Raw genomic sequence first — 47046 nt, 5'->3', positions numbered from 1 at the left:
CGATGCCAATCAGCTGGCTCCCTGGGGATGGAGTCGGGGACTACGTCGCTACCGTTGCAAACTGTGTCTGCGCACCAGCACCGTGCTGACCAAGACCCCCTTGGCCAGATTACGTAAAGCCCAATGCTGGGAAGACTACGCGCAAGCCCTCATTGAAGGGCTGACTGTCCGCCGGGCCGCTCTGCGTTGCGGGGTCAGCAAAAACACTGCTTTCCTCTGGCGCCACCGCTTCTTGCGTGCGATGGCCGCCCATCAAGCCACACGAGAAGAGGGCATTGTTGAGGTCGATGAGACCTTCTTCCTCGAGTCGTTCAAAGGGCAACGGGGACTGCCGCGTCCGGCACGGCATCGCGGTGGTAAAGGACGAACCCGGGGAACCGGGCCGGATTACATCCCGGTGATGGTGGTGCAAGACCGTGCTGGCCATCATGCAGATTTTCAGTTGGAAAAGATGAATGCCGAAACGGTTATCGCGGTCTTGAAGCCCCTTGTCTCGCCGGATGCCGTGCTGTGTAGCGATGGCGCGGGCGTGTATGCCAGTTTCAGTAAAGTGCAGGGCGTGACTCATCAAGTAGTGCGCAATCGTCAGGGTGAGCGGGTGGTAGGAGCATTCCACATTCAACATGTAAACGGCTATCACCATCGATTGAAAGAATGGATGGTGCGCTTTCATGGCGTGGCAACTCATTATCTGAGGAATTATCTGGGTTGGCGCAGGATGCTGGAGCGTTACGGGAAGGGAGTGAATATCAAAGCGTGTCTGCATGAGGCGCTGGGGCACCCCATGCAACACGTAATTGGGACATAGCCATTAATAAGGTACAGCGCAAACAAAGAGGCCTTCCCGTTGGGAAGGCCTCTTTAGTTTATCTATCAGGTGATTACCATCACTCGGTCGCGTTATCAGGGCTTCTCTTTCTTGCCAATGCTCAGGCCCAGCTTGATGGAGAGGGCAGCCAGTAGCAGCAGCATCATGATCAGGGAGAAGAAGTTGCTGCCGAGCTCTGGGTATTGCACCTTGAGCAGCGCGGAGTGGCCGAAGGCACCGATAAAGAAGCAGAGTAGGGTGCAGATGGGGGTATTGCCCACCATGGGTTCATGGCGATAGTGCTGGAACAGCTGATAGGCCGCCAGCCAGAGGGCAATCAGCGGGAAGAAGGAGAAGGGCACGACCGAATTGGTCAGCACGGCTAGAGAGGCATCGCCACAGATGCCAATCAGCATGGCCATGGCGAGCGGTTTTTTCGGGATCATAAGCTGTTCAGGCATGTCGTTCTCCATCCTGTGGTCATGGGTGAGGTTCACGGCGCTTCTGGTTTTGCACCTCGGCGCCCATGGCGATCATCCGCAGTTGGCGAATTGTACGGTCGGAGAGTGCCCGGCACTCTTCGCTGGTCATGTCGAGCGCATCGGCACCGGCACTGAATACAATGGTGACCATGGCTTCGGCCTGGATGTAGGCATCTTCCCGTGGCGCTTCGGTGGTGGCTTCCAGATAATCGGTCAGCTCGGCGATGAAGTGCTGGATTTCGCGCGCCACCGCCTGACGAAAAGCGGCCGAGGTGCCGGAGCGTTCCCGCAGCAGCAGCCGGAAGATGTTGGGGTTGTTCTCGACGAACTCCATAAAGGTCTGCACCGAGGTGCTGATGACACTGCCGCCACCGGCAATGCGCTGGCGTGCTTGGCGCATCAGTTGGCGCAGGGTGAGACCACCTTCGTCAACCAGGGTCAGCCCCAGCTCCTCCATGTCGCGAAAGTGGCGATAGAAAGAGGTGGGGGCGATACCCGCTTCACGAGCGACTTCCCGCAGGCTGAGATTGGAGAAACTTCGATTGGCGCACAGTTGGCTGAATGCAGCGTCGATCAATGTACGCCGGGTTTTTTCTTTTTGTTGAGCGCGAATACCCACGAAATCAGTCACCTTCAGCTTATTGAGGCCAAATGATAACCCGAAGGCGCCTCAGGGTCAGGTTTGTATCCTACTTTTTTACCATTGACCGTGAGGAAATCGCCATAGAAAATGGCTAACAGCTGTTCGCTGAAAGGATGCAATGAGATGGCCAGACCCCCAATTATTTTGACCAATACCCTGCTGTTCTCCCTCTCCGGGATAGTGGCGTTGATTGTCGTGCCCTGGTACGGCGTGAGCCACGGTTATGATCTCTGGCAGTGGGCCAGTTTCCTGTTGTTGTTCTGCCTGAGTGGTCTCTCCATCACCGCAGGCTATCACCGGCTCTGGTCGCACAAGGCCTATAAGGCGCACCCCGCTTTGCAGTGGTTGTTTGCCATCGGCGGCGCGTTGGCGTTGCAGAATTCGGCCCTGCACTGGTCGGCTGATCACCGCCGTCACCATCGTCATGTGGATGACAACGAAAAAGACCCCTACAGCGCGGGGCGCGGTTTCTGGTACTCCCACATCGGTTGGATGTTGCGGGAGCATCAGGGAGAGCGCTATGGCGATTACAGCAATGTGCGGGATCTGCAGAACAATCCGGTCGTCGCGTTTCAGCACCGTCACTATCTGACGCTGGCGCTGGCGGCCAATCTGGGGTTGCCGCTGCTGCTAGGCCTGTGGCACGGGGATCTGCTCGGCATGCTGCTGTTGGTGGGCGTGCTGCGGATGGTGATGACTCACCACACCACCTTCTTCATCAACTCGCTGGCCCATATCTGGGGCAGTCAACCCTATACCGACCGCAATACTGCTCGCGACAACGGCATCCTGGCCTTTTTCACCTTTGGCGAGGGGTACCACAACTTTCACCACCTGTTCGAGAATGACTACCGCAACGGCATTCACTGGTGGCAGTTCGATCCGACCAAGTGGCTGATCCGGCTCGCCTCCTGGTGCGGTCTGGCGGGGGATCTCAGATCCTCGCCGGAGGAGCGTATCGAACAAGCCCGGCTGCAGATGCAACTGAAACGGGCACAAGCCAGGTTGCGCAAGCAGGAAGATCGCGAGCTATGGCAGGCGTTGCTGCAGGAGGAGTACGACAAACTGAGCGAGCAATTGCAGCACTACTATGCCAGTCGCAAACGGCTGCTGGAGCTGCGCAAGCGCAAGGCGCTGGCGCGCTATGACCGCCTCAAGCTGCAACTGGAGTACCGGGCCCTGCGGGATGGCTTTATCGCAGGTAAGCGCAATTGGAGTCGCCTGTTGGCAGGCATTGCATGATGCCGTCCGGTTATCACACAGACTAAAAGAGAAGACCGCCTGCTGGCGGTCTTCTCTTTGGTATGCATGTTTGAACGGGCTAGTTGGCTTGGCTCTGCTGTTGCTGCAACTGATCCAGTGCCTGTTGCTCCTGCTGGCTGAGACCCAGCTGTTCGCAGGCCTGCTCAAAGCTGATCCCCAGATGGCACATCATGATATCGATGGCGGGCAGATAGTTTTTCATAGCTTCTTCCATGGTGATCCTCCAGACCCGTCTCTTATGCCCTGAACCACACGGGTGGGCAATTAGACTTTAGGCTTAGTCTGCCCATTTGATAAGCAGCTCTGCCACTGCAGCAAGGAATTTGTTACCCTGCACCATGATAAAAACGGTTGCCGTATGACAGCGAGCAACAGGTGAGGAGCAGGGCATGTTATTGAGTTTCTTGATCATCGCTTCCGGTTGGTGGCATATCCGCGCTGCCTACGGTTCAGATAGTCGCCAGTTCTATATCAGCAAGCCGCTGACCATGCTGCTGATCATTGCGCTGGCGTTCGGTTATCAGAGTTATGACCACGATGGTTCTCACGCCTGGATCTTGCTCGGTCTCTGCCTCTCGTTAGCGGGAGATGTATTGCTGATGCTGCCAACTGATCGCTTTATTCAGGGGCTGGCCGCATTTTTTGTCGCACACCTCTGCTATATCGTCGGCTTTGCCCAGGGGCCGCTGGTGCTCAAGTTGGTTGATGGCTTGCTGCTGTTACTGGTCGCAGGCATGGTGTTTGGCATCTTGTGGGGCAAACTGGGGGAGATGCGGATCCCGGTCTTCTGCTACATGCTGGTGATCATCGGCATGGCTTGGGTGGCTGCCGGTGCCTGGCACGCCTCGCTCACCGCAGGTTCTGCGGCTGCTCTGGTGGGGGCGCTGATGTTCCTCTTTTCCGACTGCATGCTGGCGCTTGATCGTTTCCGCCGTCCCTTTCCCCACGCCCGCGCCTGGATCATGAGCAGCTACTTTGCCGCCCAGTTTCTGATTGCGGGGTCGCTGGCGGGATAGCGTCCGGTGGTTGAGTGCAGGTAACAGATAAAGAAAAACGGGCGCTTGCCCGTTTTTCGTTTTATGTCCCGGCCGTTTTTTACGCCTCTAGCGGTTCGGCATCCGCCGCCCGTGGCGCGGGGGATTTGAGCAACAGCATCAGGGCGCTGGCGATCAGCAGAAAGATCCCCATGATGTAGAACACCTGATTGTAGGCCATGATGGCCGCTTCCCGGTTGATGGTATTGGTCAGCATAGCTTGTGCCTGCTGCTGGGCGATCTCCGGACTTGATCCCTGCTCCATCATGGTTTGGGCCAACTGCAGCAGATAGCTCTGACCCTCGATACTGCTGGCGGCCAGGGTGCTGCTGATCTGCACCACATGAGTGCGAGTATCGTTGTCGAGCAGGGTGGCGATGATGGCGATGCCGAAGGCACCCCCCAAGTTGCGCAGCACGTTGAGCAGGGTCGAGGAGGAGGGGATCTCGTCGTGGCTCAGGCTGGCGGTGGCGACCAGGGAGAGCGGCACCATGATGAAGGGTTGCCCCAGTGCCCGTACGATCAACGCTTGTATTAACTGTGGCCCGGCATAGTCAGCACTCATATTGACGTTCATAAAGCAGCTGACGGCGAAGATCAGAAAGCCGAAGCTCACCAGATAACGGGGGTCTATCTTGTGGGTCAGCTTGGGCACCAGCGGCAGCACCAGTAGTTGCGGCAATCCCATCCACATCAGTACCTCGCCGATTTCCAGCGCGTTGTAGTTGTGGATCTGGGTCATGTAGAGCGGCAGCACGTAGATGGAGCCCATCAGCGCCATCCCGAGGATCAGATAGGCGAAACAGGCCAGCGCGAAGCGCGGGTTGTGCAGTAGCCGCAGATTGACTAGCGGGTGCCGCCGCATCAGCTGGCTGATGACAAAGAACACCAGTGCCACAGCCGAAATGACCGAGAGTCGGATGATGAAACTCGAGCCGAACCAGTCCTCCCGGTTGCCCTCCTCTAGCACCACTTCCAGCAGGCCGAGGCCGAGGGCCATGGTGACGATGCCGATCAGATCGACCTGCCTGATCACTGCCCAGTCTACCGGTTTCTTATCCAGCCCGTAGGCCAGCATCGCCATCACCAACAGTCCCGGCGGCACATTCATATAAAAGATGTAGTGCCACGATATCTGTTCGGTGAGCCAGCCACCGAGGGTCGGGCCGATGGCCGGGGCGAAAGTAGCACAGAGGCCGAACAGCGCCATGCCGGTGGCTCGTTTATGCAGTGGCAGCAAGGTTACGATGAGGGAGAAGGCCATCGGGATCAGCGCGCCACCGGTGAAGCCTTGCAACGCCCGGAAGATGATCATGCTGGTGAGGTTCCAGCTGAACGAGCAGAGCACGGAGGCGATAATAAAGGCGCCGGTGGTCCACAGCAGGTAGCGGCGCACGCTCAGCCCCCGGCTCAGCCAGCCGCTGAGGGGGATGGCGATCATCTCTGCCACCAGATAGGAGGTGGAGATCCAGGAGCTTTCGCTCAGGGTGGCTGATAGTGCCCCCTGAATATCTTTCAGGGAGGCGTTGGTGATCTGGATATCGAGAATGGCCATGAAGGCGCCGATAAGGCCCCCCATGACCGCGATCCAGTGGCGACGTGGAATGGGTTCCATCAGTTGGCGGCAACCACGGCTTCAGGAGTACGGGTATCCACGATCACTTCGCTGGAGAGACCCGGTAGCAGTTTGCCTGCCAGTGAACCCGGCTCGGGGATGCGGATCTTGACCGGCACCCGCTGGACGATTTTGGTGAAGTTGCCGGTGGCGTTCTCCGGTGGCAGCAGGGCGAACTTGGCGCCAGTGGCGGGGGAGAGGCTGTCGATAATCCCCTCGACCGGCTGATCAGGGTAGGCATCCAATACCACTTCTACTTTTTGGCCCGGCTGCATATGGGCGAGCTGGGTCTCCTTGAAGTTGGCCTCGACCCATACCTGTTGTAGCGGCACCAGGCTGGCGACCTGCATGCCGGACTGGACATAAAGCCTCTCCCGCAAGCTGCGCTTGCCGATGATGCCATCGGCCGGTGCCCGCAGTTCGGTGTAAGTCAGCTCCAGCCTGGCCTCTTCCAGTTGTGCCTCGCTAAGGGCCAGCCTGGCCAGATTCTGTTTGCGTTCGGCATCCAGTACCAGCAGTCGCTCGCGGGCGGCCTGTAGGGCGGCTTTGGCCTCTTGCTCCTGTGCCAGATTGACCTGCAGACCGGCCCGGACTTCGTCCAGACTGTCTTGCGAGCTGTAGTTACGCTGGTTGAGCTGGCTGATCCGGTTCACTTGTTGGTGGGCGCGGAGTTGCTCGGCACTGGCGGAGGCGACTCTGGCCTCCGCTTGTTGGATCAGGCTTAACTGCTGGGTGCGGGTGGCGGCCAGATTCTCGGCGGTGGCCTGATTGAGTTGCAGATTGGCTTCGGCCTCTGCCAGCTTGTTCTTGTATTCGCGGTCATCAAGACGGGCGATCAGCTGGTCTGCTTTGACCGGCTGGTTATCGGTGACCAGTACTTCGCTGATATAGCCCGGCAGTTTGGATCGGATCCCGGTCACTTCACTCTGCAGATAGGCGTTGTCAGTACTTTCGAAATAGCGGCCGTGCAGATACCAGTAACCGGCGAACAGCAGACCGATCAGCACCAATATCATGGCGGCCAGCAGGGGGATTTTTTGGTGTTGACGCATTTGGCGGGATTCCTGAACGTAAGGCGGGCAGGCTAACACTGGTCGACTGTTTCGATTAGTATTGGTTCACGAGATATACAGTTTCACTGGTGCAACAATGGATCTCAATGCAGCCTTAATTCTGGTGCGTATTGTCGACAAAGGTTCGTTTACCGCCGCCGCTCAGGAGTTGGGGATGACCAAGGCGATGGTGAGTCGCCGTATCGCCGAACTGGAGCAGCGGCTCGGGGTACGTCTGCTCTATCGTTCTACTCGTCAGCTCACCCTGACCGAGGAGGGGGAGAAGTACTATCTGCACTGCAGCAAGGCGGTCGATGCCCTGACCGAGGCGGAGCTGATGTTGAGCGCCAGCCAGCAGGAGGTGACCGGCACCCTCAAGCTGGCAGTGCCTATCGAGACGGGGCAGTTGGTGATCGGGCGGATGGTCGCCAAATTTTTGCAGGTCTATCCCGGCTTGCAGGTGGAGCTGGAGTTGACCAACCGGGTGATAGATCCCATCAGCGAAGGGCTGGATGCGGTGATCCGGGTCGGTGACATGAGCGACTCCAATCTGGCAGCGCGGCGACTCTGGAGCACGGGTCGGCTGCTCTGTGCCAGTCCTGACTATCTGGCGCGCAGTCCGGCCATTACCCGGCCAGAGGATTTAACCGACCATGAGCGGGTGACGGTGAGCAGTGGCTTTCTCGCTTCTCACTGGTGTTTCGACCGGGATGGTAAAGAGGTGCTGGTTGACCCCCCATCCCGTTTTCGGGTCAATAATATTACCTGTGCCCGGGAGGCGGCTAAGGCGGGGATCGGGTTGGCTTCGCTACCCGCTATGCTTTGTCAGGAAGAGCTGGCCAGTGGCGAACTGGTGACCCTGTTGCCGGAGTGGCAGCAGCCCAGAGTGCCGATTTACCTGCTGTTTCCGGAACGGCGGCTAATGCCGCGCAAGCTGCGGGTATTTATCGATTTCATGGTGGAAAATAGCGCCGAGTTTGGCATCGACAAGTTGTTGTAAGGGGGAGCTATGGATAACTGGATCAATCTTTATCGCGCTTCTCATACTCTGGAGGCCCACGCCCTGAAAGGGGCTCTGGAGGCGGAAGGGGTGGTGGTGCGGCTCAATGGCGATGGACTGTTTGGCGCCCTGGGAGACCTGCCGGTAGACATGCTGCAGGTGACCCTGCTGGTGCGTGGCGAAGACCGCAGCAAGGCGGGGCGGGTCATCGAGCGTTACCAGCAGCGCCAGGGTAATGGCTGGCTCTGTGGCCAGTGCGGGGAGGAGAACGGCGCCAACTTTGAGGTCTGCTGGCGCTGTCATCACGATCCCCACGACAGCTGATCGCTCTGCCGCTAGCGCAGCGGGAAGTCGATATCTTCCCCTGCGCTGGCATCATGGTAGGTCGCCAAATCCAGCTCGTTCTCGCTGCGGGCGATCAGCACAGATACCAGAATATCCCCCGATACATTGACCGTGGTGCGCGCCATGTCGAGGATCCGGTCAATACCTGCAATCAGCGCCACTCCTTCCAGCGGCAAACCGACCGCCGTCAGGGTCAGGGTCAGCAGCATTAGCCCGGTGCCCGGGGTGCCTGCCGTGCCGATACTGGCCAGGGTGGCGATGCTGATGATGGTCAGGTAATCCACCATGTGCAGATCTACCCCGAATGCCTGTGCCACGAACAGCGCGGTCACCCCCTGATAGAGGGCGGTGCCATCCATATTGATGGTGGCGCCGATGGGCAGCACCTTGGCGGTAATAGTGGGTGAGACTCCCAGCCGCTGCTCGGCGCAGGCCAGACTGATGGGCAGGGTGTTGTTGCTGGAGCTGCTGGTGAAGGCTACTGCCTGGGCATCGACGATGCTCTTGAAGTAGTGCAGCGGATTGAGCCGTGCCAGCAGGAGCAACAGGGTGCTGTAAACGCCGAGCACGTGCAGCAGGCAACCGAGGTAGACAGCGCCGATCACCTTGAGCAGCGGCAGCAGCAGCTCGAGGCCGTACTTGCTGGTCATCCAGGCCATCAAGGCGCAGACACCGTAAGGGGCGAGCGCCATCACCATCTGGGTCAGCTTGAACATCCCCTCGGCCAGCGAGGTAAAGAAGAGAATGGCAGGACGGCCACGACGACCACAGGCATTGAGGGCCACCGCCAGCGCCACCGCAAAGACGATCACCTGCAGAATTTTTCCATCCACCATCGCTTGCACCGGATTGCTGGGCACCAGGTAGCCGAGCACGTTGGCTAGCGAGGGTGAATCTAGCATTGTCCCGGGCCGCAGATAGGGGCCCATGTCGGCGCCCACGCCCGGTTCCAGCAGCCAGCCCATCATCAGGCCAATGCAAATGGCGATGGCGGTGGAGCAGAAGTAGAGGCAGATGGCCTTGATGCCGATGCGATCCAGGGCCTTGCCCTTGAGCAGCGAGGTGAGGCCAGCGATGACCGAGCAAAAAATGAGGGGCACCATCAGCATCTGGATAGTGTTGACGAACAACACGCCAATGGGCTTGAGCAGCAAGGCTTGCTCCTCAATGCCGACCCCGAGGCCGACCCCCAGCAGCATACCGATCAGGGTCTTGAGCCAGAGCGGACGGCGAGTCCAGATCTGCCAGGGCTTGATAGCCTCTCCATGGAACTGCATGACGCCAATATCCTTATACATTGTCTGCGATGGCTAAAATGGGGCGCCAGTGTAGCGATCCCTGCACCGGGTTGCCACATTATCGACAAAGCGTGGGCGCTGACCACCCCTCTGGTCAGCTAATGCGCGGTTTGTTGGTTTATATCAAGGTCTCCCAGTGCGAGGCAGGCTTTAATGTACATTCTGCATATTTATTATTGGGGTGGAAAATGTCGCAATCGGTACATGGTCATGAGGTGATGGAGATGATGCTGGAGCAAGGGGGCCAATTTAGCCGTGCCAGCCTCAAGCAGGCGATGGCGGAGCGGTTCGGAGCCGATGCGCGGTTTCATACCTGCAGCGCCAGCGAGATGGATGGGGAGGCATTGATCGACTTTTTGGCCGCCCGTGGCAAATTCATCGACTCGGCCGACGGCTTCCAGACCCGCGCCGACAAGATCTGCAACCACGGTTGACTCTCCTGCGAGCGCATCATGGCGCTCGCTGAATTCTTCGCCTTTTGCTATATTTCGCCCCCTCTCTTTTCCCTATTCAAGGCGTAGCCAGGGCGTTGTATGGATACTTTCTCTGCCGCAGTCATGCTGTTTCTGATCATGGATCCGCTGGGCAACCTGCCGGTGTTCCTCTCTATCTTGCGTCATATCGATCCCAAGCGGCGGCGCAAGGTGATGATCCGCGAACTGCTCTTCTCGCTGGCCATCATGATGCTGTTCCTGTTTGTCGGTCAGCAGATCCTCGGTTTCCTCAACCTGCGACAGGAAGCGGTCAGCATTGCCGGCGGCATCATCCTGTTCCTGATCGCCATCAAGATGATCTTCCCCAGTGAAGGGGGCGTCACCGGGTTGGCGGCAGGTGAAGAGCCTTTCCTGGTGCCGATGGCGATCCCGATGATTGCCGGTCCCTCGATCCTGGCCTCCTTGATGCTACTGGCCAATCAGGAACCCGCCCGGATGGTGGACTGGTCGCTGGCACTCTTTATTGCCTGGGCGGCCAGCGCGGTGATCCTGATGTTCTACGAGGTATTCAACAAGCTGCTGGGTGAGCGAGGGCTCACGGCGGTAGAGCGGCTGATGGGCATGCTGCTGGTGATGATCGCGGTCCAGATGCTGCTGGATGGGGTACATCACTATCTTTCGGTGACCGCCATCCCCTGATCCTCGTGGCCCGACGCTGGCTGTAGCTGACTCATGATCTGGGTCAGCAGCAGCTCCCGCAGCCAGCGATGGCCCGGATCCTCGCTGTGGCGCTGATGCCAGATCAGCAGGTGGGAGATGCTGTCCAGCCCGATGGGCAGCGGTAGCTGCAACAGTGGATAGACCTGGGTAGCGTTGCGGGCATAGAGCTTGGAGAGGGTCACAATCATGTCGGAGTGCATCCCCATCCGCAGTGCGGCCTCGAAGGAGGGGACGGTGGCCTCGATGCGGCGGTAGAGATCTTGCTCTGCCAGCTTGTGGTCCAGCATCCAGCGATCCCGCCCCTCGCAGTAGGTCTGCACATGGGGGTAGCTGAGATAGTGCCCGAGATCCCAGTCAGGCTCTCGCAGGGCTGGGTGGTGCTGCTGTACCAGACAGGTGAGGTCATCGATGGCCAGCAGCCGCTGGCAGATGTTGCCGGGCAGGGTGTCGAGCCGGTAATCGGAGCTGATGCAGTTCTCCCGCACCGCGAAGGCGATATCCACCTGGCCCTGACTCATCTCGGTCAGGCTGGTTTCGGTCCACTCCTCATAGCGCAAGCGGATCCGTGGTGCCTGCCGTTTCAGCTCACTCAAGTACAGTGGTGCAAACAGGGTGAAGGCGCTGTCCATGCTGGCGATGACGAACTCCCGCTCCGAGCTGGCGGGATCGAACTCGGGCGGCTGGATCAGGTTGTCCAGCGACAGCAGGATGGGTTGCAACTGCTGCTGCAATGCAAGGGCGCGGCCGGTGGGTTCCAGCCCGTAGGCGGAGCGGATGAAGAGGGGATCATTGAAGGTATCGCGCAGGCGGCCGAGGGCTTTGCTGACGGCGGACTGGCTTAGATGAAGGCGGCGTGCTGCCTTGCTGCCGTTGCGCTCTTCCAGCAGCACTTGCAGGATAATCAGCAGATTGAGGTCGATGCGACCCAGTTGTTCCAGTAGCATGATATGAATCCCATTCAATTCTAAGATGAATTTATACCATTTGTTTTCATATCTTGGCGATCTTATCCTCAAATGGTCTCAGGTTCGCATGAACCACTGGTACAGGATGTAGCGGTTGAGGGGACACGTAGCACAATCAATATGGCGACCTTTGGGTCGCCCTATTTTTTGGCTCTGATTTATTTGCTCACTTGCGCCCGCCTTGATTTTGCCCAACAATCCCTGCGCTCTATTTTGATACAACTGATAGATATCTCTTTGTGAGGGAGTATCCCTATGGGACTCGGTGGAATTCATATCTGGCATATGTTGATCCTCTTGCTGGTAGTCGTGCTGGTCTTCGGCAGCAAACGTCTTGCCAGTGCGGGTGAGGATCTGGGTACCGCTATCAAAGATTTTCGCAAGGCGATGCGTGACGACGCAAATAATCCGAAATAAGCAGTAGGAGTAGAAAATGTCTGTAGACGAAAAAGTAGAACTGAACGAAACCTGTGACAGCTGCGGCTGTTTTGCCGAGATCGGCACCATCATAGGTGAAGGTGATGAGGTGATGGAGCTGGCGATTGAAGCCGCGACCGAAGCTGATGCCCGCGCCAAGCTGGCAGCCTATGAAGCACTGGCCAAGCAGGTCACTGCCGAAGCTCAAGTGAGCAGCGAGCTGGGTCAGGGCGTCAACGGGGTGATCCTCAAAGCCCGCCTGCAGTTTACCTGCACCGCTGAAAAGCTCATTTTTGAGCTGCGTGCCCGCTCTATCTGATTAATGTGATAACACGGCAGCACAGCCTGCCGTGTTGACCCTTCTGCTGTGGGTCGCCGTTCTATAGTTACTCTATCCCACAGACGTTTTTGCCCGGCGCGAGTCGGCCAACAGAAGGCGTAAACATCATGACGCAGCGATGGATCTCTGCCCCCAATCCCACCTTCTATAGTGATCCTTGCTGCCGACAAGCAGCAGGTGTGACGTCAGCGCAGGGGCTACCATCGTGATGGGGCGCTGGATCTGGGCTCTGCTGGCCCTCTGCTGTTTTCCCCTGCTGGCGGCCGATCTCAAGCCACAGCGTCTGCCCCAACCCGGGGACCTCGAAAGCATTCTGCAAAAACGCGAACTCAGGGCTCTGGTGGTCTATGAGCGCGGCTTCTATTTTCTCGATCGTGGCTCTCAATACGGGATTCTGGTCAATCAGCTGCAAGGGTTCGAGCGCTGGCTGAACAAGACCTATCTCGCCAAGGAGAAGGTCAAGCTCAAGGTGGTCTACATCCCGGTGCGTCAGGATAAGCTGCTGGACTATCTGGCGGAGGGACGTGGCGATCTGGTGGCGGCGACCATGACGGTGACCCCGACTCGGCGTGAACAGGTGGCCTTCTCCCGGCCGCTCATCTCCTCCATCGAGGAGTGGGTGGTGAGCCAGAAGGGCCTGCCCGCCTTCAGCCGCATTACCCAGCTCTCCGGCCGTCGGGTCTGGGTGCGCGCCAGCTCCAGCTACTACGAGAGTCTGCGCCAGCTCAACTGGCTGTTTCGCGAGCTGGGGCTGCCCCCCGTCTATATCGAGACGGTGCCGGAATATCTGCAGGATGGCGATCTGCTGGAGATGGTGGCCGCCGGCATTATTCCCCTGACGGTGACCGACAGCTACAAGGGGCGGATCTGGCTGGGGGGGATGATCTCCGGCCTCAAGGCCCACAAGCTGGTACCGCTGCGCAGCAATGGCGCGAGCGCCTGGGCGCTGCGCAAGAACAGCCCCGAGCTGCTCAAGGCGGTCAATGGCTATCTGGCGAGCGTCAGCAGTCACAGTCTTTACAGTGACATCACCTTGCGGCGGTTGCTGGTTCACAGCGATCAGATGAGCAATATCCTGGCGCCGGATCCCATGGGGCGACTGGCGACCATTCGCAAAGTGCTGGAGAAGTACGCCAATCAATACGATCTCGATTGGCTGATGCTGGCGGCGCTCGGCTACAAGGAGTCCGGCCTCAATCCCAAGGTGCGCTCGCACAAGGGGGCCGTGGGCCTCATGCAGCTGCTGCCCAGCACGGGGCGGGAGGTCGGCATCAACGGTGCCAAGCTGACCACGCTGGAGGGCAATGTGGAGGCTGCTTGCCGCTACATGCGGTTGATCCTCGATACTTACTTCAATGATCCCAAGCTGGATCGGCTCAACCGCCACCTGTTTGCCCTCGCCGCCTACAACGCGGGGCCGAACCGGGTGCAGGCGCTGCGGGGCAAGGCAGAGAAGCTGGGGCTAGATCCCAACGTCTGGTTTGGCAACGTGGATCAGCTGGTGGCCAACGAAGTGGGGCAGGGGCCGATCAACTATGTCGGCACCATCTACAAGTACTACGTGGCCTATCGTTTCAGCCTGCCCCAGATCGAGGGCAAGGCTGCCGCTATCGAAGCGGCTCAGCCCTGAGCCGGTTGACCGGCAGGGTCGCCTGCGCGGTTGGCAACTGCCAGCTGCCGTCCCTGTGTTGCAGGAACCAGTGGGCAGGGCCGGTGGCCGGGATGAGATCTGGCTGGCTGAGCTGGCCCAGATAGCGCAACATCGGGGTATCATGCAGTTCCATCAGCAACTCCTTGTTGGATATGTGAAGAGGCTCGCCAGCGTTATGACACCCGGCCATGACAGCAGGATGACACCATGATCCCCGGATCCTTTGCCCTGATCGACGATCCCCTGCTGGCACTCAAGGTGCGCTGCCACTGGATCCGCCATGCCCGCGAGCGCATCCAGGCGCAGTACTACAGCTGGGAGGAGGACAGCAGCGGCAAGCTGCTGCTGAGCGAGCTGCTCCACGCCGCCCGCCGTGGCGTCAAGGTGCAACTGCTGGTGGATGATCTCTATGCCGGTGACAACCGCTTTCTGGAGATGGTGGCCCACTACCCGGGGATCGAGGTGCGGCTGTTTAACCCCTTCTGGCTACGGGGCTGGCGCCCGCTGGCGCTGCTGCTGGAGGGGCTGCTCAGCTTTCGCCGCATCAACCACCGGATGCACAACAAGCTGTTGCTGGTGGATGGCAAGCTGGCGCTGATTGGCGGGCGTAACATTGGCGATCGCTACTTCGGTCTGGATCCGCAAGCCCCTTTCGTGGATCTCGATCTCGCCTGTCAGGGTGGCCTGTGCCAGCAGATGGCGCAGGGCTTCGAGCAGTTCTGGCACAGCCGCTGGAGCCACCCCATCCGCCATCTACTGCGCCGCGAGCTGCTGCCCGCCGAAATAGAGGTGGTCAACGACTTCCTGTTCACCATGACGGATCCGGCGGTGGCAAGGGTCTACGATCTGCCCGCGGCGCTGTTTGACGAGGATGACTTGCCGCTGCAGTGGCACGAGGGGCGGGCCGAGGTGTGGTTCGACCGTCCCGGCAAGGGGCTCATCTCCCGCCCCACTACCGCTCGCCAGCTGTGGCGCCAGTTGGCTGACAATCCCGGCTCGCTGGGGTTGGTGACCCCTTACCTCATTCTCACCCGTGGATTTCACCACCGTCTGGCGCGGCTGCGCCAGCAGGGGGTCGCCATCGACATTCTCACCAACTCGCTGGCCAGCACCGATGTGCCGCTGGTCTATGGTGCCTATCAGCGCTATCTCGGCTGGTTGCTGCGCCAAGGGATCCGGGTCGTTGAGTTTGACCATGGCCACGGCAGCCTGCACGCCAAGCTGATCCTGCTGGGGGAGGAGCGGGCGCTGTTTGGCAGCCTCAATCTCGATCCCCGCTCGCTGTTTCTCAATACCGAGCTGATGCTGCATCTGCACTGTCCGCCGATCTGCGAGGCGCTGCGAACGTGGTTAGCTCGCTGGCAGGATCAGGCCGGCGGATCGCCTCGCAAACCCGAGGGGTGGTCAAGGCGGCTGGTGGCCCGCCTGAGCGACTGGTTGCCGCTGCGCCGCTGGTTGTGAGGCGGCCATTTTTTGTGCGAGATCTCGCAAAGCCTTGTAAGTCATTGCAGACGGTCATTGCGGGTGAATAACCATCAGTGAGGCTATCTAGCTGTTTTATAACAATTTAGCAGTGATGATAAGGCTGTTTTTTGTACTCGAATGTGAATGGAGTGGGCATAAAAACGTTTTTTATTTTGTTTTTCTGCGTAATATTTCAGTTGCAAGGACAAACACGGCGGCTTGTCTGCCGTGTGGACGAAGGTTGTTACGGGTTGCTGGCCACTTGCCTCGCTGCAATTGGCGCGCACTTTAGATGGGTCGCGAACTATCGGAAAGTGAAACAGAGACCCAGCGCGGCCGGACTCCAATATGGAACATGCTATTTGCGAGGGGGTGACATGGAAATGTCACCCCACTTTTTTTGGCCGCTCGCCACCGTGGCGCTTTCGCCATGACTGTCGCCCATGGCAAGAGCCACAGAGGGCAAGGCAATAAAAAGAGGGCCGCACTGGCGGCCCCCGGTCTTATCGACTTGGCTGATTAACCGGCCTTGACGCTGCGGCGACGCTGCAGCCAGACGATCGCTCCAAACAGCAGGAAGCCCGGGATCCACATCCACTCCTTAGTCCAGCGTTCGGTGGGGGCCTTGACGGTGAGGATCTCCTGATCGAACTCCAGCCCCATAGTGGCGGCCGGGCTGCCAAAAGTGATGCTGTCGATCAGTGTCTTGCCATCCTGCTCATAGAGGCTCAACCCCAGATTTGCCAGCCGCTCCTCGCCATCCGCCCCATCCGGTACGGCGACCAGCAGGGTGAACTTGCGCGGTTTGCCCACCGCATCTTCACCGAGGATCCGCAGTCGCAGGGTGCTCTCCGCCTCCACTTCACCCATGGTTTTTGCCAACTCGGCGGGCGGGGTAACCCGATAAGGATCGTGCACCATGTCCATCCAGAAACCGGGCCGGAAGAGGGTAAAGGCGACCAGCAGCAGCAATACGCTCTCGTACCAGCGGCTCTTCACCAGGAACCAGCCCTGGGTAGCGGCGGCGAAGATCAGCATGGCGATGGTCGCCACCATGAAGATCAGTACCCCGTGGGCAAAGTCCACATCGATCAGCAGCAGATCGGTGTTGAAGATGAACAGGAACGGCAGCGCTGCGGTACGCAGGCTGTAGTAGAAGGCGGTGATCCCGGTCTTGATGGGATCCCCCTTGGAGACAGCGGCTGCCGCGAAGGAGGCCAGTCCCACCGGCGGCGTTACGTCCGCCATGATGCCGAAGTAGAAGACGAACAGGTGTACCGCGATCAGCGGCACGATCAGCCCGTTCTGCTGCCCCAGCGTCACCACCACCGGCGCCAGCAGGCTGGAGACGACGATGTAGTTGGCGGTGGTGGGCAACCCCATGCCGAGGATCAGGCTCAGCAGGGCGGTCAGCAGCAGCATCAGCAGCAGGTTGCCCATGGAGAGGAACTCCACCAGATCCGCCAGCACCAGACCGACTCCGGTCTGGGAAACCGCACCCACTATGATCCCTGCAGTGGCGGTGGCAATGCCGATACCGATCATGTTGCGGGCACCGGCGACCAGCCCTTCCCGCAGATCCGCCACGCCGTCTGCGACGGAGCCGTAGTCGTGCTTACCATCGCTGCGCAGCCAGTTGAGCAGCGGGCGCTGGGTCAGCAGGATGAGCACCAGCATCACGGTACCCCAGAAGGCCGACAGCCCCGGTGAGAGGCGTTCCACCATCAGGCACCACACCAGTACCACCACCGGCAGCATGAAGTGCAGGCCGGAGAGCAACACGGCACGGGTATCGGGCAGCTCGGTGAGCGGCTTGTCGGGATCTTCTGCCGCCAGCGGTTCGTTGCTGGCGGCGATCTTCAGCAGCCCCAGATAGGCCAGCGCCAGCAGCAGGCTGATCCCCGGCAGGGCGTAGTCACCCAGCACAGGTTTGAGCCAGCCGAGGCCATAGTAGACCGCCAGCGACAGGCCGCTGATCAGGGTGGCGCCGAAGGCAAAACCGATCAGACGGCGCAGCCAGGGCTTGGGCTGATGGCCACCGATGGGCTGCATGCCCAGTTTCAGCGCCTCCAGATGGACGATATAGAGCAGCGCGATATAGGAGATGGTGGCAGGCAGGAAGGCGTGCTTGATGATCTCCACATAGGGGATGCCCACGTATTCCACCATCAGGAAGGCGGCTGCCCCCATCACCGGTGGCATGATCTGGCCGTTGACCGAGGAGGCCACTTCGACCGCCCCCGCTTTCTCGGCGCTGAAGCCCACCTTCTTCATCATCGGGATGGTGAAGGTGCCGGTGGTCACCACGTTGGCAATCGACGAGCCGGAGATGAGACCGGTCAGGCCGGAGGCGACCACTGCCGCCTTGGCAGGGCCGCCGCGCAGGTGGCCGAGCAGGCTGAAAGCGAGCTGGATAAAGTAGTGACCGGCACCGGCCCGCTCCAGCAGGGCGCCGAATAGCACAAACAGGAACACGAAGCTGGTGGATACGCCGAGGGCGATGCCGAACACCCCTTCGGTGGTGATCCACTGGTGGTTAGCCAGCGCGGTGAAGCTCACCCCGCGGTGTGCCAGCAGCCCCGGCATCCAGGGGCCCGCCAGACTGTAGACCAGAAAGGCGATGGCGATGACCGCCAGTGCTGGCCCCAGCGCGCGGCGTGCCGCTTCCAGCAGTAGTGGCAGACCGATACAGGCGGTGACCAGATCGGCGGTGGTGAGGGTGCCGGGACGCAGCGCCAGTGCTTCATACATCACAAACAGATAGGCGGCGGCACCCGCAGCGATCAGGCCGAGGGCGATATCGCCGAGGGGTACCCGATCTCGCGGCGAAGAGCGAAATGCCGGGAACACCAGAAAGGCCAGCAATAGGGCAAAGGTGAGGTGAATGGAGCGGGTTTCGGTGTCATTGAGGACGCCAAAGCCCACCATGAAGGGGAGCGGTGAGGCGATCCAGAGTTGGAACAGCGACCAGGCCAGCGCCAGGGTAGTGATGATCCAGCCCAGCGGGCCTAACGGCAGACGAGCGCCCACATCCTGGGCGATCAGTTCCTCGGTAGAGAGTTGTTTATCTTGCATAGGGTTAACTTGTGCCAACGAGTACAACAAGAGCGACACCCGCCTCCGCAATCAGGCGGCAGACGGGTGTCGAGGAGAGTGACAAAGGCCCCGGGGCCCGAAATCAGAGCCAGCCGCGCTCTTTGTAGTAGCGGGCAGCCCCTTCATGCAGCGGAGCAGAGAGACCCACCTTGATCATGTCGGCCTCTTTCAGGTCGGCAAAGGCAGGGTGCAGGCGCTTGAAGCGATCCAGGTTGTCGAACACCGATTTGACCAGCTGATAGACCACTTCCGGATCGGCCTTGGCGCTGGTGGAGAGCACCGCTTTGCCACCAATGGAGGGGGTCGGCTTATCGCTGCCCTTGTAGATGCCGCCCGGGATCTCGGCCTTGCTGTAGTAGCTCTTCTCGGCCAGCAGCTTGTCGATCTCTGCGCCGGTGACCGGTACCAGTACCGCATCTGTGGTGGTGGAGGCTTCCTGAATGGCGCCGTTCGGGTGACCGACGAAGTAGCTCATGGCGTCGATGTTGTTGTCACCGAGGGCGGAAGCCTGCTCGGCCGGTTTCAGCTCGGAGACCAGACCGAAGTCGCCCTTCTTCCAGCCCTTGACCGCCATGATCTCTTCCATGGTGTCACGCTGGCCGGAGCCCGGGTTGCCGATGTTGACGCGCTTGCCCTTCAGGTCGTCGAAGCTGGCAATCTTGGCATCGCGGCGAGCCAGGATGGTGAACACCTCGCTCTGCAGGGAGAAGACGGCGCGCATATCGTCCATGGCCCCTTCGGCCTGGAACGGTGGCAGTCCTTTCATCGCCTTGAACTGGTGGTCGGACTGCATGATGCCGAAGTTGAATTCGCCGCTACGGATGCCGTTGACGTTGGCAACACCGCCGCCACTGGCCGGGGCATTGCACTTGATTTGGTGATCGGCTGCGCCGCGATTGAGGAAGCGGCAGATCGACTGGCCCGCCACGTAGTAAACGCCGGTCTGACCGCCAGTGCCTATGGTCACGAAGCGCTCCTGCGCTTGTACTGGACCACCGAATGAGACACCGACCAGAGCCGCCGACAGGGCGCACGCCAAGGTTAATCCTTTCATTATTTCTCCCTTTTCTGTGATTTTGGTTTATCCGATCCCCGGATAAATTGATGACAATCCCGCTCTGCGTCGGGCTTGCCTGCTCTTCTCGTTGCGCGAAATCGGGGGGATTGATCACCCCTTTTCGGCAGTCACCCTCATCCTGTGGTGAGGCTACCAACCTCCTGTCGGTCGAAGATAAATTGGCCCCTGAGGGGCCAAATAAAAAGTTGCAAGCACTCCGATTAAGCACATTTACCCAACATAAATCAAACGAAATGGCAAAATCACGGAGTTAAATCTTGAGAAACATGACCTCGATCATTCATTTTCTAGCCGAAGATTAATTTGATATAGAGGGAAATGGAAGAGGGAAAAACTACGAGAGGATTCTTATGCGGCCCTTGCGTGGCAAGGGCCGGAGTCATGATGGATCAGTTGGCCGGGGTGGCCAGATCCAGGATAAAGGCGTATTCCAGCGCGATATCTTCGTAGGCTTTGAAGCGGCCCGACTTGCCGCCGTGGCCGGCGTCCATGTCGGTATTGAGTAACAACTTGTTATCATCCGTCTTCAGTTCGCGCAGCTTGGCGACCCACTTGGCGGGCTCCCAATACTGCACTTGCGAGTCGTGCAGCCCGGTGGTGACCAGCAGGTTGGGATAGGCTTGCGCCTTCACCTGATCGTAGGGGCTATAAGCCTTCATGTAGTCGTAGTAGCGCTTCTGGTTCGGGTTGCCCCACTCGTCATACTCCCCGGTGGTGAGGGGAATCGACTCGTCCAGCATGGTGGTGACCACATCGACGAACGGCACCTGTGCTACCACGCCGCGATAGAGCTGGGGCGCCTGATTGATAACGGCCCCCATCAGCAGGCCACCGGCACTGCCGCCCATGGCGTAGACCTGATCCTTGGCACCATAACCCTGGGCGACCAGCGCTTCGGTGACATCGATGAAGTCATTGAAGGTGTTCTGCTTGTTCAGCAGCTTGCCATCTTCGTACCAGTGACGGCCCAGCTCTTCGCCACCCCGGATATGGGCGATGGCGTAGACGAAGCCGCGATCCAGCAGGCTCAGGCGCGAGCTGCTGAAGTCGGGATCCATGCTGGCGCCGTAGGAGCCGTAGCCATAGACCAGCAGCGGATTCTTGAGCGAATCAGCGTGATCTTTCTTGAACTTGTCCTTGCGATAGACCAGCGACACCGGCACCGCTACGCCATCGCGGGCGGTGACCCAGAGCCGCTCGCTGGCGTACTGATCGGCCTTGAAGCCTGCTACCGGCTGCTGCTTGAGCAGGGTGCGCTTGCCGCTCGCCATATCCAGCTCATAGGTGGATGAGGGGGTGGTCATGGAGGAGTAGCCGTAGCGCAGGGTGCTGGTATCGGGCTCAGGGTTGTAGGCGAGCCAGGTGACATAGGCGGGATCGTCGAAGGCAATCTCCTTCTCGTCACCGCTCTGCCAGTTGATCTGGCGCAGTCGGGTCAGCCCCTTGTTGCGCTCCTCCAGTACCAGCCAATCCTTGAACAGGGCGTAGCTTTCGAGCAGCACGTCCGGATTGGGGGCAATGACCGCCTTCCAGCGATCGACCGGGCTCTCTTTGGTCTCATAGAGGCCGAAGTTCTTGCCGTCCTTGTTGGAGCGGACATAGAAGCGGCCACGGTAGTGATCCAGGCTGTATTCGTGATCCACTTGGCGGGGCAGAAACAGCCGTGGCCGCTGACTCGGCACGTTGGCATCGATCAGCCGCACTTCGCCGGTGGTGGTGCTGGAGAGGGCGATGACGATGAAATCTTCCGAGGTGGTGGCGTAGAGGCTGACGTAGAAGGAGTCATCCTTCTCCTCGTAGACCAGCTGATCCTTGGCCGGATCGCTGCCAAGCTCGTGGCGATAGACCTGATAGGGCAGCAGGGTCTGCGGGTGCTTGCGCACGTAGAAGACGGTCTTGTTGTCGTTGGCCCACACCAGATTGCCGGAGGTGTTTTCCAGCTTGTCGGTGGCCCACTGGCCGCTCTCCAGATCGAGGAACTGGATCTGGTACTGACGACGGGAGAGGAGATCTTCCGCCACTGCCAGCCAGCGGTTGTTGCGACTCACCTCAAGGGCGCCGAGGGCGTAGAACTCGTGCCCGTCGGCTCGCAGGTTGCTGTCGAGCAGCAGGCTCGCCTGCTCTTCGCCGAGCTTGGTGCGCGAATAGATCCCGTACTCCTTGCCCGGCTCATAGCGGGTCTGGTAGCGGTAGCCGTTCTTCACATAGGGCACCGACTCATCCTGCTGGGGAATGCGGGCGACCATCTCCTTGTAGAGCTGTTCGCGCAATGGCTGGGTCGGTTTGAGCATGGCCTCGGTGTAGGCGTTCTCGGCCTCGAGGTATTGCAAGACTTCCGGCGCCTGACGCTGGTCGTCGCGCAGCCAGTAGTAGTTGTCGATTCTGGTATCCCCGTGTTTTTTCAGGGTATGGGGATGTTTGGCGGCCACGGGCGGCTGGATTGGGTTTTCGCTTGTCAGCATGGCGGGCTCTTCATTGGCATAAGTGGGGGGGAGAACTGTCAGAAAGGCTAGCAGCAGAACTCCTCGGGAAAAGGTAAACATGTCGCATCCTTGGCGCTGGAAAGGGTTGGTTGACCTGAGCATCGGCTCCATGAATTGGCGTTAAATCTGCCCCTTGTTGCCGGTGGTTGCAAGCAATCCCTTGTTATTGCAGGAAATGTAATCAAAAAAAGCCGCTATCTCGCGATAGCGGCCCTCTTTCTGGCCATGAGCGGCAAAAGTCCGCTCAGGTGTGCCTCACATGATATGGGAGTGCCCTCTCATGACCAGTTTTCGTCAGCCGGGGTAGCTCGACCAGCGGTTGGTCGCGCCCTCGTTGCTGATACTCAGTACCTCATAGGGATGGCCCGGAATATCCATGCCCGGCGCACTCTGGGGCATACCCGGAATGGTCAGGCCGCGGATCGCCGGTTTTTCCCTGAGCAGCTTCTGCACATCGGCGGCCGGTACATGCCCCTCGATCACATAGCCGTTCACCACGCCGGTGTGGCAGGAGGCCAGTTCCGGCGCGATACCGTATTGCTGCTTCACTGCGCCGAGCTGCTCGGTTTCAATGACCTCCAGTTCGAAGCCATTCTGTTCCATGTGTTCGTTCCAGCTTTGGCAGCAGCCACAATATTTGGATTTGTAGACGGTCATCTTCTCGGCCGCGAGGGCCGAAAAGCTGACGGTACCGGCCAGCATGGCCAGTAACAGGGGTTTGTACATCACTCACCTCAGATTTAAAGAAAAGATGCCCGATACGGGATGAGTTTCAGATCTGAGTGCGAGGGGGACGTTCGAGCCGCTCGCACGGGGCGTCCGGCATATAAAGAGAGGGGGAGGAGAATTCGGGAGTATCCGGTTCCAGCACGGAGACCGTCAGGCTGTCGCTGCTCACCAGCGTCATCGAGAGGGCGGTGGTAAAGCTGCCGCACGGCATCGCTTTTTCCAGGGTACGCTCGCTCTGGCTGCAGTGAGGGGTCAGGGTGCAGAGGTCGGTTGCGGCCCGGCTGCCAAACGACATCAACACCAGCACCAGACTCCACAAGGGGAGCCAGCGACGGGCGTGAGCAAGTTGGCGACGGGTGAGAACCATGGAATGACTCGAAAATAACAAGGGGCACATGGTAACCCTGTGCCCCGGGGGAGGGTCAAGCCCTCCCTATGGTGTCAGTCAGCTGGATTCAAGGTTGCTGACGGGTGGCTGCCAGCACGATCTCGCGCACGCAGACGTTGGCAGGCTGGTTCCAGGCGTAGAGCACGGCATCGGCGATCACTTCTGGCGCAATGACGCCGCCCATCTGATCTTTCCAGTCGTGGTAACCGGCCTTGATGTTCTCGTCGGTGGTATGGCTGAGCAGCTCGGTCTCGACCGCACCCGGGGCTATGGTCACCATCCGCACACCGACATCGGCTACCTCTTCCCGGATGTTCTCGGTCAGGGCGTGCACGGCGAACTTGGTGGCGCAGTAGGCGGCATGGTTCGGGAAGGTCTTGCGACCGGCGATGGAGCTGATGTTGATGATGGTGCCGCTGCGGCGCTCCTTCATCCCGGCCAGTACCGCGTGGACGCCATTCAGCACCCCCATCACGTTGATGTTGAGCATCTGCTGCCACTCGGCGGGATCCTGCACATCGGCCTGACCCAGCAGCATGACACCGGCGTTGTTGACCATGCAGCCCACCGGGCCAAATTTGGTTTCTGCTTGCTGGACGGCGGCCTTCATGGCGGCGGTGTCGGTCACATCGACCCCGATGCAGAGGGTATTGGGCAGGTTCAGGGCCTGCATCGGCTCGACCCGACGGGCCAGCAGCAACAGCGGATGACCGGCAGCAGAGAAGGCTCGGGCGATGGCGGCACCGATCCCGGCGGAGGCGCCGGTGATCACGACGAGAGATTTGGACATGGGTCTTTCCTTCTGATTCAAGAGTCGGTTTGAGCAAACGGGTGGCTGGCCAGCACGGAACCCAATCACTATAGTCACTGCATCTATAAGTGATAAATATTGTTTTCCGCTGGTTATCATCTGAAAAAACTATGGTTGGGCTTATGCTGGATCTGAGATTGCTGCGTTTCTTCATCGCCATCTATGAAGAGAAGAACATCACGGCTGCCGCCGAACGCTGCCACGTCAGCCAGCCCTCCCTCTCGGCGGGGCTGCGCCAGTTGGAAGAGGCGCTCGGTGACAGCCTGTTTATCCGGGGCAAGAAGGGGGTGGTGGCGAAAGACCCGGCTCACTATCTCTATCCCCACGCGGTCAAGCTGGTGGAGGAGGCGCGCCGTCTGCCGGAGCTGTTTCGCCAGAAAGCGACGCGTGCGCGGCTCAATATCGCCATCATGCCGGACTTGAGTCGCCGCCGGGTGGCCGGGCTGCTGCAGCAAGTGCAGCGCGTGCTGCCGCAGCTGGATCTCACCCTCTCCGATTACACCACGCCCGCCGACTGTCGCTTGACGCTCGATGCCCTGCGTCGGGAGGACGAGATCTTCCTGCCGCTCTGGGAGGAGGATTACGTGCTCTGCGTGCCGGTCGACCATCCCCTGGTCAGTCGCGGGAGGATCGAATTGGCCGAGCTACAACATTATGATTTTATTGAGTGCCCGCCCTGCGAAGCCCATCAGCAGACTATCGGCCTGCTGGCCTGTGACCGGCTTACCCTCAATCTGGTGGCCAAGGCCGAGAGCAAGGGGCTGGTGATGGCGCTGGTGCTGGCGGGGGTCGGCATCAGTTTTCTGCCGGACGGGCTGGTCGAGGATGAGGCAGGGCTCTGTACCTTGCCGGTGAGCGGACCGCGGATGTTTCGCCGGATCGGGCTCTGCTATCCCGCCCACCAGACCCTCAATCCGGCGCTGCGGGAGCTGATACCCGAGTTGGCAGGTTATGGTGCTTCCTGATAAGGTCGCTTTCCTGTGCACCTTTACGATGCAGCTCCTTAGACTCCCCTTTTCTGTTTACCGCGCCTTGTACAGCAAGGCTTTGTTCGGGTGATGTGGTCATGAAACGCATTCTGGTTATTTTTTCCCATCCCGCTCTGCAGAGCTCGCGGGCCAACAAGCAGCTGTTGCAGGCGATTGAGGGGCTGGAGGGGGTCACGGTTCACGACCTCTATCAGCACTATCCCGACATGTTTATCGATGTGAAGCGGGAGCAGGCGCTGCTCTGTGAGCACGACATCATCGTCTTCCAGCACCCGTTTTACTGGTACTCCTGCCCGGCCATCATGAAAGAGTGGATGGATCTGGTGCTGGAGTATGGCTACGCCTACGGCCCCGAAGCCCACTCCCTCAAGGGCAAGCAGTGGCTGAGCGCCATCACCACTGGCGGGGCGCCGGAGTCCTACTGCAGCGAGGGTTACAACAGCCGACCGCTGCTCGATTTTCTGCTGCCATTTCAGCAGGCTGCCACCTTGTGCGGCATGAACTGGCTGCCCCCTTTCGTGCTGCACTCCTTTCACAAGATCAAGGATCCCGCCGCCCTGCGCCGCTGTGGGCAGGATTACCGTCAGCTGCTTTGCGCCCTGCGTGACGATCAGCTGACCCCGGAGCAGCTGGCCGGGCGTCCTTATCTGCGCGACTTGCTGGAGGTGCTCTGATGACACATGGGCAGCTTGTTGGCCGAGCTTATGAGCCGGATCTGATGTTCACACGGAGGGCTGACTGATGGGCCACGGGATCCTGTTTGATGCCTTTATCTACCTCTCCGCCGCCGTCATCGCGGTGCCGCTCGCCAAACGCTGGGGGCTGGGCTCGGTGCTCGGCTATCTGTTGGCGGGGATCATCATAGGCCCCTTCCTGCTGGGGCTGGTGGGGGAGCAGAAGGATGTGATGCACTTCGCCGAGTTTGGCGTGGTACTGATGCTGTTTCTGGTCGGTCTTGAATTGCGTCCGGCCCTCTTGTGGCAGTTGAAGGGGCCGATCCTCGGCACCGGTGGCCTGCAGGTGCTGCTCACCACGGCGGCGCTGACCGGCGTGGCGCACCTGATTGGGCTGCCGTTGCAACAGGGGCTGGCCATCGGCCTCATTCTGGCGCTCTCTTCCACCGCCATCGTGTTGCAGAGCCTGCAGGAGCGCAAGTTGATGCAGAGCGAGAGCGGTCGCTCCGCCTTTGCGGTGCTGCTGTTTCAGGATATTGCGGTCATTCCGATCCTGGCGTTGCTGCCGCTGCTGGCCATGGCGCCGGTCGCCAGCAATGGCGGCTCCGAGCTGGCGGGGTGGCAGCACGGTCTGCTGGTGGTCGCGGCCATCTCCGGCATAGTGCTGGGTGGCCACTATCTGATGCGGCCGGTGTTTCGTGCCATCGCCCAGTCCCACATGCGGGAGATCTTCGTCGCCGCCGCCCTGCTGCTGGTGATCGCTATCGCCGTGTTGATGGAGTCGGTGGGGCTCTCGCCCGCTCTTGGCTCTTTCCTCGCCGGGGTGGTGCTGGCCGACAGCGAATATCGCCACGAGCTGGAGGCTGACATAGAGCCGTTCAAGGGCTTGCTGCTCGGTCTGTTCTTCATGTCGGTGGGGGCTGGGATCGACTTCGGGCTGTTTGCCGAGCACCCCTTCCTGATACCCACTCTGGTCGTTGGCCTGATGGCGCTGAAATGGCTGGTGCTGATGGCGCTCGGCTTCATCATCCGCATCTCACCGAGTCAGCGCTGGACCTTTGCGCTGGCGCTGGCGCAAGGGGGTGAGTTTGCCTTCGTGCTCTTCTCGTTTGCGGCCCAGAACCGGGTGCTGCCCAGTGAAACCATCTCGCTGCTGACGCTGGTGGTGGCGCTCTCCATGGCGCTGACCCCGCTGCTGCTGATCCTCAACGATCGGGTGATCCAGCCCTGGTTCGATTACCGTAACCAGAGCGACGCGCCGCAGCATGAGCAACCTGAACTGGTGGAGCATCCGGTGATCATCGCGGGCTTCGGCCGTTTTGGTCAGATCGTGGGGCGTCTGCTGCACGGTCACGGCATCGGCACCACCATCCTAGAGCAGGATGCCAGCCAGATAGAGACGTTGCGCAAGTATGGCTATCAGGTGTTCTATGGCGATGCCAGCCGGATCGACTTGCTCCATGCTGCTGGGGCGCACAAGGCGAAGCTGCTGGTGCTCTCCATCAACGATCCAGCTACCTCGCTGGCAGTGATCGAGATGGTGCAGAAGCACTTTCCGCATCTGAAGATCCTGGCGCGGGCGCTGGATCGACCCCATGCTCACGAGATCCTGCGGCACGGGGTCGAGAGTGTGCACCGGGAGACCCTGGGCTCGGCGGTCGATCTGGGGGTGGAAGCCCTGACCCAGCTCGGTTTGCGGGCCAATCAGGCCTGGCGGGCGGGCCAGACCTTCAAGCAGCACGATAACTGGCTGTTGCGCGAGCAGGTCAACTATCTGGACGACGAACACACTTATATCAACAAGAGCCTGCAATACCGGGAGATCCTCTCCGATCTGTTGCAAGACGACGAGGAGGGGCAGGAGCGTATCCATGCCCACAACTGGAATAGCGGGCTACCCGACGACGACAAGGAAGCAAAATGATTGCCTATTACCCCATGTTCAAACACCTGCATATGACGCTGGCGCTGGTCAGTTTGCTGCTCTTTATCTATCGCTGGCGTCTGGCGCTGGCCGGCAGCGGTCGGTTGCAACAGAAGTGGCTGAAGATCCTGCCCCATATCAACGACACCTTCCTGTTGCTGTTTGGCGTGCTGCTGGCGGTGACCTTGCAGCTGAGCCCGGGTCAGCAGCCTTGGCTGATGGCCAAGCTGATTGCACTGGTGCTCTATATCGGTCTGGGTGTGATGGCACTCAAGCGCCCGGCCCGCGGTCAGAAGCTGGTGGCCGGTGTGGCGGCGCTGGCGGTGTTCGGATACATGATCGGTGCGGCCATCACCAAGTCGGCCTGGTCGTGGCTGATGTAAACAGGAGAGGGGGTGCCTGCCTCCCCCTTTCGAGATAATATTCTGATTAATTATTTATTCATGGAATTTTTAACTGCCATTGGAGCGGCATATAGAACTTTAATTTGATGCTTTTCTTGCTAATTTAAGCCTGTGTTGACCCCGATTTGTTCTTTTTTGTGATTTAAAATCAATTACATATCGACGTTTGTATGAAAATGGCGACAGTTGTCGCAGCAAAACTTGCGACATAGACTGTCGCAAGTCACGACTAGCATACAGTCAACGCTAAACCAGTGAAGGCATGCACCATGAGTAAGAAGCTGTTACGACAACTGACCTTGGCGCGTTGCATCCCGCACCGCCCTTACAAGCTGACCGCCAGCCAACTCCAGGTAAAACTGGAAGAGGAAGGTATCCACGTCAGTCTGCGTACCGTGCAGCGGGACCTGGAGGAGATGTCCGGCATGGGACTGTTCGACCTCACCTCGGACGAGCGCAGCAAACCCCATGGCTGGTGCTTCGAGCGCCACGGCCTCAACGACTTTGCCAATATCATGCCGCTCTCGCTGGCGGTGGCCCTGAAAACCTGGAGTGATCAGGCGAGCCAACTGTTGCCAGCGAGTGTACTGACCGAATTGAACCCGCTGGTCGACAAGGCGAGCCAGGTGATCCGCGACAGCCAGAGTGAACTGGCCGAGCGCTGGCTGGAGAGTGTCCACCAGTCGCCGCGTCCGTTTGCCGGCAACCCGGAGATCCGCCGCAGCACCCTGATCCGCGATGCGCTCTGGCGTGGTCGCAAGTTCAGTGCCGAAATCCAGCGGGTGATCAAAGAGCGCACCGTGTGGCTCTGCTATGACCGGATTAACCCGCTCGGCATTCTCAATCAGCCGGACGGCCCGATCCTGCTCTGCACCCTGTCTGAGCTGGATCCCAAGGTTTACGGCATCCCGTTCGACCATATCAAGAACGTGGAGCTGACCAACTTCAGCGCCACCCAGCCGAAGGATTTCAATATTCAAAGGCTGATCCGCGATCAGGGCTATCAGGACGTGAGTGGCCCGATCCGCTTCGTCGGCCGGATCGATGCCAACAGCCAGTCGCTGGTGGATAACCAGATCCCCGGCAACAATCCGCGCATGACCCGCTATGACAAGCGCAGCGTGGTGGTCGAGACAGAGGTGCAAGATACCCCGGAGTTTCGCAGCTGGTTGAACAACATCAGCGGTGAACTGGAGGTGCTGGCGCCGGAATCGCTGCGCAAGGCCTATCTCAATCCGGCCAACCGCTTGAGCTGATTAAAAAATGGCAATGTTGAAGAGTCGAGCTTGGTCTCGGCTTTTTTTTTGCTGTTTTTTTAAGCATATTTATTCAACTAATTTTTAAGTCTTAACGACAGGATTGAACCGTTTTCCTGCCCCGTTTTTGGGGGCGAAAGCCGTGTAAGAGATCTGCCATAGCTACTGTAAGAGGCTGGCGCGTCAAGCCGTACGTGAAGCCATGCCAGAATGATCGAGCTTTCCAGTGAAACTAAATAAGATGCTGATTTTAAAGCTTTAGTTTTTAAGTTCATTTTTGGGGATGGGATCGCCATCGGATCTTTCTCGGAGAGTGGCTCTTGTTCGAGCCGCACATTTCCTTACTATGGGTCTCACAAGGACGGAGCTGGACCGGCAGGATGCAGGGCAGCGCATAAAGATGGAATAGTCTGCAGGATGCAGGCAAGGACACCTCAGGATGAGCTCGATAATCAGGATGATTATCGTCACGGATGAATAAAGGAACCCCGCGGGATGCGGCAGGACACTCTCAGGATGAGAGCAGAACGAACGGAACCTCGTTCTTCAGGATGAACAGGACCTCGCCGGATGCGAGAGGAATACTTCAGGATGAAGTGAGATAACCCGGATGGTTATCGGTCAGGATGACGCAAGGAACCCCCACAGGATGTGGTAACGGACACCTCCAGGATGGAGACAGTGAAGCAGTTCAGGATGAATTGCCAGGCCAGGAGCGCCGCAGGACACGCCAACGGATTGGAAAGGGGATATTCCAAAGGATTAGGATAACGTCAGGGATTGCAGGGAGCATTGCAGTTCTAAGGACAGAACGACACGACTCTAGGGGACGGCTACCGCCGTCCCCTTTTCTTTTGTGGATTCGCTCAGGGTTGAGACGATTGCTGTGCCTTATCCACCACTGCTTGCATCCGGGCCCGGATGTCTGCGGTAGCAAATACGCCAAACAACACTATCAGTAAGAACTCCTGTCGAGTAACCGCAAAATGAGGCTTGCATGCGCGCGCTATCATGCTGGCCTGCAGCCAGTGCAGCAGGGCAATCACTACGCCGCAAATGGGTAAGACAGTATTGAGTTTGCTGGGTAGCGGCGCAAACAGGCTGAATACCACGCCAAACCAGAAAAACAGTACCAGCCCCATCGCCAGCAGATTAAAGACTCGCTTCATTGTTTACCTCCCGCAGATAGAGTTGATAGCAGACCTGACCTGCTTGTTTGTCCTTGAGCAACTGCCAGCTGGCAGGCAGTGCCAGATCGGCCATCTCTTTTTCCCGCTCCAGATAGATCAGGGCATCCGCTGCCAGCCAGCCGCGCTGTTCCAGCAGTTCGCACACTTGTGGTAGCAGCTCACGGCGAAACGGCGGATCGAGAAACACCAGATCGAAGGGGGTGGCAGGGCCTTGCAGCCAGCTTACCGCATCTGACTGGATAACCTGGCCCTGACTGCTACCAAGTGCGGCCAGATTCTTCTTGATCTGGTCGGCGGCACCCTTGTCCATCTCGATCAGGGTCACTTGCTCGGCATAGCGTGACAGTGCCTCTAGCCCCAGTCCACCGCTGCCGGCAAACAGGTCGAGGCAACGGGTACCGCGGATATGGGGGGCCAGCCAGTTAAAGATGGTCTCCTTGATGCGATCCGTGGTGGGTCTGAGCCCTTCCACATCCTTGACCGGCAATTTACGACCGCGCCACTGGCCGCTGATGATTCTTACAAAGCCCGATTTTCCTTGCGGGGCGGGACTTTGGCTCGGGTTGCTACGGCTGGATTTCACTCTGGGCATCGCGTTTCATCGTCAGAAAATAAAGTGGTAGTATAAGGCGGTTCATTTTTATTCCGACCCGCCAAGGGACGGCTATCTTAGCAGTCAGCCAACGAAGTGAGTATTTTTTAGATGGCAAAAGGTTTGTTTTCCTGGCTCGGTTTCGGCCGCAAGAAAGAAGAGGCTGAGGTTGTCCAACCACAGACACCCCAAGCCACCCCCGTTACCGTTGAGCCCGAGGTCGCTACTACCCCTGCTCCCGATACCACGCCGGCTGTTGCACCCGAAGTGCCTGCCAGCGCGCAACATAGCGTTCTGCATGATGATTGCTGTCTGCCGACCGAGCTGGATGACCATGGCCCGCTGGTGGTGGAGGAGTGTGCCTCCGACCTGGAGCCGGTGATCGTCAACGAAGCGCTGATCGCCGAAGAGGAGCGTGCCGCCGAAGCCGCTCGTATCGCTGCTGAAGTGCAAGCTGCAGAAGCTGCCCGTATCGCTGCGCAAGCGCAGGCTACCGAAACTGCTCGTATTGCTGCTGAAGCACAGGCCGCCGAAACTGCTCGTATCGCTGCGCAAGCACAGGCCGCCGAAGCTGCCCGTATTGCTGCCGAAGCGCAAGCCGCTGAAGTAGCTCGTATCGCTGCTGAAGCACAGGCCGCCGAAGCTGCTCGTATCGCTGCGCAAGCACAGGCTGCCGAAGCCGCCCGTATCGCTGCGCAAGCGCAAGCTGCTGAAGCCGCTCGTATTGCTGCGCAAGCACAGGCTGCCGAAGCTGCTCGTATTGCCGCTGAAGCGCAAGCTGCTGAAGCTGCCCGTATTGCTGCGCAAGCGCAAGCTGCCGAAGCCGCTCGTATTGCCGCCGAAGCTCAGGCTGCGGAAGAAGCCCGTATCGCTGCGCAAGCGCAAGCCGCCGAAGTTGCCCGTATTGCTGCTGAAGCACAGGCTGCTGAAGAGGCCCGTATCGCCAAAGAGGCCCAGCGAGCGGAAGATCTGCGGCTGGTAGCCGAGATGGAGGCTGAGGCCGCCGCGCTGGCTGCTCTGCCGCTGGCCGCTGCCGTGGATGACGACACTCAGGACAAGCCGCAGCGGGAGGGCTTTTTTGCCCGCCTCAAGCGCAGTCTGGTGCGTACCAAGGAGAACATAGGCTCCGGTTTTATCGGTCTGTTCCGTGGCAAGAAGATCGATGATGAGCTGTTTGAAGAGCTGGAGACCCAGCTGCTGACCGCCGATCTTGGTGTGGATACCACCCGTCGTATCATCGATGGGCTGATTCAACATGCGGATCGCAAGCAGCTCAAGGATGCCGAGGCGCTCTACGGCCTGCTCAAGCAGGACATGGGCGCCATGTTGGCCAAGGTCGAGCAGCCACTGGTGATCGATACCAGCAAGAAGCCTTACGTGATCCTGATGGTCGGCGTGAACGGCGTCGGCAAGACCACCACCATCGGCAAGCTGGCCAAGCAGTTCCAGGCCGAAGGCAAGAGCGTGATGCTGGCGGCGGGTGACACCTTCCGTGCCGCTGCGGTCGAGCAGCTGCAGGTATGGGGTCAGCGCAACAACATTCCGGTGATTGCCCAGCATACCGGTGCCGACTCTGCTTCTGTCATTTATGACGCCATCGAAGCCGCCCGCTCCCGTGGTGCCGATGTGCTGATTGCCGACACCGCCGGTCGCCTGCAGAACAAGAGCAACCTGATGGAAGAGCTCAAGAAAGTGGTGCGGGTGATGAAGAAGCTGGATGAAGAGGCGCCCCACGAGATCATGCTGACGCTGGATGCGGGCACCGGTCAGAACGCTCTGAGCCAGGCCAAGCTATTCAGCGAGGCGGTGGGTCTGGACGGGATCACGCTGACCAAGCTGGATGGTACTGCCAAGGGCGGGGTTATCTTCGCGGTGGCCGACAAGTTCCAGATCCCGATCCGTTATATCGGGGTAGGCGAGGGGATCGACGATCTGCGTCCCTTTGTGGCGAACGACTTTATCGAAGCGCTGTTCAGTCGTGATGAATAAGTCCGGTCGCGATGAGTAAGTGTCCCATGCCCCGACTTTGGTCGGGGTTTGTCAATGTCAGGGAACCGTCATGATTCGTTTTGATAAGGTCAGCAAGGTATACAGCGGTGGCCATCAGGCACTGCAGAAGGTCAGCTTTCACCTGCAGAAGGGAGAGATGGCCTTTCTGACCGGACACTCGGGGGCGGGCAAGAGTACCCTGCTCAAGCTGATCAGCGTGATGGAGCGTCCGACCGATGGCCGGGTGTTCTTTCATGGCGACGATGTCAGCCATATCCAGCGCAGCCAGATCCCCTATGTGCGTCGCCAGATCGGGATGATCTTTCAGGATCACCGGCTGCTGATGGATCGCACCGTGTTTGACAACGTGGCACTGCCGCTGGTGATCGATGGCTATAGCCATGCCGACATCAACAAGCGGGTCGCTGCAGCCCTCGACAAGGTGGGGTTGCTGGGCAAGGAGCGTTACCAGCCACGCCAGCTCTCCGGTGGTGAGCAGCAGCGGGTCGGTATCGCCCGTGCCATCGTCAACAAGCCACCCCTGCTGTTGGCGGATGAACCGACCGGTAATCTGGATCCCCAGCTCTCCATGGACATCATGCGGCTATTTCAGGAGTTCAACAATTTTGGGGTATCGGTGTTGATCGCCACTCACGATCTGGGATTGATTGCCCGTATGCGTTATCGCACCCTGACCCTCAAGGCGGGTCGTATGTATTCAGCCGGGGAGCAGCTCTGATGGCTATCGTTCGACATAAACAACCGCCACTGCGCCGTCTGATGATGTATGGGGTTGACCACGTGCGCCAGGCATTTGCCAGTCTGGGGGAGTTGTGGCGCAATCCGCTTGCTTCCCTGATGACCCTGGCGGTACTGGGGGTCAGTCTGGCGCTGCCCTCCTGCTTCCATGTGCTGCTGAAAAATGCCGAGGTGGTGGAGGGAAGCTGGCAGACCAGCTCCCAAATCTCGCTCTATCTGCGCAAGGATCTACCGGAACAGAGCATTCTCGATCTGCAGCAGCGGATTTTGCTCTACCCCGAGGTGGACTCGGTCACCTATCTGAGCCGGGACGATGCGTTGCGGGAGTTTCGCGAGATCTCCGGCTTCGGTGATGCCCTCGACTACCTCGACAGCAACCCACTGCCACCTGTGCTGAGCGTCATACCGGATCCGCGCTGGCAGAACCCGGAAGGGGCGGCCGAGTTGCTCGGCAAGCTCAACAACGAGGTGGGGGTCGAGCAAGGCAAGCTGGATCTGCAGTGGTTGACCCGTCTGCAGGGGATCATGAACTTGCTACGCCATACCATTACCGGTATCGCGGTGCTGCTGCTCTCCGCCGTGCTGCTGATCGTCGGCAACACCCTGCGCCTTAATATCCTTAACCAGCGCTCCGAGATCGAGGTGCTTAAACTGATTGGGGCGACCGATTCCTTCATTCACCGCCCTTTCCTTTATACCGGTATCTGGTTTGGCATCATTGGCGGCATGCTGGCCTGGTGGCTCACCGAAGTGATGGTGATCTGGAGCGAAGGGGTAGTGAAGGAGCTGGCCGGTTTGTATAACAGTAATTTCCGGCTGGTGGGCATGGGGGCGGTAGACGGGATCAACCTGATCCTGCTGGGTGCCCTGCTGGGGTTGATTGCCTCCTGGTTTTCGGTCCATCGCCACATTCGCGATATCGAACCATCTTGATTGATTTATCATCAAAGTAAATCACTGGATTTTGAGAAGCGGATCAAGTAAAAGAGGGGCCGTTTCTGGCTTGGCCCCCATAGTCAGAGTATTCTGAATAACAATGATCTTCCGGATCTTTGCTAGATCCGTTGAACCTTCTGATTTATAAGCAGTCTATTAAAGCTGAAGCATTTATACGAGTGTGGCCCCTCTGCCTTGCTCGTCAGACTTGGCAAGCATGTGAAGGTTGCGAGCTCCGCAACAATGGACTTAGCATGCTACTTTTCGGGGGTCCTTCATTGTGACCCCCTTTTTTTGACTGTTCATTCATGATTCATCCTGCAGGCCTAAGATAACCCGGTCTTAAACTGGGTCGGTATCTTTGATGCAGGCCGCAGAATGGCATCCGGTCGGTAGACAGACCCTCTCAGGGTGTTAGACTGATTCGATTGAAAAGTAAGAGGTAACAGATGGGAACTTCATTGCAGCGCACCATGGCCCTGATTCCGCAAGGTAGTCTGGAAGGCTATACCCAGGCAGTAAATTCTATTCCGGTGCTAAGCGCAGAGGAAGAGCGTGAGCTGGCTGAGCGTTTGCAGCAGGATGGCGATCTCGAGGCTGCTCGTCAGCTGATTATGTCGCACCTGCGCTTTGTCGTTCATGTTGCCAAGAGTTATGCCGGTTACGGCCTGCCCCAGGCCGATCTGGTACAGGAAGGCAACATCGGCCTGATGAAGGCGGTCAAGCGCTTCGACCCGACTGTTGGCGTGCGTCTGGTCTCCTTTGCCGTGCACTGGATCAAGGCCGAAATCCACGAATATGTGCTGCGCAACTGGCGCATGGTCAAGGTGGCCACCACCAAGGCCCAGCGCAAGCTCTTCTTCAACCTGCGCAAATCCAAAAAGCGTCTGGGCTGGCTGAACCACGAAGAGGTTCAGGCCGTGGCTGCCGATCTTGGTGTCTCTGCTGCTGACGTGACCGAGATGGAAGGGCGGATGGCCAACTACGATCAGGCGTTCGATCTGGTTGGTGATGATGAAGAGGAGGGTGGTTTCTCGCCGGTTCACTATCTGGAGGACAAATCCTCCGATCTGGCCGCCACCATCGAGAACGACAACTGGGACGATCACGCGACCCGTCGCCTGAGCTTGGCCCTCGCCACCCTGGATGAGCGCAGCCAGCACATCATCCGCGCCCGCTGGCTCGATGATGACAGCAAGACCACTCTGCAGGAGCTGGCCGATACCTACGGCGTCTCCGCCGAGCGAGTGCGTCAGCTTGAGAAAAACGCGCTCAAGAAGCTGAAAGATGCCATGGAAGCCTGATGCTTCCTCGCTGAAAACAGGGCCTGATGGCCCTGTTTTTGTTTCTGCGGCCGGTAATCGAGGCTTGCCCTGATAACCCTTGGGTGTGTTATGTTGCCGCAACTGCCACATTAGGGAGAGCAGAAGTGAAACTGTTGAACGACCTGTTTACCAACAACCGTGAGTGGGCCGAACGGATCAAGGCCGAAGATCCCGTCTTCTTTGCCACCCTTTCTGCCCAGCAGGCCCCCGAATACCTCTGGATCGGCTGCTCCGACAGCCGGGTCCCCGCCAACCAGCTGATGGGCCTGCTGCCGGGGGATGTCTTCGTCCACCGCAACGTCGCTAATCTGGTGGTGCATACCGATTTCAACTGCCTCTCCGTGCTGCAATACGCGGTGGAAGTGCTCAAGGTGAAGCACATCATCGTCTGCGGTCACTACGGTTGCGGCGGCGTCAAGGCCGCGATGCAGAACCAGGAGCTGGGTCTCATCGATAACTGGCTGCGCAACATCAAGGATGTCTACTTCAAGTATGGCGAGCAGCTTGAAGCCATCGAGGATGAGCACGAGCGCTTCGACTACCTGTGCGAACTGAACGTAGCCGAGCAGGTAGCCAACGTCTGCCACACCACCATCATCCAGAATGCTTGGCGCAAAGGGCAGGAGCTGGCCATCCATGGCTGGATCTACGGGATCAAAGATGGCTTGCTGCACGATCTCGATCTCTGCATCAGTGGGCCGGATCAGATCCCCGATGTCTACCGCGCCTGGCCGGACATGCGTCCGCCCCACCGCCGCCGCTAGGGAGCTTCATGGTGGCGCCAGCCCTCTATCTGCAGATCAAGCAGCACATTCTGGACCGGATCCGCGAACGCCACTATCAGGCGGGAGACCGGATCCCGACCGAAGCGGCCCTGTGCGAGCAGTTCACCGTGAGCCGGATGACGGTCAACCGGGCGCTGCGCGAACTGATGGCGGAAGGGTGGCTGGTGCGTACCGCCGGTTCCGGCAGCTTCGTGGCGGACAGGCGCACCGAATCGCCGCTGCTGGCCATTCGCAACATTGCCGACGAGATCGCCGAGCGCGGCGGTGAGTACAGCGCCCGGGTGATCCGCTTGCAGCGACTGGCCGCCGACGAGAAGGTGGCGGTACAACTGGGGCTGCGGGTTGGCGCGCCTATCTTTCACAGCCTGATCGTCCATCAGGCCGATGGCGAGCCGCTGCAGCTGGAGGAGCGCTTCGTCGATGCCGGGCGCTTGCCGGGCTATGGCGAACAGGATTTCACCCAACAGACCCCCAACCGCTATCTGATGGAGGTTTGCCCCCTGTCGGAGATGGAGCACGTGGTAGAAGCCGTGCTGCCGAGCGCCGGTGAGGCGGGATTGTTGCAGATCCGCGTAGATTCCCCCTGCCTGTTGCTGCACCGGCGCACCTGGTCGGAGGGGCATCTGGTCTCCTACGCCCGTTTGCTCTCCCCCGGTTCCCGCTACAAGCTCAGCTCCAAGACTCAGCTAGAGTAATTGTCTATACAGCTCGTTTTTTTCCAAGCCCACCTCCGGTGGGCTTTTTTGTGCTTAAACTCTAATTTTGATGCTGTTATCAGGATGTGAATTCTGCTCTTTCTTTCATCACAGAGATCGACTATAAGGATATGTATATACATTTGAGGTCGCTATGAACAAGGAACTGTTGAACTGCGAGCGGGTCTGGCTCAACGTGACGCCCGCCACTCTGAATGACGAGCTGGTCGACTACGGCCTGCTGCCGCTCCACGCCCTCGGCGTGAAGGACGGCAAGATCCACGCCCTGGTGCCGATGGCCGAGCTGAAAGGGCTCCATCCCGCTCACTGGCAGGATATGCAGGGCAAGCTGATCACTCCCGGTCTTATCGATTGCCACACCCACCTTATCTTTGCCGGCAGCCGCGCCGAGGAGTTTGAGCTGCGCCAGCAGGGCATCCCCTATGCCGAGATCGCCCGTCGGGGCGGCGGCATCATCAGCACGGTGCGTGCCACCCGTGAGGCCTGCGAGGATCAGCTGTTCGAGCTGGCGTTGCCGAGGGTGAAATCCCTGATCCGCGAAGGGGTCACCACGGTGGAGATCAAGTCCGGCTATGGCCTGACGTTGGCGGACGAACTCAAGATGTTGCGGGTGGCCCGCCGACTGGGGGAGGCACTGCCGATCCGGGTCAAGACCACTTTGCTGGCGGCCCATGCGGTACCGCCGGAGTATCGCGACGATCCCGACAGCTGGGTCGAGACCATCTGTCAGGAGATCATCCCGGCCGCCGCCGAGGCGGGTCTGGCCGATGCGGTGGATGTCTTCTGCGAGCACATCGGCTTCTCGCTGGCCCAGACCGAGCAGGTCTATCTGGCGGCGGATCAATACGGCCTGCCGGTGAAGGGGCACATGGATCAGCTCTCCAACCTCGGTGGCAGCACCCTGGCTGCCAACTTTGGCGCCCTCTCGGTGGATCATCTGGAGTACTTGGATCCGGAAGGGATCCTGGCATTGGCCCACCGTGGGGTGGTCGCCACCCTGCTGCCCACCGCCTTCTACTTCCTCAAAGAGACCAAGTTGCCGCCGGTCGCCGCCCTGCGCAAGGCGGGTGTGGCGATGGCGGTCTCCTCCGATATCAACCCGGGCACCGCCCCCATCGTCTCGCTGCGGATGGCGATGAACATGGCTTGCACCCTGTTTGGCCTGACCCCGGTGGAGGCGATGGTCGGGGTGACCCGCCACGCCGCCAAAGCGCTCGGCGAGCAGGCGCGCCTTGGTCAGCTCAAGGTGGGCATGGCGGCTGACTTCCTGATCTGGCACTGCGCCCATCCCGCTGAAATCAGCTACATGGTCGGCGTCGATCAGCTGGCGGGCCGCATCTTCAATGGTGAGGAGACCCTCCATGGATAAGTTCAACCCGGTCGACATGTCGCTCTGGCAAGGGCGGCAGGATCCGGAAGATGGCGAGTTGGCACTGCGCTGGCACGACAAGGTGCAGCCATGGGCCGCCGGGGCACAAGGGGCACAAGAGGCAGCTGGTGTAGTGCTGCTCGGCTTTGCCTGTGACGAAGGGGTGCGCCGCAACAAGGGGCGCATTGGCGCTGCTGGTGCGCCGTTGGTGGTGCGCAAGCTGTTGGCCAACACCGCCTGGCACCTGAATCACCCCGTCTACGATGGCGGGGATGTGAGTTGCCCCGATGGGGATCTCGACACCGCTCACGGCCGTCTGGCCGAGCGGGTCGCCACTGCGCTCGATTTGGGTCACTTCCCGCTGGTGCTGGGGGGCGGTCATGAGGTGGCATTCGGCAGCTGGAGCGGCCTCAACCGTCATCTGGGCGGTAGTGGCAAGGTCGGCATCATCAATTTCGACGCCCACTTCGATCTGCGGATGAAGCTGGAACTGGCAAGCTCCGGCACCCCCTTCTTCCAGATTGCCGAGCAGTGCGCCGCTCAGGGCACGCCGTTTCACTATGCCTGCCTCGGGGTGGCCGAGACTGCCAATACCCAAGCCTTGTTTGCCCGCGCCGAGGCGCTGGGAGTGTGGCATGTGCTGGATGAGGCGATGACTCAGGCCGAGCTGCCAGCCTTGCTGGCTGGGCTCGACACCTTTATCGCCGATTGCGATCACCTCTATCTGACCATCGACCTCGATGTGCTGCCCGCCGCCGTGATGCCGGGGGTGAGCGCCCCCGCCGCCCGTGGCGTGGAGCTGGCGGTGATCGAACCGCTGATCGCCCATATCCGGGCCAGCGGCAAGCTGCGGCTCGCCGATCTGGCCGAGCTTAATCCGATGCTGGATCAGGACAACCGCAGTGCCCGTGTGGCCGCGCGACTGGTTCATCTGTTGACCCGTTAACCCTTTGGCCGCAGGTCGCCGAAGGCACCCTATTGATACAACAAGGAGTGTGTATGTCTGTGCAACAGCAGGATCCCCGTACTGATTCCAGAACTGACCCAAACCGCGTGATCCGTGCCCCGCGCGGCACCGAGCTGACCGCCAAGAGCTGGCTCACCGAAGCGCCGCTGCGGATGCTGATGAACAACCTGGATCCCGAGGTGGCCGAGCATCCCCAGTCGCTGGTGGTCTATGGCGGCATCGGTCGCGCCGCCCGCAACTGGGCCTGCTACGACAAGATCGTCGAGGTGCTGACTCGGCTTGAGGAAGACCAGACCCTGCTGGTGCAATCCGGCAAGCCGGTCGGGGTGTTCCAGACCCACAAGGATGCGCCGCGGGTGCTGATTGCCAACTCCAACTTGGTGCCCCACTGGGCCAACTGGGAGCACTTCAACGAGCTCGATAAGAAGGGCTTGATGATGTACGGCCAGATGACTGCGGGTTCGTGGATCTACATCGGCACCCAGGGGATAGTGCAGGGCACCTACGAGACCTTCTTCGCGGTGGCCAATCAGCACTTCAACGGGTCGCCTGCGGGCCGCTGGATCCTCACCGGCGGTCTCGGTGGCATGGGCGGCGCCCAGCCGCTGGCCGCCACCATGGCCGGTTTCTCGATGATCGCCGTGGAGTGCGATGAGACCCGCATCGATTTTCGCCTCAAGACCCGCTACGTGGACAAGAAAGCCCACACGCTGGACGAGGCGCTAGCCATGGTCGAGGAAGCCAAACGCAGCGGCACCGCCGTCTCCGTCGGTCTGCTTGGCAACGCCGCAGACGTCTTCGCCGAGCTGGTGGCCCGTGGCATCACCCCGGATGTAGTGACCGACCAGACCTCTGCCCACGATCCGATCCACGGCTACCTGCCGCAGGGCTGGAGCGTGGCACAGTGGCGCGAGCTGCAACAGAGCGCCCCGCAGGAGGTGAATCTGGCCGCCCGTCGCTCCATGGCCCGTCAGGTGGCGTCCATGCTGACTTTGCAAGCCCGTGGCGCCGCGACTCTGGATTACGGCAACAACATCCGCCAGATGGCGCTGGAGGAGGGGGTGGCGAACGCTTTCGACTTCCCCGGCTTCGTCCCCGCCTATATCCGCCCGCTGTTCTGCGAGGGGATCGGCCCGTTCCGCTGGGTGGCCCTCTCCGGCGATCCGGAAGATATCTACAAGACCGATCAGAAGGTGAAAGAGCTGATCCCGGACGATCCTCACCTGCACAACTGGCTCGACATGGCCCGCGAGCGCATTGCGTTTCAGGGGTTGCCGGCGCGGATCTGCTGGGTCGGGGTCAAGGATCGGGTACGGCTCGGGCTGGCCTTCAACGAGATGGTGAAAAATGGCGAGCTGAAGGCGCCCATCGTGATTGGCCGCGACCATCTGGATTCCGGTTCGGTGGCGAGCCCGAACCGCGAAACCGAAGCCATGATGGATGGTTCCGATGCCGTCTCCGATTGGCCGCTGCTCAACGCCCTGCTCAATACCGCCGGTGGTGCGACCTGGGTGTCGCTGCACCACGGCGGCGGGGTAGGCATGGGCTTCTCCCAGCACTCTGGCGTGGTGATCGTCTGTGACGGCTCCGATGACGCGGCCCGCCGCGTGGGTCGGGTGCTGCGCAACGATCCGGCCACCGGCGTGATGCGCCATGCGGATGCGGGCTACGAGATTGCCATCAACTGCGCCCACGAGGCGAAACTGGATCTGCCGATGTTAGGCGGCGCCAACGGTGTCAAAGGAAAGGTGTAACACCATGTTTGAATTGACTATTACCCCGGGCGAGCTGGATCTTGCCACCCTGCGCCGCGTCAGCCGCGAGCCGGTACATATTTCACTGGATCCGGCTGCCTTGCCGGGGATCCACGCCTCTGCTGCGGTGGTCACCAAGGTGATCGAGCAGAATCGGGTGGTGTATGGCATCAACACCGGCTTTGGTCTGCTGGCCAACACCCGTATTCCGGTGGAGCAGTTGGACGAATTGCAGCGCTCCATCGTGCTCTCCCACGCCGCTGGCATAGGCACTTACATGGATGACGCCACCGTGCGGCTGATGATGGTGCTCAAGCTCAACTCGCTGGCGCGTGGCTTCTCCGGCATCCGGCTGGCGGTGCTGGAGGCGCTGATGACGCTGGTCAACGCCGAGGTCTACCCGGTGGTGCCGAAGAAGGGCTCCGTCGGCGCCTCCGGCGATCTGGCGCCGTTGGCCCATATGAGCTGCCTGCTGATCGGTGAAGGCAAGGCGCGCCACAAGGGCGAGCTGATCGATGCCGCTACAGCGCTGAAAATTGCCGGGCTCGAACCCATCGCGCTGGCGCCGAAAGAGGGGCTGGCGTTGCTCAACGGCACCCAGGCCAGCACCGCCTTTGCGCTGGAAGGGCTGTTCCACGCCGAGGATCTGTTCGCCGGTGCCATCACCATAGGCGCCATGAGCGTGGAGGCCGCCCTTGGCAGCCGCCGTCCGTTCGATGCCCGCATTCACGCGGTGCGCGGTCAGCGCGGCCAGATCGATGCGGCCGCCTGCTATCGCCACCTGCTGGTGGACGGCAGCGAGATCGGCATGTCTCACCATAACTGCGAGAAGGTGCAGGATCCCTACTCATTGCGCTGCCAGCCGCAGGTGATGGGGGCCTGTCTGGCCCAGATCCGCCACGCCGCCGAGGTGCTGGTGTGCGAGGCCAATGCGGTCTCCGACAACCCGCTGGTGTTTGCCGATGACGAGGAGATCCTCTCTGGCGGCAACTTCCACGCCGAGCCGGTGGCCTTTGCTGCGGACAATCTGGCGCTGGCTATCGCCGAGATAGGGTCCCTTTCAGAGCGGCGGATGGCGCTGCTGATCGACTCGCGGATGTCTGGTCTGCCGGCGTTTCTGGTCAACAACGGCGGGGTCAACTCCGGCTTTATGATCGCTCAGGTCACCTCGGCGGCGCTCGCCTCCGAGAACAAGAGCCTGGCTCATCCCGCCTCGGTAGACAGCCTGCCCACCTCCGCCAATCAGGAGGATCATGTCTCCATGGCCACCTTCGCCGCTCGTCGGCTGGCGGACATGGCGGAGAACACCCGCGGTATTCTGGCAGTCGAACTGCTGGCGGCGGCACAGGGGCTCGATTTCCGTGCGCCGCTGCGCAGTACCGAGCTGATCGAGCTGGCCAAGGGGCGACTGCGAGCAGAGGTGAGCTTCTACGACAAGGACAGGTATTTTTCGCCGGATATCGAAGCGGCCGCCGCCCTGCTGGGCCGTGCCAGCTACAACGATCTGATCCCGGCCGGGGTGCTGCCCAGCCTGTAAGCCTTGATCCCCCTTCTCCCCTGGCGGGAGAAGGGTGGGGGATGAGGGGGACGCCGCTTCACTGGCACCGGTGAGATCCGGGAGCAGATAACAAAAGACCGCCCAATCGGGCGGTCTTGTCGTTTCTGGCATTGGCTAAACGCGGTTATTCGTGCTCGAACATCAGGAACAGATAGACGACGAACAGCACCGGGATAGGTGCTGGCGCCTGTTATTCGTGCTCGAACATCAGGAACAGATAGACCACGAACAACACCAGATGGGTGGCGCCATGGAGCACATTGGTGCGGCCACTGCTGAAGGTCACCTTGCAGACCATCAGAGTGGTGACCAGCAGCACCATGTCGGCGGCGGAGAGCCCGAGGCGTACCTCTTGCCCCATGATGGCGCCGATCAGAAGTACCGCCGGTACTGTGAGGGCAATAGTGGCCAGCACCGAGCCGAAGTAGAGGTTCATCGCACGCTGCAACTGGTTGTTGAAGGCGGCCTTGATGGCGCCGACCGCTTCCGGTGCCAGCACGATACAGGCCACGATAAAACCACCCAGTGCCGCAGGGGCCTGCATCACATGTACCCCGTAGTTGATGGGGATGGCCAGGGTCTTGGCCAGCAGGATCACCACCACCAGATAAACCAGTAGCAGCAGGGTGTGATAGACGTTGCTCTGCAGCGGGCCGTGGTGCTCTTCGTAATCCTCGTGATCGCTGTCGACGAAGAAGTGGCTGTGGCTGCGGGTCTGGATCAGCAGAAAGACCCCATAGAGCAGGATCGAGATGATGATCAGCATCCATGACATGGGGCTCGACATGCTACCGACTGTGCCACCCCGGGTGAAGTTGGGCAGCACCAGACAGAGCAGCGCCAGCGGGATGATGGCCACCAGATAGGATTTGACCCCGTCCAGATTGAAGCTCTGGGTGTGGTAGCGCCAGCCGCCAAACAGCAGGGTGAAGCCCACCAGCCCGGTGCTCACCAGCATCACCACCGCAAACATGGTATCGCGCGCCATGGTGGGGTTGGGCTCGCCGGTCAGCATCACCGAGGAGATCATCACTACCTCCAGCGAAATGACCGACAGGGTGAGGATCAGGGTGCCGAAAGGCTCGCCCAGCTTGATGGCGAGGGCATCGGAGTGGCGCACCACCGAGAAGATGGCCCAGGTAACGACGGCCAGCAGAGCCAGCGAGACCGGAAGATAGATCGCGAGCGGAGTTGTCTCTGTCAGCAGGTCGCTGCCCAGGGTCTTGAAAAAGAGCAGGGTCAGCAGGCCAACGGGCAGGGCAATCTCTTGCCGGATAAATGTCTTCATAGGCAATGGTTCTCTTCTGGGGGTCTGAGCGACCGGATGACATAAACAGGCTGCGTAGTTATCGCTTGCGCGATAACCAGCCCCTTATGATAAAGGCAGTGACCCCCGTCAGGGCAGATCATTTTGTTGCGGAATGTAAATGAGCGGTTGAAGGGGTTGGGTCGGTCTCCCCGATAGAGATAGGTATCGGGCGCGGGCAGGGGTAGCATGGCGAGGTAGCGGTCGTTGCGGCAATCCTGCCGCTGTGGCTGCTATCCCCGCGATAAGGGTGCTTATGTCAGCGGTTCGTCTGCGTTACCACACCATCGAATTTGGTGAGCTGGATATCCATCTGCGCACATTGCGCGACAATCAGCAGTTCTCCGACGATGGGGGCGAGGCAGAGGCACTCGGCATCTCCTCGGCCTTCTGGCCGCTGTTCGGGATTGTCTGGGACTCTGGCCGGGTGCTGGCCAGCCAGATGGTGTGTCAGGAGGTGGCGGGGCTGCGCATTCTGGAGGTGGGCTGCGGCATCGGCTTGGCCAGTCTGGTGCTCAACCATCGTCATGCCGACATCACGGCCACCGACTATCACCCCGAGGCGGGTGCCTTTCTGGCGCAGAATGTATTGCTTAATCAGGGGGCCGAGATCCCTTTCACTCGTACCGGTTGGGCCGATGCCGCCACGGATCTGGGCTGCTTCGATCTGATCATCGGCAGCGACTTGCTCTACGAGCGCGGCCATGTGGAGATGCTGGCCGCCTTTATCGAGCAACATGCCAAGGCAAGCTGCAAGGTGATCCTGGTGGATCCGGGTCGCGGTCAGCAGGGGCGCTTTACCCGGCTGATGGCCGGGCTGGGCTACCGGCACAGCCAGCATCAGCCTCATGATGTCGAGCAGCTGGCCCAGCCGTTTCGCGGCCAGATCCTGCAATATCTGCGCTAGCTGGCCTCGCGGTATCGTTGCTGCCACTCCCGTTGCCAGCGCGGCAACATCTTTAGCGGCATGGGCTTGCCGAAGACGTAACCCTGGATCAGATAGACGCCGTGCTGGCCCAGATAGTCGACCTGCTGTTGGGTTTCCACCCCTTCGGCGATCATCTCCATATCTGACTCCTGACCAAAGGCGATGATGGCATCCAGCACGCTGCGCTTGAGGTCGCTGGTGCCTATGGTATCGACGAACATCTTGTCGATCTTGATTTGGCGGATCCCCAGGCTCTGCAGGTAGGCAAAGCCGCCGTAACCGGTACCGAAATCATCTAGCTTGAAGTGATAGCCCATCTGCTGCAGCAGGGTGATCTCGTCGGTAGCCGCCTTGATGTCGTGGATCGGTTTGCGTTCGGTCAGCTCAAAGGTGAGCCGGTCAGGGGAGGGATTATGGTGTGTTGCCAGCAGCTGACGCAGTAGTGGTTGTTCGATATGGGTGGCGACCAGATTGACGCTGACCCACTGCTCCGGCGCCAGCAGTGGCAGATCGCTGATCACCTGCTCCAGCAGCTGCTCGGTCATCGGCAGGATCACCTCTTGCTCCTCTGCATAGTCGATAAAAGTACCAGGCGGTATTAGTTCGTCCCCCCGCTGCCAGCGCAACAGAGCTTCATAACCGACGACCCGTTTGCTGCGGCTATCGACCACAGGTTGGTAGAATGGCACAAATTCCCGACGTACCAGACCCGCTTGAAGTAATGCTTTGAGAGAGCGGCGGTAGTTGCGCATCAACCAGTAGGCGGCAACGAGCACCAAACCCAACGTGATGCCGACCAGGAGACCATTAAGCCTGATTTTATCCTCGGCATATTGTTTCAGCGCCTGACCTGCCCAAATGGTTTGGTGAGTAAGGATATCGGGATCGGAAAAACTCAGGCTGTGGCTGTTAGCTTCTGTTTTGATCGCTTGATCGCCTCGGGGAAAGTAGATGGTCGTAGCCTTGAGATCCTTTTGGCTGAACTCCAGATAAAAGCAGTTGCTACAGGGTTGCTGCAACAGCTGGTGGCTCCAGCTGTTATCAAGGACCCAATAGGCAATGTTGTTGCCAGCGCGGTAGTAGGCCACCATCTCCTGCTCGGTCTGAAATTGTGCCGGCGTCGGGGTTAAGCCGAACTTGCCGAACAGGATGCCATCTTGCTTGGCGGTGCTGAGCAGAGAAACCGCAGGCCCCAAGCTGGAGCAGCCCTCCCCGGAGGCCAGTGCCAACCCCTGCAGGCGGATATGGGTGCTGTAAAAACGGGGGCCGCGCAGCAAAGCCATGTCTTTGGCGCCACAGTCATAGTTGAACTGCTTCAATTGGGTCGTCAACGCAACATTCAGTTCCTGATTGCGGGCAGCCATGGCGCTTTTAATTTGGCTCTGTCCCAATTATGTGTTGAAAGGCTAAGCTTGAAGTAGGCCATCACCTTGAGGTCTACCATCATGGATACCCCAGCCTTTCAACACCTGTTGTCTCTCTTTCCACAGCTTACCTTGCGCCAACGCC

Annotated in this window: 44 protein-coding genes and 1 pseudogene; 27 read left to right on the top strand and 18 right to left on the bottom strand. The window is 59.7% G+C overall.

Annotated elements, in window-relative coordinates:
• On the top strand, positions 1-808 hold an 808-nt coding region (locus CF137_RS10145; protein ID WP_139718906.1), incomplete at its 5' end, for an IS1595 family transposase.
• Positions 809-903: 95 nt separating this feature from the next.
• On the opposite strand, the gene CF137_RS10140 is transcribed toward CF137_RS10145, so the two are convergent.
• Together CF137_RS10140 and fabR are read right to left on the bottom strand one after the other, a co-directional pair.
• Positions 904-1269 (bottom strand): YijD family membrane protein, encoded by a 366-nt coding sequence (locus CF137_RS10140; protein ID WP_033137671.1) that lies wholly within the window; start codon positions 1267-1269, stop codon positions 904-906.
• A gap of 19 nt (positions 1270-1288) precedes the next feature.
• Positions 1289-1909 (bottom strand): HTH-type transcriptional repressor FabR, encoded by a 621-nt coding sequence (gene fabR / locus CF137_RS10135; RefSeq protein WP_005339921.1) that lies wholly within the window; start codon positions 1907-1909, stop codon positions 1289-1291.
• Positions 1910-2056: 147 nt separating this feature from the next.
• Between fabR and CF137_RS10130 the strand changes: the two genes are divergently transcribed.
• A complete protein-coding gene (locus CF137_RS10130; RefSeq protein ID WP_139718905.1) occupies positions 2057-3175 on the top strand; it encodes a fatty acid desaturase in 1119 nt (372 codons plus the stop codon).
• Positions 3176-3254: 79 nt separating this feature from the next.
• On the opposite strand, the gene CF137_RS22080 is transcribed toward CF137_RS10130, so the two are convergent.
• Positions 3255-3410: a hypothetical protein gene (locus CF137_RS22080; RefSeq protein WP_005348505.1), complete on the bottom strand. Its 156-nt coding sequence runs from the start codon at positions 3408-3410 to the stop codon at positions 3255-3257.
• A gap of 175 nt (positions 3411-3585) precedes the next feature.
• Between CF137_RS22080 and CF137_RS10120 the strand changes: the two genes are divergently transcribed.
• Entirely contained in the window at positions 3586-4212 is a 627-nt protein-coding gene (locus CF137_RS10120) for a lysoplasmalogenase (RefSeq protein WP_101326240.1), read from the top strand.
• A 79-nt stretch (positions 4213-4291) separates the two neighbouring features.
• Here CF137_RS10120 and CF137_RS10115 read toward each other — a convergent pair whose 3' ends face one another.
• Together CF137_RS10115 and CF137_RS10110 are read right to left on the bottom strand one after the other, a co-directional pair.
• Complete coding sequence (locus CF137_RS10115) at positions 4292-5845, bottom strand: DHA2 family efflux MFS transporter permease subunit (RefSeq protein WP_139718904.1); 1554 nt, start codon at positions 5843-5845, stop codon at positions 4292-4294.
• Positions 5845-6897 (bottom strand): HlyD family secretion protein, encoded by a 1053-nt coding sequence (locus CF137_RS10110; RefSeq protein WP_139718903.1) that lies wholly within the window; start codon positions 6895-6897, stop codon positions 5845-5847. Before CF137_RS10110 ends, CF137_RS10115 begins: the two co-directional genes overlap by 1 nt.
• 97 nt (positions 6898-6994) lie before the next feature.
• On the opposite strand from CF137_RS10110, the gene CF137_RS10105 reads away from it, so the two are divergent.
• Together CF137_RS10105 and CF137_RS10100 are read left to right on the top strand one after the other, a co-directional pair.
• Positions 6995-7897 carry a LysR family transcriptional regulator gene (locus CF137_RS10105; protein ID WP_101316681.1) on the top strand — a complete coding sequence of 301 codons (903 nt, stop codon included), beginning with the start codon at positions 6995-6997 and terminating at the stop codon, positions 7895-7897.
• Between the two features lie 9 nt (positions 7898-7906).
• Positions 7907-8221 (top strand): putative signal transducing protein, encoded by a 315-nt coding sequence (locus CF137_RS10100; protein WP_042019746.1) that lies wholly within the window; start codon positions 7907-7909, stop codon positions 8219-8221.
• Between the two features lie 11 nt (positions 8222-8232).
• On the opposite strand, the gene CF137_RS10095 is transcribed toward CF137_RS10100, so the two are convergent.
• A complete protein-coding gene (locus CF137_RS10095) occupies positions 8233-9519 on the bottom strand; it encodes a dicarboxylate/amino acid:cation symporter (RefSeq protein WP_139718902.1) in 1287 nt (428 codons plus the stop codon).
• A 209-nt stretch (positions 9520-9728) separates the two neighbouring features.
• Here CF137_RS10095 and CF137_RS10090 point away from each other — a divergent pair, with 209 nt between their 5' ends.
• Both CF137_RS10090 and CF137_RS10085 read left to right on the top strand, forming a co-directional pair.
• Positions 9729-9974, top strand: a complete 246-nt coding sequence (locus CF137_RS10090) for a YecH family metal-binding protein (RefSeq protein ID WP_068978315.1) — start codon at positions 9729-9731, stop codon at positions 9972-9974.
• Between the two features lie 99 nt (positions 9975-10073).
• Complete coding sequence (locus CF137_RS10085) at positions 10074-10673, top strand: YhgN family NAAT transporter (protein WP_042019740.1); 600 nt, start codon at positions 10074-10076, stop codon at positions 10671-10673.
• Here the strand turns inward: CF137_RS10085 and CF137_RS10080 are convergent.
• The gene (locus CF137_RS10080) at positions 10646-11638 is read right to left on the bottom strand and encodes a LysR family transcriptional regulator (RefSeq protein ID WP_101316689.1); all 993 of its coding nucleotides are present in this window, start codon (positions 11636-11638) and stop codon (positions 10646-10648) included. The genes CF137_RS10085 and CF137_RS10080 overlap by 28 nt on opposite strands.
• A gap of 276 nt (positions 11639-11914) precedes the next feature.
• Here CF137_RS10080 and tatA point away from each other — a divergent pair, with 276 nt between their 5' ends.
• From tatA to CF137_RS10065, 3 genes are all read left to right on the top strand, one after another.
• A complete protein-coding gene (gene tatA, locus CF137_RS10075) occupies positions 11915-12076 on the top strand; it encodes a twin-arginine translocase TatA/TatE family subunit (protein WP_101316691.1) in 162 nt (53 codons plus the stop codon).
• A 16-nt stretch (positions 12077-12092) separates the two neighbouring features.
• Positions 12093-12395, top strand: coding sequence for a YfcZ/YiiS family protein (locus CF137_RS10070; protein WP_139718901.1), 303 nt, complete (start codon positions 12093-12095; stop codon positions 12393-12395).
• Positions 12396-12624: 229 nt separating this feature from the next.
• Positions 12625-14046 (top strand): MltF family protein, encoded by a 1422-nt coding sequence (locus CF137_RS10065; protein WP_101316695.1) that lies wholly within the window; start codon positions 12625-12627, stop codon positions 14044-14046.
• Here CF137_RS10065 and CF137_RS22075 read toward each other — a convergent pair.
• On the bottom strand, positions 14024-14200 hold the full coding sequence (locus CF137_RS22075) for a hypothetical protein (protein WP_162850433.1): 177 nt from the start codon (positions 14198-14200) through the stop codon (positions 14024-14026). The genes CF137_RS10065 and CF137_RS22075 overlap by 23 nt on opposite strands.
• A 74-nt stretch (positions 14201-14274) precedes the next feature.
• On the opposite strand from CF137_RS22075, the gene CF137_RS10060 reads away from it, so the two are divergent.
• Positions 14275-15528: a phospholipase D-like domain-containing protein gene (locus CF137_RS10060; RefSeq protein ID WP_139718900.1), complete on the top strand. Its 1254-nt coding sequence runs from the start codon at positions 14275-14277 to the stop codon at positions 15526-15528.
• A gap of 522 nt (positions 15529-16050) precedes the next feature.
• Here CF137_RS10060 and CF137_RS10055 read toward each other — a convergent pair.
• From CF137_RS10055 to CF137_RS10030, 6 genes are all read right to left on the bottom strand, one after another.
• On the bottom strand, positions 16051-18606 hold the full coding sequence (locus CF137_RS10055; protein ID WP_139718899.1) for a TRAP transporter permease: 2556 nt from the start codon (positions 18604-18606) through the stop codon (positions 16051-16053).
• Between the two features lie 103 nt (positions 18607-18709).
• Positions 18710-19681, bottom strand: a complete 972-nt coding sequence (locus CF137_RS10050; RefSeq protein ID WP_139718898.1) for a TAXI family TRAP transporter solute-binding subunit — start codon at positions 19679-19681, stop codon at positions 18710-18712.
• Between the two features lie 413 nt (positions 19682-20094).
• A complete protein-coding gene (locus CF137_RS10045) occupies positions 20095-22248 on the bottom strand; it encodes a S9 family peptidase (protein ID WP_162515911.1) in 2154 nt (717 codons plus the stop codon).
• Between the two features lie 234 nt (positions 22249-22482).
• Positions 22483-22914 (bottom strand): DUF411 domain-containing protein, encoded by a 432-nt coding sequence (locus CF137_RS10040; RefSeq protein ID WP_098971088.1) that lies wholly within the window; start codon positions 22912-22914, stop codon positions 22483-22485.
• A gap of 46 nt (positions 22915-22960) precedes the next feature.
• Positions 22961-23284: a hypothetical protein gene (locus CF137_RS10035; RefSeq protein ID WP_139718896.1), complete on the bottom strand. Its 324-nt coding sequence runs from the start codon at positions 23282-23284 to the stop codon at positions 22961-22963.
• 88 nt (positions 23285-23372) lie between these two features.
• The gene (locus CF137_RS10030; protein ID WP_162515910.1) at positions 23373-24095 is read right to left on the bottom strand and encodes an SDR family oxidoreductase; all 723 of its coding nucleotides are present in this window, start codon (positions 24093-24095) and stop codon (positions 23373-23375) included.
• 143 nt (positions 24096-24238) lie between these two features.
• Here CF137_RS10030 and CF137_RS10025 point away from each other — a divergent pair, with 143 nt between their 5' ends.
• The 5 genes from CF137_RS10025 (at position 24239) to CF137_RS10005 (ending at position 29363) form a co-directional block, all read left to right on the top strand.
• Complete coding sequence (locus CF137_RS10025; protein WP_162515909.1) at positions 24239-25081, top strand: LysR family transcriptional regulator; 843 nt, start codon at positions 24239-24241, stop codon at positions 25079-25081.
• A gap of 101 nt (positions 25082-25182) precedes the next feature.
• The gene (kefF, locus tag CF137_RS10020; RefSeq protein WP_139718893.1) at positions 25183-25779 is read left to right on the top strand and encodes a glutathione-regulated potassium-efflux system oxidoreductase KefF; all 597 of its coding nucleotides are present in this window, start codon (positions 25183-25185) and stop codon (positions 25777-25779) included.
• Between the two features lie 67 nt (positions 25780-25846).
• On the top strand, positions 25847-27703 hold the full coding sequence (locus CF137_RS10015; protein WP_139718892.1) for a monovalent cation:proton antiporter-2 (CPA2) family protein: 1857 nt from the start codon (positions 25847-25849) through the stop codon (positions 27701-27703).
• Entirely contained in the window at positions 27700-28086 is a 387-nt protein-coding gene (locus CF137_RS10010; protein ID WP_139718891.1) for a SirB2 family protein, read from the top strand. Before CF137_RS10015 ends, CF137_RS10010 begins: the two co-directional genes overlap by 4 nt.
• Positions 28087-28376: 290 nt before the next feature.
• The gene (locus tag CF137_RS10005) at positions 28377-29363 is read left to right on the top strand and encodes a helix-turn-helix transcriptional regulator (protein WP_042019711.1); all 987 of its coding nucleotides are present in this window, start codon (positions 28377-28379) and stop codon (positions 29361-29363) included.
• An 866-nt stretch (positions 29364-30229) separates the two neighbouring features.
• On the opposite strand, the gene CF137_RS10000 is transcribed toward CF137_RS10005, so the two are convergent.
• Complete coding sequence (locus tag CF137_RS10000; protein ID WP_101345996.1) at positions 30230-30532, bottom strand: DUF1145 domain-containing protein; 303 nt, start codon at positions 30530-30532, stop codon at positions 30230-30232.
• Positions 30516-31145, bottom strand: a complete 630-nt coding sequence (rsmD, locus tag CF137_RS09995) for a 16S rRNA (guanine(966)-N(2))-methyltransferase RsmD (protein WP_101326211.1) — start codon at positions 31143-31145, stop codon at positions 30516-30518. The genes CF137_RS10000 and rsmD overlap by 17 nt, the downstream gene beginning before the upstream one ends.
• 111 nt (positions 31146-31256) lie before the next feature.
• Between rsmD and ftsY the strand changes: the two genes are divergently transcribed.
• The 10 genes from ftsY (at position 31257) to hutH (ending at position 43282) form a co-directional block, all read left to right on the top strand.
• Positions 31257-33134 carry a signal recognition particle-docking protein FtsY gene (ftsY, locus tag CF137_RS09990; protein ID WP_139718890.1) on the top strand — a complete coding sequence of 626 codons (1878 nt, stop codon included), beginning with the start codon at positions 31257-31259 and terminating at the stop codon, positions 33132-33134.
• A gap of 70 nt (positions 33135-33204) precedes the next feature.
• Positions 33205-33873 (top strand): cell division ATP-binding protein FtsE, encoded by a 669-nt coding sequence (gene ftsE, locus CF137_RS09985; RefSeq protein ID WP_042019703.1) that lies wholly within the window; start codon positions 33205-33207, stop codon positions 33871-33873.
• Positions 33873-34826: a permease-like cell division protein FtsX gene (gene ftsX / locus CF137_RS09980; RefSeq protein ID WP_042019701.1), complete on the top strand. Its 954-nt coding sequence runs from the start codon at positions 33873-33875 to the stop codon at positions 34824-34826. The genes ftsE and ftsX overlap by 1 nt, the downstream gene beginning before the upstream one ends.
• 452 nt (positions 34827-35278) lie before the next feature.
• Positions 35279-36133 (top strand): RNA polymerase sigma factor RpoH, encoded by an 855-nt coding sequence (gene rpoH, locus CF137_RS09975; RefSeq protein WP_139718889.1) that lies wholly within the window; start codon positions 35279-35281, stop codon positions 36131-36133.
• 125 nt (positions 36134-36258) lie between these two features.
• The gene (gene can, locus CF137_RS09970) at positions 36259-36918 is read left to right on the top strand and encodes a carbonate dehydratase (protein ID WP_139718888.1); all 660 of its coding nucleotides are present in this window, start codon (positions 36259-36261) and stop codon (positions 36916-36918) included.
• Between the two features lie 11 nt (positions 36919-36929).
• Positions 36930-37634: a histidine utilization repressor gene (gene hutC, locus CF137_RS09965; RefSeq protein ID WP_101346031.1), complete on the top strand. Its 705-nt coding sequence runs from the start codon at positions 36930-36932 to the stop codon at positions 37632-37634.
• A 154-nt stretch (positions 37635-37788) separates the two neighbouring features.
• Complete coding sequence (gene hutI / locus CF137_RS09960; protein ID WP_139718887.1) at positions 37789-39024, top strand: imidazolonepropionase; 1236 nt, start codon at positions 37789-37791, stop codon at positions 39022-39024.
• Entirely contained in the window at positions 39017-39970 is a 954-nt protein-coding gene (hutG, locus tag CF137_RS09955; RefSeq protein ID WP_139718886.1) for a formimidoylglutamase, read from the top strand. The genes hutI and hutG overlap by 8 nt, the downstream gene beginning before the upstream one ends.
• Positions 39971-40023: 53 nt before the next feature.
• Positions 40024-41745, top strand: a complete 1722-nt coding sequence (gene hutU / locus CF137_RS09950; RefSeq protein ID WP_139718885.1) for a urocanate hydratase — start codon at positions 40024-40026, stop codon at positions 41743-41745.
• 4 nt (positions 41746-41749) lie between these two features.
• Entirely contained in the window at positions 41750-43282 is a 1533-nt protein-coding gene (hutH, locus tag CF137_RS09945; protein WP_139718884.1) for a histidine ammonia-lyase, read from the top strand.
• A 211-nt stretch (positions 43283-43493) separates the two neighbouring features.
• On the opposite strand, the gene CF137_RS09940 is transcribed toward hutH, so the two are convergent.
• The gene (locus CF137_RS09940; protein ID WP_101326199.1) at positions 43494-44591 is read right to left on the bottom strand and encodes a calcium:cation antiporter; all 1098 of its coding nucleotides are present in this window, start codon (positions 44589-44591) and stop codon (positions 43494-43496) included.
• Positions 44592-44865: 274 nt separating this feature from the next.
• On the opposite strand from CF137_RS09940, the gene CF137_RS09935 reads away from it, so the two are divergent.
• Positions 44866-45516 carry a class I SAM-dependent methyltransferase gene (locus tag CF137_RS09935; protein ID WP_101316734.1) on the top strand — a complete coding sequence of 217 codons (651 nt, stop codon included), beginning with the start codon at positions 44866-44868 and terminating at the stop codon, positions 45514-45516.
• Here CF137_RS09935 and CF137_RS09930 read toward each other — a convergent pair.
• A pseudogene (locus CF137_RS09930) lies at positions 45513-46919 on the bottom strand (EAL domain-containing protein); the annotation flags it as partial. The gene CF137_RS09935 and the pseudogene CF137_RS09930 overlap by 4 nt on opposite strands.
• Positions 46920-47046: the final 127 nt, after the last annotated feature.

It is taken from the genome of Aeromonas sobria, assembly GCF_006243315.1.
GTDB classification, from domain to species: Bacteria; Pseudomonadota; Gammaproteobacteria; order Enterobacterales; family Aeromonadaceae; genus Aeromonas; species Aeromonas sobria_A.
This window is presented reverse-complemented; position numbering and strand designations above follow the sequence as displayed.

Bases quoted from the DNA above. Each gene is read 5' to 3' on its own strand.
- CF137_RS10140 (WP_033137671.1), bottom strand. From the start codon at position 1,269: ATGCCTGAACAGCTTATGATCCCGAAAAAACCGCTCGCCATGGCCATG.
- CF137_RS10130 (WP_139718905.1), top strand. From the start codon at position 2,057: ATGGCCAGACCCCCAATTATTTTGACCAATACCCTGCTGTTCTCCCTC.
- CF137_RS22080 (WP_005348505.1), bottom strand. From the start codon at position 3,410: ATGGAAGAAGCTATGAAAAACTATCTGCCCGCCATCGATATCATGATG.
- CF137_RS10120 (WP_101326240.1), top strand. From the start codon at position 3,586: ATGTTATTGAGTTTCTTGATCATCGCTTCCGGTTGGTGGCATATCCGC.
- CF137_RS10115 (WP_139718904.1), bottom strand. From the start codon at position 5,845: ATGGAACCCATTCCACGTCGCCACTGGATCGCGGTCATGGGGGGCCTT.
- CF137_RS10110 (WP_139718903.1), bottom strand. From the start codon at position 6,897: ATGCGTCAACACCAAAAAATCCCCCTGCTGGCCGCCATGATATTGGTG.
- CF137_RS10105 (WP_101316681.1), top strand. From the start codon at position 6,995: ATGGATCTCAATGCAGCCTTAATTCTGGTGCGTATTGTCGACAAAGGT.
- CF137_RS10100 (WP_042019746.1), top strand. From the start codon at position 7,907: ATGGATAACTGGATCAATCTTTATCGCGCTTCTCATACTCTGGAGGCC.
- CF137_RS10095 (WP_139718902.1), bottom strand. From the start codon at position 9,519: ATGCAGTTCCATGGAGAGGCTATCAAGCCCTGGCAGATCTGGACTCGC.
- CF137_RS10090 (WP_068978315.1), top strand. From the start codon at position 9,729: ATGTCGCAATCGGTACATGGTCATGAGGTGATGGAGATGATGCTGGAG.
- CF137_RS10085 (WP_042019740.1), top strand. From the start codon at position 10,074: ATGGATACTTTCTCTGCCGCAGTCATGCTGTTTCTGATCATGGATCCG.
- CF137_RS10080 (WP_101316689.1), bottom strand. From the start codon at position 11,638: ATGCTACTGGAACAACTGGGTCGCATCGACCTCAATCTGCTGATTATC.
- tatA (WP_101316691.1), top strand. From the start codon at position 11,915: ATGGGACTCGGTGGAATTCATATCTGGCATATGTTGATCCTCTTGCTG.
- CF137_RS10070 (WP_139718901.1), top strand. From the start codon at position 12,093: ATGTCTGTAGACGAAAAAGTAGAACTGAACGAAACCTGTGACAGCTGC.
- CF137_RS10065 (WP_101316695.1), top strand. From the start codon at position 12,625: ATGGGGCGCTGGATCTGGGCTCTGCTGGCCCTCTGCTGTTTTCCCCTG.
- CF137_RS22075 (WP_162850433.1), bottom strand. From the start codon at position 14,200: ATGGAACTGCATGATACCCCGATGTTGCGCTATCTGGGCCAGCTCAGC.
- CF137_RS10060 (WP_139718900.1), top strand. From the start codon at position 14,275: ATGATCCCCGGATCCTTTGCCCTGATCGACGATCCCCTGCTGGCACTC.
- CF137_RS10055 (WP_139718899.1), bottom strand. From the start codon at position 18,606: ATGCAAGATAAACAACTCTCTACCGAGGAACTGATCGCCCAGGATGTG.
- CF137_RS10050 (WP_139718898.1), bottom strand. From the start codon at position 19,681: ATGAAAGGATTAACCTTGGCGTGCGCCCTGTCGGCGGCTCTGGTCGGT.
- CF137_RS10045 (WP_162515911.1), bottom strand. From the start codon at position 22,248: ATGTTTACCTTTTCCCGAGGAGTTCTGCTGCTAGCCTTTCTGACAGTT.
- CF137_RS10040 (WP_098971088.1), bottom strand. From the start codon at position 22,914: ATGTACAAACCCCTGTTACTGGCCATGCTGGCCGGTACCGTCAGCTTT.
- CF137_RS10035 (WP_139718896.1), bottom strand. From the start codon at position 23,284: ATGGTTCTCACCCGTCGCCAACTTGCTCACGCCCGTCGCTGGCTCCCC.
- CF137_RS10030 (WP_162515910.1), bottom strand. From the start codon at position 24,095: ATGTCCAAATCTCTCGTCGTGATCACCGGCGCCTCCGCCGGGATCGGT.
- CF137_RS10025 (WP_162515909.1), top strand. From the start codon at position 24,239: ATGCTGGATCTGAGATTGCTGCGTTTCTTCATCGCCATCTATGAAGAG.
- kefF (WP_139718893.1), top strand. From the start codon at position 25,183: ATGAAACGCATTCTGGTTATTTTTTCCCATCCCGCTCTGCAGAGCTCG.
- CF137_RS10015 (WP_139718892.1), top strand. From the start codon at position 25,847: ATGGGCCACGGGATCCTGTTTGATGCCTTTATCTACCTCTCCGCCGCC.
- CF137_RS10010 (WP_139718891.1), top strand. From the start codon at position 27,700: ATGATTGCCTATTACCCCATGTTCAAACACCTGCATATGACGCTGGCG.
- CF137_RS10005 (WP_042019711.1), top strand. From the start codon at position 28,377: ATGAGTAAGAAGCTGTTACGACAACTGACCTTGGCGCGTTGCATCCCG.
- CF137_RS10000 (WP_101345996.1), bottom strand. From the start codon at position 30,532: ATGAAGCGAGTCTTTAATCTGCTGGCGATGGGGCTGGTACTGTTTTTC.
- rsmD (WP_101326211.1), bottom strand. From the start codon at position 31,145: ATGCCCAGAGTGAAATCCAGCCGTAGCAACCCGAGCCAAAGTCCCGCC.
- ftsY (WP_139718890.1), top strand. From the start codon at position 31,257: ATGGCAAAAGGTTTGTTTTCCTGGCTCGGTTTCGGCCGCAAGAAAGAA.
- ftsE (WP_042019703.1), top strand. From the start codon at position 33,205: ATGATTCGTTTTGATAAGGTCAGCAAGGTATACAGCGGTGGCCATCAG.
- ftsX (WP_042019701.1), top strand. From the start codon at position 33,873: ATGGCTATCGTTCGACATAAACAACCGCCACTGCGCCGTCTGATGATG.
- rpoH (WP_139718889.1), top strand. From the start codon at position 35,279: ATGGGAACTTCATTGCAGCGCACCATGGCCCTGATTCCGCAAGGTAGT.
- hutI (WP_139718887.1), top strand. From the start codon at position 37,789: ATGAACAAGGAACTGTTGAACTGCGAGCGGGTCTGGCTCAACGTGACG.
- hutG (WP_139718886.1), top strand. From the start codon at position 39,017: ATGGATAAGTTCAACCCGGTCGACATGTCGCTCTGGCAAGGGCGGCAG.
- hutU (WP_139718885.1), top strand. From the start codon at position 40,024: ATGTCTGTGCAACAGCAGGATCCCCGTACTGATTCCAGAACTGACCCA.
- hutH (WP_139718884.1), top strand. From the start codon at position 41,750: ATGTTTGAATTGACTATTACCCCGGGCGAGCTGGATCTTGCCACCCTG.
- CF137_RS09940 (WP_101326199.1), bottom strand. From the start codon at position 44,591: ATGAAGACATTTATCCGGCAAGAGATTGCCCTGCCCGTTGGCCTGCTG.
- CF137_RS09935 (WP_101316734.1), top strand. From the start codon at position 44,866: ATGTCAGCGGTTCGTCTGCGTTACCACACCATCGAATTTGGTGAGCTG.